Here is a 57,671-nt window from a genome sequence, read left to right as displayed (position 1 = left end):
GCTGCAAGGATTGGGGAGTTAAAGCGTTGACAGCCTATGCGTTCTCAACAGAAAATTGGCAGCGTCCCGTTGAAGAAGTGGATTTTCTGATGCATTTGTTTGAGCGATTACTACATCGCGAGTTGGCTCAGATGCATCGAGAAGGTGTGCGAATCTCGTTTATTGGAGATTTATCGGCTTTACCTAAGTCTCTACAGACAGAAATGGAGTGTTCAATGGCAGAGACGTTGAACAATCAAGCAATCCACTTTACTGTTGCAGTCAATTACGGTAGCCGCAACGAAATTACCAGAGTTTGCCGTCAACTAGCTCAACTGGTGGAACAAGGCGAACTCAGCGCTCAAGAAGTGAATGAAAGTCTTGTAGAACAACACCTCTACACGGCAGATACTCCAGAACCCGATTTACTGATTCGTACTAGTGGTGAAATGCGATTGAGCAATTTTCTTTTATGGCAAATGGCGTATACAGAGATGTATTTCACCGATATTCTTTGGCCAGATTTTAATAGAGAAGCATTTCATCAAGCTTTGTTGAGCTACCAAAATCGCGATCGCCGTTTTGGTCAAGTTAAAGCTTCACTCTCAGCTTAGTCTAGCAAACACCAAATATCGCCTCAAAATTAAACCGGATTTTTGCCATCAGCGATAAAGTAAAAGCACCCACATTACCACGATGGTATATGGGCGCTCACAAATAAAACATTATCGAGGATAATCTATCTGCTATGACAGACCGAAGTAACTATAAGAATAGCAGGCACTGGGTAAATAAACTGCAAGGGTAGTTACAAATGTTTTGTTAAAAATATTACTTACCGTCAACATGATGCTTGATTTAGGCAAAATCCAATTGATTGCGGAATCCTATTCTCCCCAAGAACTCTTCGCTGCCTTGGTTTGGCAGCGTCGGTTCAATGAGTTTGATGGCGAAGAGGTAATTACTGACCTTTCCAACCACAGAAATTTATGGGCCAGCTTTCTGTTCACAAAACCAATCTTTGCACCAGATGAAAACGGTTTAAGCTTTGGTGGTATGGTCGATACCCTACTTGCAATGGCAAACTATCGTCCCATGCCTGAAACCAGCATTATCCATTTCATTCCTTATCCTGCGGATACACTATACATCCTGACAGAGAACCAAGATACAAAAGTCTCACAGCTTTTAGACTTAGGCAAAAAATGGCGAGCTGATTCAGTAGAAGTAACTGATGGCACGAATGAAGATTATGGTTTGCGCCTGAAGCGCCGACTGAGAACTAGATTGGAAGGAGCGCTATTGGGTGAAGATGTTCGCCAGGATCGTGATGCAGTGGTTGTTTCCTATTGGTGGGATTAAAGACATTTCAGACGTTCGCGTAGCATCTCGTAGAGAAGTGCCTTGCGCGGGTTCCCCTCGTTGTGGCAACTGACGCTCCTCCGTCGCTAACGCTAGCGCTAACGGGGATTTAAACCCCGACTGAAATGGGTGCTACATGTAGATTGCAGGTTCTTAAACCCTTTAATTTACGATAAACTAATTATTTCTTTTGCCTGATTTACCAGTTTTATTGGAAAGTTGGTGCTTTTGTATAACCCGCTCAATCTGGCAAGTCACCGCATCTATTCTATGTTTAACCTTATCAAAATCAATATTCACCCAAATATAGGCTTTGTCTGGTCTTTGTTGCTTGTTATTCATATATTGCTTTACTTGTCAAGATATTTTGTTATATCTATACAATATAGCTATCCTAATTTCTAAACTACTTTCTCTAGACGTATAAGTAAATATGCTTAATATTTACTTAAGATTTTATCAGTGATTTGATTCACAGAGGCGCACAATTGCTATTTACTGAAAGAGGCGCGATATTTCGCGCCTCTAAGAACCAAAATCAAAATTTTAAGTGTTAGCTTAAATCTTTGTTTGTAGATATTGCACCAACTGCGCTGCTTGCCTCACTCCCTCTATCCGATCCACAGGCTTACCCTGCTTAAATAATACTAAGGTTGGGAGAGATTCAATTTTATACTGAGTCGCCAATTCCGTGTATTTTTCTGTGTCGATTTTGACAATCCGCAAGCGATCCTTAAGTTGATTATTGACTTGCTCTAAAATTGGCGTCATCATCTGACAGGGGCCACACCATTCAGCGTAAAAATCTACTAATACAGGTACATCAGAAGCGGACAGCATATCATCAAAGCTGTTAAATTCTTTTTGAGTTGCCATTATGACACATACCGATTTTCAAGTGTTTGTCTCAATGGTAATTCTTAGAAAATAAAATCGGTATAGGTTTATGGTTTTTGTTGGGAAAAGATTAGATTAGTTAATATAGATTGATTTGCTAGCCAAAAGCTTAAATAATTATAATAAAAAACGTATCTTGCTTTGGTTTGTGCATCTGCATTAGATATGTATTTAAACCTATTCTGAGCAACCAAATAATTATCAAGATATTCACGATAGTGATGTCTACGATTGCTATAACTGCAACACTTACTAGTCTATTGAGTCAGGCTAATTATATTGCTTAAAATTATTCATCTATTTACAGAGAAACAACTATAGATATTTAATTATAGTAAAATGTTAATTCGTCTTAACGAATTGATTAAGCCTAAACTCTCGTAATAACGAATTGTCCTGATAGGTATTTCAGTTAAATCTGTTACCTGACCAATTAAAAGCAGTTTTTTATCTTGAGTTAACATGGTAGATTTTCCCAACTCTTGTAATTATTATTACATATTTTTATAAACGTTAAGTTGTTTGAGAGTTAAGCAAAATATTATCATCAGTATTGCAACTTTTTATCTAATTAGAAATTTTACTAAGTTTTAAATGTTCAAATATCTAGTCTAAATGTATTTTTGGAATTTAGCTGATATTAAAATGGCATAATTTTGACATTTCTAATCATATTTTTTCAAGATTTTACCTGATAAATTTTATTCATTTATTGGGTAGCTGTTGCTCATGGTACTGAAAGTAACTGTTTTTTTAGAGTTCCTATGTTACTTCTAGATCAACTGCTTCACTTGAAGTGAAACCATAAAAATGAATCTCAACTCGCAGACTTCTAGCTCAATCCGTAAACCTAAAATTTTCAATAATCCAGAGCGTTTTATTGAGGGATGGTATTGGGTAATACCCTCTCAAAATCTGCGGGTGGGTGAAGTAAAACCTGTCACGATTTTGGGTAGAGAATTAGTAATTTATCGGGGTAAAGACAATAGATTAGTTACCTTTGATGCCTATTGTCCACACATGGGCGCTCACCTTGCTGAGGGTAAAGTTGAAGGTAATGCACTACGCTGTTTTTTCCACCACTGGAAGTTTGATGCTGAGGGGATGTGTATTAATATCCCATGTTTAGATACACCACCTTCTCTACAATTACAAACTTGGCCTACTGCTGAGAAGTACGGGATGATTTGGGTTTGGACTGGAGAAATACCACAACAACCCTTACCTTTTGTTCCAGAGTTGGAACAAAAAGAGTGTGATGTCGCCATCCATTCTCACTTTGTGATGAACTGTCATCCCAACGTGGTGATGATTAATGCCATTGATGCTCAACACCTCAATACAGTTCACAAACTGCCAGTAGAAATTATTTTTGAAAGACAGGAACTTAACGAAAATGCTATTATCTTCAGTAATACTACACCCATCAAAGACAATTCCTTTTTCATTAAGCTCATCCGTCTTTTCTACAAAAATGTCATAACTTACAGTATTTGCTATTGGTACGGTAGCATTGGTATTGTGACACTTGGCCCAGATTTCTTCCATGTCCACATGATGGTTGCAGTTCGCCTCCATCAAGGGGGAAAAACTGAAGGTCAAGTTCTGCTGATGACTAAAAAACGTAAAGGAATTTTTGGTTTGTTATACAATCGAGTTGTGCTATGGCTGACTAAGATTGTAGCCAAGTACTTTCTCATGGGTGACATTAAAATTCTCCAAACAATTCAGTTTGATTTGAAAACTCCCATCAAAGCAGATCACTCAATTATGCAGTTTATTAACCATGTTGAAAAACAGCAATCCCTAATGTGGGGGACTTGGAAAGAAGCGCGATCGCACAATATTGAAAGCAAGCCCAAGCGTGAGAGATGGCAAGATACAATGAGTAATGATTAACATCATGTTTAATTGACCAAATTAAACATACACGCTTTCATACCATTGTCAACAATCTTTGCAACAATGAATCGTTTGTAGGGGTGTACAGATGTATGCCCTTACTAATGTATGTTTAGCAGGTATTTTGTAAAATGATATAACAATAAAGTTTAAAGGCTCAATAAAGTTACTTTTGACTTTTAATTAATTTTTTACTGTGCTGCCAAATAAATAAAAAGAAGTGGCAAAGCCACTTCCTAATTCCCAGGTAGAACCTAAGTTATGAGTATAACGACTACAAAAACTTGAAATAGTATAAACCAACACCAATTGACTGAATATCTCTATTTTCCTTGTTTTCTGGGTGGTTAAATCTTAATTTATATGCGCCAAATAACTGTATATTTACATAAGTCTCATGATTGTAATGCAGACTCAAGTTTTTCCAGTTCATCGTTAAGAGATGCCAGTTTTGCCTCTTCATCAAGAAGTTGCTGTTCTAATTGAAACTTAACTGCCGTACCAGCCTCAATAGCTACAGCTTTCTTCATCTGCTTAAACTTCTCGCTGCGGATGTCAAATTCTGCCTGAAGTGCGTCTAGTTTTTGTTGCGATCGCACTGTAAAAATGCCATTATTTACACAGATTTAGGATATTGGTTACAAGGTAATTTTTATGAAAACCAATGAGCAACCAGCAAGAGCAAGACAATATTAATTTTTTAATTAAGTAGGTGGGCGTGGAAAAACAAATATATGTAAAGCAATGTTAAGAAGAAAGATGATTGTTGAATTTGAAGCGTTCTGTACCGTAATTATTTAGTTCTCCTCTAGCTTCTATCCCATTAATAACTGCATAAGCTAGGTCTAATTCATCATCAAACATCTGCCCAGAAATTTCATGTTTTTTGAGTTGTTGCCACTCTAGCTCAATTCTATTCATCTCGGAACAATATGCAGGTAGAAAGAAAATATATAACCCCATGTGTTCCCACTGAGTCCAATATTCTTGTGCATCAAGAGATTTATGTATGGAACCATTATCTTGAACTATGACTCTTATACGTCCAGTAGCCTTGATTTCTTGTTCTGCCTGGATAGCCTCATTTTCCATCATCTTGATATAAGATTCACTCTTTATGCTGCCAATAACTAAGCCATAAATAAAACTTACTAATGGTTGAAACAAGCCAAGAATACTCAATCTTCTGCCACGTCGTTTACTTTGTTCTAAGCGCTTTTGTTCTCCTACTGGGTAATATGTATAACCGGGCGTACACCACATACAAAAGCCTGATTCATCTAAATATTTCAGGTCTATCTCGCCAGCAGCAGCAGCTAGCTCGTTTCTTTTCAAGGTCTGCCTGTTTGAGCTTTCGTATTACAGGATCTTGCTTTTTTCTATGACTAATTCTGGCTCTTTTCCAGTTAATCCCCTTTTTTTGAGTACCCTTCTAATTCTGTCGGGACTCAACTTAATATTTCTTTCGTTCTCCAGCTTTTTTGCTAATTGCCGACTATTACAGCGCTTCCGGCTATTATGCAATACAGTTTTTCTCCTCGTCCTCTCCTATCAAAGCTTTTAGATTTGAGAATGTACCTCATAGCTGCTGTAAGTGCTGTATATGTGCGTGGCTCGGCTTTAAGGCATTCTTCTAAATAAACAATATCCTCTTCTTTCCACTTTGTTATTCCGACTCTACCCGGAGCATCCCATAGTCCTCCTAAACCTTTTTTTTCCCACTTATGAAGCGTTTCCCTTACTGTTTGGTCTGTCCAATTAAAATGGGCTGCTATTTTTTCGATATACCATCCATGAGAATTTAATCTGACTACTAAGGCTCGATATCAGTACTTTCTGCGACACCGTTGTTGCTGCCCTCAACTCAAATAAGGTTCGATCTTCTTCACGGGTCAGAAATACTCTTAGAGGTGCTCCCATATTTTATACCTGCTTTAATATTTTCTCCGTATTTACTTATTGTTACATATTTTGGTTTTTCCGCGCCCACCTACTTACTCACTTGAATTCAATACAACGATAATTTCTGCAAGCCTAATTCCCAAAGGTTTCCAGTGGGGATTGCTGGAGGAAAAAGTACCATCCCCTAATACAGCTTGGTAGTCATTGGGGAACTTTTCAGAAGCATTGGGAGCAGCATCTACTCGTAAAATGAGTTTGCCTTGATAGCGGGATAATTTGCTACTATCCAGCAAGATAGTACCGCCGTAATCCCACTCCAATCCATAGAGTTTAAAGTTACCTAATTTCTTGCGTAACTCACTTAACGGTGTTCCGACTCCAATACCTTCGCGGGTTTTCCAAGCTGAACCCAGGTTACGCACATCAAGAGGTTTGGTACGAGTATTATCACTCCAAACTACCAAGAGCGATCGCCCCTGATTTAGATTTACCTGAGTAGCTGCAAAACTACCTATTCCTTCAGCACCAGAGATAGTTTTATCAACGAGGTGGGATGCCCCAAAAAGCTTGACTAAATCTCGCTTGGTGGTTTTGCGTGTTATCGGCCCCACTCTTTCCCCAGGAACAATCAAGGTGTCTGTTAATGGTTGCGATTTACCAACAGTAACTGGATGATTGATTTTCTGGGGTAGTGCAAAGGCTGGGTTTGCTGAATAGTTTAGCAATAAAGCTAAAGTAGCTGTAGCAATACCTTTAATTGATGAATTCATGGGTTCTATTTTGGTTAGTAGAATATGAGTGAGAAGTACTCATAATTTAATTACTACAAATTACCAATTAAAGATTCCCGATTTCCCAATAACTTTATTTCATCGCTCTAGTTGCGTTTAAAATCGCAAGCATTGCTACTCCGACATCAGCAAAGACAGCTTCCCACATTGTCGCTATACCAAAAATACCCAATCCAATAAATACAGCTTTAATTGCTAAAGCAAAGCCAATATTTTGCCAAACAATTTGCCTTGTTTTTCTGGCGATTTGGATTGCTTCTGCCACTTTTAACGGTGCATCTGTCATGATTACAATATCAGCAGTTTCGATCGCGGCATCTGAGCCTAACCCACCCATTGCCATACCAACATCTGCTCTAGCAATAACTGGTGCATCATTAATACCATCGCCAACAAAGGCAACTTTACCATGCTTGCCAGCGGTGCTGAGTAATTTCTCAATGGCATTAACTTTTTCTTCTGGTAATAACTCTGCTTGATATGTATCTATTCCAAGCTGTTCAGCAATCCGAGAAGCGATCGCTTCATTATCTCCTGTCAACATTACTGTTCTCTCTACACCCATTCGCTTGAGTGCTTGAATAGCAAGTCTTGCATCTTCTTTGAGTTCATCAGCAATGACAATATATCCAGCGTAAATATCATCCACTGCTAGATGGATCACTGTTCCCTCTAACTGGCAATTATCGTGAACAATCTTCTCTCTGTGGAGTAGGCGATCGCTTCCCGCAATCACTACCCTATTTTCAACCTTGGCTCTAATTCCATAACCTGCAATCTCTTCATAATCTCTCACCTCAAATTCATCAATTTTTTCACCATAGGCTTTGCGGATAGATTGAGCGATGGGATGATTTGAGTGCGATTCTACTTTGGCAGCTAATTGCAGTAATTCTTGTTCATTCCAGCCATTTAATGGTACTATTTTGGCTACTTTGAATACCCCTTTAGTTAACGTTCCAGTTTTATCAAAAACAACTGTATTGACTGCATTTAAAGTATCTAAAAAAGTAGAACCTTTAACCAAAATACCACGTCTAGCCGCACCTCCCACACCTCCAAAGTAACCTAATGGAATACTGATAACGAGTCCACACGGACAGGAAATGACTAGTAAAATTAGGGCACGATAAACCCATTCGGAAGAAATTGCACCCGGAATAAATAAAGGAGGTAATATTGCAACTGCTAGAGATGTAAAAACTACTATTGGTGTATAGTATCTAGCAAATTTAGTAATAAACTTTTCTGTTTCTGCTTTTTTACTTTTGGCATTTTGCACCAAGTCTAAAATCTTGGCAATGGAAGATTCATCAAAGAGTTTTGTGACTTTAATACTGAGAACACCTATTTTATTGATCGTCCCAGCCAAAACTGTTTCACCTAAACTAACCGTTCGCGGTACAGATTCTCCAGTTAATGCGGATGTATCAACTTGCGAATTACCATCGATAATTTCGCCATCTAAGGGAATCTTTTCTCCAGGTTTAACAACGATGATATCTCCAATCTTTACTGTTTCTGGCGATACTTTTTTGAGTTCTCCCCCTATTTGGATGTTGGCATAATCTGGGCGGACTTCCAATAATGATTTGATCGAATTACGGGAACGACTGACGGCAATATCTTGGAATAATTCTCCAATTTTATAAAATAACATTACTCCGACAGCTTCGGGTAATTTATGAATTGCGATCGCACCTAATGTTGCTACTGTCATCAAAAAGGTTTCATCAAATACTCTGCCTCTGAGGATATTACGCCCAGCAGTTTTTAACACACTCCATCCACTTAATAAATAGGCAGGGATAAAAAGCAGATATTCACCTATTGAATAAAACGTATTGTGTAATTGAGTTTCAAAAATTATACCAGTCCCATATAAACTTAAAATCACAACTAAAGGCAATACCTCATTTTTCAGATTGAATTCTCCACCGTGGTTGTGATTGTGGTCATGGTTATGATTCTCATCATGATTGTGATTATGAACATGGTTATGATTCTCGTGATGGTCATGTTCACAACTGCAACAATCTGAAGATTCTGAATGTACTTTCTGCTTCATTTTTTCTATGGAGGCTAGCAACTTATTGGATATATTAGCCTTTATTCAAATGTAATTAAAAAAAGAAGTTTTTACAAGTTGATAATTTAAGAACGAGAATCTATATCAATACAATATTTAGGTTGATTGTTAAATCTTTCTACTAAGATTTAGTGGATATTAAAATTTATAGTCTGGCGGCGGTAGTTATTCTTGTCAGTGTTTCCTATAATTATGAGACAATTATGAAAATTTGAGAGCGTAAACAAATGCCCTTGCCAGAAAAACCAGCCAGGAAGCCCAGCCTACCTGAAGTTCATCGCAGCATTAAAATTCCTAACACCAAAAGCTTCTGGCGCAAGATGTTGGCTTATGGAGGGCCAGGATATTTGGTATCTGTAGGGTATATGGACCCTGGTAACTGGGCAACTGACTTAGCAGGCGGGGCTAAATTTGGTTATACGTTGCTAACGGTGATTATGCTTTCCAACTTGATGGCGATTTTAATGCAATCTCTGTGTGTGCGGTTGGGAGTAGCAACGGGGCGAGATTTAGCGCAGGCTTGTCGAGATAATTTCAGCCCCCGTGTTAATTTCGGGTTATGGGTACTTTGTGAAATAGCGATCGCAGCCTGTGACTTAGCGGAAGTTTTGGGAAGTGCGATCGCGCTGCAACTGCTTTTTGGCATTCCCTTGGGTTGGGGTGTGTGTATCACAGCACTAGATGTAATTGTATTATTACTGCTACAAAACAAAGGCTTTCGCTATACAGAAGCTTTGGTAATCTTGTTCGTAGCAACTGTAGGCGTTTGTTTCACAGCAGAAATCATTTTTTCGCGTCCTGATTTGGGCGGAGTTTTATTAGGATTTGTTCCCAAAATAGAAATTGTACAAAATCCAGAAATGCTCTACATTGCTATTGGCATTTTGGGGGCAACAGTGATGCCACACAACTTGTATCTGCACTCATCAATCGTGCAGACGCGAGATTGGGAATCAACATCCGAAAAGAAATGGGAAGCGATTAAGTTTGGTACAATCGATTCTACAGTTGCTTTATGTTTCGCCTTATTTATCAACTCAGCAATTTTGATTATTGCTGCGGCAACTTTTCATTTTTCTGGTTATCAGGATGTTGCAGAAATTCAAGATGCTTATAAATTGCTCTCTCCCTTACTGGGTGTAAATGCCGCCAGCGCAATTTTTGGTTTGGCATTACTTGCTTCTGGACAAAGTTCAACCCTGACTGCCACCTTAGCAGGGCAAATCGTCATGGAAGGATTTTTAAATCTGCGTCTAAAACCTTGGCTACGTAGATTATTAACTAGATTAATTGCCATTATCCCAGCATTAATTTCAATTATTCTTTTGGGAGAAAAAAGTACAGGTGGCTTACTGATTTTCAGTCAAGTGATCTTAAGTTTACAGCTATCGTTTGCGGTAGTGCCTTTGGTGATGTTTACAAGTAATCGTCACTTAATGGGTGAATTTGTCAATCCTTGGTGGCTGAAAATTTTATCGTGGTTAGTAGCGATTGTGATTGGTAGTTTAAATGCTTGGCTATTATTGCAAACTATTTCAATCTGGCTATTTACAAGTACTAGCTAGAATATTTATAGCGGTTCGCAGCGCTAGGATGTACACAAGCTCATTTTCAGTACAACAATTATGGTGAAAACACCCTCCCAGCCTTTGACAATTCCTCGTCAAAGAATATATTGTTTGGCAAGTTTTAGACCAAAAATTGACTTGGTTTTCTCTGGAACAGGGTGAATATTTGGAATTAGTACCTGATAATGAAGGCGTTTTGCAAAGTCGGGTATTTCCAGGGTTGTGGTTAGCGGCGACGGAGTTATTAGCAGGTAATATGCAAAGTGTTTTGAAGGTTTTGCAAGCAGGTTTGCAATCTGCTGAACATGGAGATTTTATCAAGAAATTGGGTAGCGATCGTTGAACAATTTCTAAATGGGGAAAGTATCTTAAGCAATTATGTTTGCACACCAAATTCTTCTGGATCTACGCCCCAATTTACCCAGCGAATTGCCTCACGCGCTGAGTTCATATTCGGCGGAACTCGCAAGGCGTGAATAAAGCCTGTACTAGGACAAGCCATTTTTAATAAATAAATCGGCTCGATATCCACATTGTTATCAATTCCTAATAGTGTATATTCTTGCCATTTGTCTAATTCAATAGCTTGTAGTTCTTGGCAGATTCTAGCGTAACCGATACCCTGAATTAGTACTCGCCGTAGTTCGGCATTTTCTTCTGTTAAAAGCCAAGTAGCTTGCCATTGCTGAGGGTGGATTTTACCGTACTTTTCAGGCAAGGTTACGCCGTGATAGGAGTAGAGGCTATATCCATCGGTAAATTCAATGGCGGGTTCACCTTCAGCATGGAGGCGGTTTTGGTTGTCGAAGCGCAGGTGAAGGGGGCGATCGCATATAAGACAAATATTTTCATAAAATAAAATCCAGCCACAATACTTCGCTAAAGACTGCAAAACTTGCCAACTGATTTGATTGTAAGAACAATTTAAGACCGACACATAAAAATCTATCCAACAACAACTACTGGCTAACCATTGTGATTTTAACCAAGGGCTATGAAGATTTTTTTTGAATTGAGTTTTAATTTTTAATTCGTCTATTGATACATAATCTTGCGTAATAAAATTTACTCGTAAGATAGGCAACTTGTTTAGGAGTTCCGTGTTGAGTTGATATAAAACTTCGTTATTTTTATTGGTCAAACGTGGGAAAATAGAGTTAAGTAAATCTTTGTTTATATCTAATTCCAATTGTTTCTGAATCAAAATTTGTAAGCCAGCATAAGAACTATCACAAAAAATAATCTCAGGCTCTTTCTTGCTAATTGCTGCATAAGCAACCCTCACAGCTTCAGCCGCTTTTCCTTTATCAATTCTTTCAGTTGAAAGCGCGATCGCTCTCCACTTCTCTCGATAAACTGGAATTAAAGCCTCTTGCTCAGGCGTTAACTTTTCAATCAGCGACATAACGCCAACCTTCAGGCTCGTATTCTCGCTGAATTTTCACTATCCAGTCACCTTGGGGAATAGAAATAGCTTTATGCTCCTCATGAGCTAGCAATGCCGAATCTGAAAAAACACGTAAGTAAAGTGTGCTATCTTTTTCCAATAATTCCGCCTCGCCTTCAGTAATCCGATGCTTATGACCTGTAACTTCGCCTTCTGCCAAAGTTAAATGAGGTATTTTTTGTCCTTCAACCTGCTGCACAGGTAGTAAGATAACATCACCCTGACGAATTGGTTGCATAGTTCTGCTTTCCTGACATGGGTACAAATCCCACTTCGCTTTTGCTCTCAAGTTTGATTTAATTTTGGCACAAGCTCTATTAAATGGGAATTGGGCGTTAGTAGTGCTGAGTTAGGAGTTAAGAGTAGAGACGCGAAAAATCTTTGTCTGTACAAGAGTTAGGAGTTTTGTTTATCTCCTTGTCCCCAGTCCCCAGTCCCCAATCCCCAAATTTGAAAACTGTAGTCGCCAATTATGCGTTAGATAAGTTAAAGATTAAAATAGCTGGAAATTCAGACCCAGCGTACCCTCATTTATCCTCTGGGATAGACTGGGCACTAAGTTCAGCGAATTTTCTCCCAAGCAGGCAGTTTATGTGAGGATTAAATCACCGCCCTAAGCGTGACCATTTATCTTGACAATTTGCAAAAGTTACCTCAATTTGACTGTTTGGCTTAGTAGCTCTTCTTTGTTATTGAAATTTCCATGTCAACTCTCGTCATCGTCGAATCTCCAACCAAAGCTCGTACCATTCGCAACTACCTGCCAGCAGGCTATCGGGTGGAGGCGTCTATGGGTCATGTGCGTGACCTACCCCAATCGGCTAGTGAAATTCCCGCTGCCGTCAAGGGGGAATCATGGGCGCAGCTAGGGGTAAATGTGGACGCCGACTTTGAACCGGTATATGTTGTCCCGAAAGACAAAAAGAAAATTGTTACCCAGCTAAAAGATGCCCTCAAGGACGTAGATGAACTGATTCTGGCAACGGACGAAGACCGGGAAGGTGAAAGCATTAGTTGGCATTTATACCAACTGCTGAAGCCGAAGGTTCCCACGAAGCGGATGGTGTTTCACGAAATTACCCAAGAGGCGATCAAAAAAGCTCTGAAAAACTGCCGCAATATTGATGAGCAGTTGGTTCGCGCCCAAGAAACCCGGCGGATTTTAGATCGACTTGTCGGCTATACTCTGTCTCCCTTGTTATGGAAAAAAATCGCCTGGGGATTATCTGCTGGGCGAGTGCAATCTGTAGCTGTAAGACTTTTAGTCACTAGGGAACGCCAACGCCGCGCTTTCCATGAGGGTACATACTGGGATTTGAAAGCCAGTTTATCAAAGGAAAAAACCCCCTTTGCTGCCCAGTTGGTAACACTGGCAGGAACCAAAATCGCTAATGGTAGCGATTTTGACGCAACGACTGGAGAAATTACCGCAGGTCGCAATGTCTTGTTGCTCAACGAAGAACAAGCGGTAGCCCTCAAGGAACGTCTAACTGGGAAAACCTGGAATGTTAACGACATCGAAGAACGCCCAGTGACGCGCAAACCGTCGCCACCGTTCACAACTTCGACGTTGCAACAAGAATCTAACCGGAAACTGCGCCTCTCAGCCCGTGACACGATGCGAGTTGCCCAGAATTTGTACGAGCAAGGGTATATTACCTATATGCGGACAGATTCGGTGCATTTGTCAGATCAAGCGATCGCAGCTGCTCGGAGTAGCGTAGAAAAGCTCTACGGTCAACAATACCTTAGTTCCCAACCCCGGCAATACACCACCAAATCCAAAGGCGCACAAGAGGCACACGAAGCAATTCGTCCAGCCGGTAGTACCTTTCGCACCCCCCAAGAAACTGCTTTGGGTGGTCGAGAACTTGCTATTTACGATTTGATTTGGAAGCGGACTGTTGCCTGTCAAATGGCTGATTCTCGCCAAACTCAAATTACCGTGCAATTGCAAGTTGAGGATGCTGGATTCCGTTCTTCTGGCAAACGGATTGAATTTCCAGGATACTTACGCGCCTACGTCGAAGGTTCAGACGACCCAGAAGCAGCACTGGAAGACCAGGAAGTAATTTTGCCGAATCTGAAAGTGGGGGATCATCCGAATTGTACAGAGCTAGAAGCCGTTGGACACGAAACTCAACCGCCAGCTAGATACACCGAAGCTTCTTTGGTGAAAACATTAGAAAGCGAAGGTATCGGTCGTCCCAGTACTTACGCCAGCATCATTGGCACCATCATCGATAAGGGTTATGCCCATTTGGTGACTAACGCCCTCATTCCCACCTTCACCGCTTTCGCCGTCACCGACTTGCTGGAAAAACATTTTCCAGACATCGTTGATCCTAGTTTTACCTCGAAGATGGAGCAAACCCTTGATGACATTGCCACAGGTGAAGCGAAATGGCTGCCCTACTTGCAGCAATTCTATCTAGGAGAGAAAGGGCTGGAAACCCTAGTTAGAGAAAGGGAAAGTCAAATTGATGCCACCAAAGCTAGGACTGTAGAACTAGAGAATCTAGATGCCAAAGTCCGCATTGGAAAATATGGCCCCTACATCGAAGTCGTAAACGGTGAGGGGGTGATCACCGCCTCAATTCCCAAAGACTTGACACCAGCTGACCTCGACCCCAAACAGGTAGAAGTACTGCTGCGGCAAAAAATCACTGGCCCTGACCAGGTAGGTCGGCATCCCGAAACTGGCGAACCGATTTATGTGAAAATTGGTGCTTACGGGCCCTACGTCCAATTAGGTGATAAAACCGACGAAAACCCCAAACCGAAACAAGCCTCCTTACTTAAAGGTGTCACCCCAGAAACCGTTACCCTGGAAATGGCTGTTGGTCTGTTGGCACTACCCCGAACATTGGGAGTTCATCCTGTAACTGGTGGCAAAATCCAAGCAAGTTTGGGACGCTTTGGCCCTTATGTGGTTCATGACCAAGGTAAAGAAGGGAAAGACTATCGCTCCCTAAAAGCTGCTGATAATGTATTGGCAATTAGCCTAGAACGTGCATTGGAATTGTTATCCGAACCCAAAAAGGGACGCAGTTCCACCAACAGCAAGTCCAAGGCAGCCTTACGCGAATTGGGTACGCATCCAGAGGACGGGGAAACAATCAATATCTATGATGGCCCCTATGGCCCTTACATCAAGCATGGCAAAACTAATGTAAGTATCCCAGAAGGTCAAACGGTAGAAGATATAACTTTGACGGCGGCGTTGAATTTGCTGGCAGCTAAGGCATCGACTGGGAAATCGACTCGCAAAACGAGTAAATCAACGAATTCCAAATCTAAGTCAACTACTAAGTCAACTGCTAAGTCATCAACGACGGCGGCGAAGAAAAAGACCACCGAAGGCTAGTTGTAAGTCAGCTAATTTGGGATTTTAGATTGACGATCGCAGTAGGAGCGTCTTTTAGATTTTAGATTTATTTCGCCTGCAAGGGGCGGGCATAAACCCCAAAATTCTTTTAATCTAAAATCTAAAATTCGTAGTCAAGAGTCTCAAGTCCGATCCTGAACTCTTGACCCTTGATATCCATCCTTGATAGGATACAGTTCGATAGGTTGCAAGTGTGATAATCTAAAAGGTAAGGGAATAACACAACGCCAAATTTTAGAAGTGGCTTATGTCCCAAATGCGGGATTGTGTATCAGCCCGATTGGAAGCCAGAGGTGCGAAAATATGCTATTTTCTGCGTACCTGTTAATCAAAAATTGAGGTAGTATCTCAGGAGCGGTCTGTTCATGGACTATATAGAAAAGGTGCTGGAAAAGCTTAAGGAATTAGCTCGCAGGCTAATTGAGAGCCTGTTAGGGCCAGAGGCGGAACCGGAACCGGAACTGATTCCGATTCCTGTGAACGATCGCTCACGGCGTCGCTACTAACCCGAAAGTGCTGAACTCGACGCAACCCTTAAGCATTCTAGTACTGCATGGGCCAAACTTAAATTTGCTAGGACAACGAGAACCAGGAATTTATGGTTCTTTGACGCTAGCTGAAATTAACCGCCTGTTAGAAGAAGAAGCATTCAAGTTACAGGCGAAAGTTTTTTCTGTGCAGTCAAATCATGAAGGGACTTTAGTAGATACTATTCATGGCGCATTAGGAGAATATCAGGGAATCCTGATTAATGCAGGCGCATATACTCACACAAGTGTCGCCTTGCGAGATGCGATCGCTGCTGTTAACTTACCCACAGTAGAAGTGCATCTGAGTAACATTTACCGCCGGGAAGATTTTCGCCATCATTCGTACATCGCCCCAGTTGCGATCGGACAAATAAGTGGTTTTGGCGTTCAAAGTTACTTGTTGGGCTTACAAGCATTAGTCAATCATTTACAGAAAGGATGAAAGGTGAATCAGTTATAGATTTTAGACTTTAGATGAAGTTCTAAAATCTAAAATCCAAAATCGTATGCGTTATTCTCCTATTAGTCGGTTTAAAGGTACTTTACTCGGAGCGTTTCTAGGGGAAAGTTTAACTTGTGGTGGAATCGAATTTCATAGTTGCCTAGATTTGGGCAAAATGGCGGTTTTGGGTACTCAGAGTTTGATTGCATTAGGTAGATTAGATTTAGATGATTGGATAAGGCGTCAGCAAGAAGAATCGGTTGATTTAGCTGCAACTGATGATATATCGGTAAAAATAATTATTGCCACACTACCAGTAGCACTCTTTTTTCACGAAAATCCAATTAAGCTTAGGCAAAACTTGCTACGTGTGCTAAATATCTGGGAAGATGACCCAGTAGTAAGAGATGGAACACTCGCAGTTGCTTATGCGATCGCTCTTGCCCTAACCGAAAAACTCGACCCCCTAACCCTGATTCCACAAACAATTGCTTTTATCGGAGAAACACCGACATCAATACCAAAAAAATTATTAAGAGTCCAGAATTTATTAGAACAAGGGGTTGGATTGTCAAGGGTGCAAGCTGAGTTTGCCAAGGAAGAAAAACTCAGTAACACTATTGCAATGGCATTTTACTGCTTTTTGAGTACCTTGGAAGACTTTCGCCTTGCAGTTTTGCAGGCAACTTATAATGATAATTCTCAAGTGCAAGACACTACGCCTCTAAGCTCAAAAGCTACAGGTGCAATTACTGGTGCTTTATCAGGCGCATATAACGGTATCGGTGGAATTCCTGTAAATTGGCAAGTTTTACTCTTGCAGAGTAATTCTCCAGTATGGGGATTAACTAGTTTTTCCCAAATGTTAGAATTGACTGATGCCTTTGTGGCGATGTGGTCGGGAGTGTATGATCTTACCTTAAATCCAGAGGAGGGATGTGAGGTGGCTCTGCTTTGTGTTTACGCAGCTCCTCGCGTTATTCGGCTGCGATAATCTCAATTAATCAGATAAGGGGTTAAATCCCTTCTTACAAGTAAGCAAACTGATGCCACAGTGTATTAGTCTCATATACTAGAATTTTTCAGCAAACCTCGGACTGATTCTGTAGCTAGCTATTGTGGCAAATCCGCAGTAAAAAAGCCCCACCACCGTAGTTGCAGTAGCCACAGAGTAAACTTTCCTGATGATTGTCTTTTTTTGAGCCATCAAAGTCGGCAATTGCAGGCAGAGATAATGAAAATGCAGCAATTTTTGCAGTTCTTGAACCAGCAATTGACTCACTGGCGGCGACAGTATACAACACTACGCCGTAAGGGAAAGTTAATGAGAAGTCCCAAAGGTAAAACCCATAGAAGGGAACTTCTCAGGACTATGCTCAAGAATATATTCCTGTTTTTATCAAAAACCAATGATAAAAGCGAGCGTCGGAAACAAGAACGAGCGCTAAAACCAAAGGCAAAATCGGTCAAAACTCAGAGCAGTATTTATGCAGTCGGTTTAGATTGGGCATATCAACAGCGTTACTCGGTAATTTTAGCGATCGCGATCGTATCTCTAACAGGCGTTATTGGAAATAAATTATACAATCAGACGCAACTCCAAGTTGGAAATTCCGCGCCCCAGACAATTACGGCCCCTTACACAGCTAGTATCGAAAATCAGAAAAAAACAGAAGCCAAGCGCAAAGCTGTTAGTAAAAGCTCCTTACAGGTGTTGATGCTTGATGCGCGAATGAATGAAGAAATCAATAAAAATTTGCAACAACTCCTAGATGATGGCAACGAAATTCGCGCCGTTGCTGGAGCTTTTCCTTTTTTTGATTCTGTCGTTTTATCCATTTCTACCCAGCGTTATCTCCGCTCTTGTTCTGAATCGGAATGGCAAGCACTGCTATTGACTGTCGAAAATACTAAAAATCAGCAGAAGAAACCAAAAGGACAAACTACCGCTTCATCCAATCAAGAACGCCGGGCGCGCACAACACCCAAATCTGATTCACAGAGTCAAAAAAAGACAGAGCCATCTGATTTTTCTCAAAATACTGACTTTACTCAAGCTGTAGCAGAACTAGAATCTTACCGCCTCACAACTTCTGAGAAAAACTTATCTTTACTGATTGCCCTAATTTCCCAAGCACGCCAAAGATACACCCAAGCCACTGCTAAACTTTTACAGTTAGAGACTGTTAACCCAGAAGCAGTATACGAAGAATCCCTGCTTTTAGATTTGTTAGATGTGGAGTGGGAAAAAACCCAAACGGGAATTCATCAAATTACAGAGCGGATTCTTGCCCAAGGCATCCCACAAGGACTGCCAAAAAATATCTTACAAGATGCGGTGAGTTTACAATTGCAGACCTTTGTACCAGAAAACGCTGAAACTTTGGCAAAGAACGTGTTGTTAGCTGTACTCAAGCCGAATCTGCAAAATGATGAAGAACAAACAAGAGAAAACGCTCAAAAGGCTGCTGCTGGTGTGCCCCCTGTGATGGAGAAGGTACGCTCTGGTGAGGTGATTGTCAAAAAAGGAGCGCAGATTACTGCATGGGACTTTGAGGTGCTGGAGCATTATCACCTGATTCGTCGGGAGATAAAATGGCAGGAATTGCTGAAATTAGGAAGCGTGATTGCGATCGCCATTAGCATTTTTGTCTGGGTAGAACGGCATATCGATTACGAATTGCGACAACGTGATCGCTTGTTAGTGTTACTGCTAACTCTGAGTGTACCAGGAGCGATCGCCATCGGATTGCCTTACACTACTTGGAGTGCCCTTGGTTTGTTGTTGGGAAGCTTCTACGGCTCTACTTTGGCGCTGACAGTTGTCGGACTGTTGTTGCCAATCTTAGGTATTAGCTTGGAGATGAGCAAGGCTGCCCTTTTAGCTGGTTTTGGGGGAGGATTATTAGGTAGTTATATCGCCCAACGATTGCGATCGCGTGAAGAATTAGCTTTATTAGGTGTGGCGATCGCTTTAACTCAAGGCGGTATTTATCTGGTTGTTAAAATCTTAATTGGTCAAGCATTTGGTTCAACCTGGTATATCGTCCTCCAAGAAGCCGGATTGTTTGCTTTATCCGGCTTAGGCTGGAGTATTGTCGCCTTGGGCTTGAGTCCTTATCTAGAAAAAGTTTTTGATTTAGTTACGCCAATCCGTCTAGCAGAGTTAGCGAACCCTAACCGCCCTTTATTAAAACGACTTGCTACTGAAACTCCGGGAACTTTTCAACATACCCTGCTTGTGGCTACCCTTGCCGAAGCTGCTGCCAAAGAACTAGGATGCAATGTTGAACTAGTTAGGGCTGGGACACTATATCATGATATTGGAAAAATGCACGACCCCCTTGGCTTTATTGAAAATCAAATGGGGGGGCCGAATAAACATGATACTGAGATTAAAGACCCTTGGAAGAGTGCAGAAATTATTAAAAAACACGTAACTGAAGGCTTGGTGATGGCGCGTAAACACCTTTTACCGACAGCGATTCAAGCTTTTATTCCAGAGCATCAGGGAACGATACTGATTGCCTATTTTCATCACCAAGCCCAGCAAATGGCTCAGGAAGATCCGAGTTTAATAGTAGACGACGCAGATTTCCGCTATGATGGGCCGATTCCGCAATCACGGGAAACAGGAATTGTTATGTTAGCAGATTCTTGTGAAGCCGCGCTGCGATCGCTGCAAGTATCGGCTAAATCTCCAGAAAAGAAGCCATCGCTTAAAGATGTCTCCACTGAACAAGCTTTAACAATGTTAAATAACATCCTGCGTGCCAAATGGCAAGACAATCAACTCGTAGATTCGGGACTAACACGGGAAGAAATGTCACAAATTGCTGAAATATTTGTGGAAGTTTGGCAGCAATTTCATCACAAACGCATTGCTTATCCCAAGTTTAAGGCTAGTGGTGCTGCGCTTAATTCGTAATGCCGATATAAGAATCCGATTCAATACGGTTCGGTTAAGATTTTTGACCGAAAATTACCTACTTAAGGGAACTCTAAGAAATAAATTATCCAATATTGTGGGGTGGGCGTCTCGCCCGCCATACGGACTGGGCGGGCGAGACGCCCACCCCACAAGAGTTAATTGAATATTTTTTTATTTGGAAGTCCCTAAGTAAGTCCGCACAATAAAACCAAACTGTGTAAAGGAAAGTAAACAAGGCTCAAACTCTCTTTCCCCCTGCCTTACCCCAACGATAATTATTTACGCCGACCTACTTAGACGAGTCATTTCAAACAATTGCTGGGCATTACTTCCTAAAAAAGCATCGAAAAGTACTTGCTTTCCAGATTCCACTTCTACTAGATAGCGCTGGGCAATTTCATAATACGCGTAAGTCCAAGGAATCTGAATTTCTGCACCACTGTTATCATCTAGTACCGTCACCATTTCTGTGACTGCTTGAGTTGCAGTTTGCCGCAAACCACAAGTAATATTTCCCTCTATCTCTGCTTTCATTGGTACACCCAGGTTAGCCAAAGCACTGGCGGTAGTATCAATGTCTGGATATTCTGGAGTATTCTGACCATTGACGTAGCCTGTGAAATGGTTGACAGCATATCCGTGCAGCAACACCCAAGCGCCATATTGAGTAACCTGATTCACCTCTTCGACAATAGAACGCTGGGGAAGTTGCCAAGGGCGGGTAAAAACTTGCTGGAGTTCTTTGGCGATGGTTTCAATATTCCTGTCTTTTTGTAGAATAATCAGGGGTGAGGTCAGTTCCTTTGGGATTGAAGATACTGTTTTAGAGATGAGTTGGGCAATATTAGCAGGCAATTCATCGACAATCAACTCGCTGATAAACAGCTTGGGTAAGTTAAATTCCTCTTGCTGTGGATGACGATAATGACGGGCGTACAAAAGAGTTTGAGCAAAAGTATACTCTCCAGCCGCCACGTAACCTAAAGCTTCTGCAAGTTGTCCAAGGTAGTCAATTCCCAAGTTAACTTCACCCTGTGGAGTATCTACTAATAAACGCAAAGACCGAAAGGCAATGTGGTCGTTGGCGACAGTCCCACCCGCAGCAGTAATCATTTGTTGGTAGGTACGGGCATGATTTACCCTGGCGCTATATTCTTGCCAAAGTAATTTCCATAAATTCAGGGCTATTTTATTTGTCATTTGTCATTTGTCATTGGTTATTTCCCTCGTCTCCCTCATCCCCTAAAAACTTAAGATATCGCTGATAATCTCAAGGGCTATCTGAATTTGGTCGCTGTCAATAACTAGAGGGGGACAGAAACGAATTGCGGCTTTACCGCAACCTAGCAATAATAAACCGCGTAAAAAAGCTTCTTGGATAATGCGATCGCGTAATTTATGATCGAGATTACCCACTTCATCCAATAAATCCACCGCTACCATCAAACCCTTACCTCGTGGCGGCGATACTCTCGGAAATCTTTGATGCAACTTGGTAAGACTAGCTTGTAATAATTCGCCCATCTGGGTAGCGTTGGTCATCAAACCACTTTCCAGCAATCGCAGTGTGGCAATACCAGCAGCACAAGCAACAGGATTACCACCAAATGTAGTAGCGTGAGAACCAGGAGGCCAAGTCATTAACTCTGGTCTGGTAAGTATCGCTCCCAAGGGCATACCACTGGCGATACCTTTAGCTGTGGTAATGATATCAGGCATCACGCCCCAATGCTCGATCGCAAATAAGCGACCAGTCCGCCCCATCCCCGCTTGTACTTCATCCACTACCATCAGAATACCGTGGCGATCGCATATCTCCCGAATCCGTTTTAAAAAACCATCTTCGGGGACGATATATCCACCTTCTCCTTGAATCGGTTCGACAACAATCGCTGCTACTTCTTGCGGTGGTAAAATAGTTGTAAATAGATGTTGTTCCAGATAATCTAAGCTAGCGTGAGTGCCGTAGGGAATATGAGTTACCCCAGGAACTAAAGGCCCAAAGTTAGCTCGTTGCACTGCTTTGGAACCAGTGAGAGACATTGCCCCATAAGTGCGTCCGTGAAATGCGCCTAAAAATGCCACAATTAGCGATCGCTTGGTGTAATATCGAGCTAGTTTAATTGCTCCTTCGTTGGATTCTGCCCCAGAATTGCTAAAAAATATCTTTGCGGGAAACACAGCATTACTCTGTGGCTGGGGAAAAGGGGCGCGCATAGCTAATTGTTCCGCTAGTTCCACCATCGGCTCATAATAAAAATCTGTCCCTGACATGTGCAACAGCCGCGCCGATTGTTCTTGAATTGCTTTGACAACTTCCGGGTGAGCGTGTCCGGTGGCGGTAACGGCAATACCTGCGGTCATATCCAGAAATACATTGCCATCCACATCTTCTACCATACAGCCCTGACCGCGAGATACAACTAACGGGTAATCGCGGGTATAAGAAGGAGAAGTTACAGCGCGATCGCGTCGTACAATAGCTTGAGCGCGAGGCCCAGGTAAAGCAGTTATTAAATGGGGTATACGAGGTAAATTTAGGTTAATAGGAATACTTAACATATTTTTTTCGGGGTTTTTAAAGATTACTGATGATTAAACGCTAAAGTATTGATTGCTTACAGTAACATTTGATTCCATTACTGTAAGAATTACGCATTTACCGAAAAATCAGAGTATACGTCAACGACTCAGGAAAAATACAGCTAATCTTCCCTGAATCCTCACAAGTATTTAACGAAAAAGCTTGACATTAAGCCCTTTCGTATTGTTTAAGACTCTTGCCCGTTTTTATAACACAACTTTTATAAAATATTCTCTATTTCCCATTCCCTCTATCGGAACCACCAGCCTCTACCATTGCTGTAAAACTGAAACCGTCCAAAGCCAAGAAATTGACCGTGAGATTTTTCACCCACAGGGAATGCTGTAACACCCAATAAATAGACACCAGAAAAGCTCGGATTACTTAAAGGGCGGAGGGCGATGGTAATTGTCTGTCCTGGAGTTACAGGTGGGTCAAAGCTTACAGAAACCGTGCGTGTATCGCGGTCGTTTGTGACTGGACCTAGTTTCAGTTGCGTTTCTTTGCGATCGCGTGTGCCGACAAATGCGCGGGTATCATCAAGATTGTAGCGGATGTTTTCCGATCCTTCTTTTTGTGCGATCGTTACCTTCTGTAGGGATTCTCCGGCATTCTCAGGCACATCGATAGTGAAATAGTAAGTTGCGCCCCAAACATTCACCTCTTTGTAAGTAGTTGTCGCGTTAACAAGTTTCGGTGGTTGGACAAAATAGACTAGACCATCTCTAAGCTGCACAGCTTCAGCCACCGGAAGTGTAACTTCTCCAATGCCTATTGCTAACGAGAGTGTTATTCCAAACAAAGTTGTAACGCGCATGATTTTCAGATATAAAAACGCACTTAGGAACGTAGATTAAATAAGATGCAAAACTTCATCCTGTCTCTAGCTTCCCTCTCCTTGTAAAGAAAAGGGATTGAGGGTGAGGTAAATCATGTATATTATTTAATTCTTATTCCTTACTTTGATTCTAGTTCCTTAGGAATCAGTGATTTAGGAATGATAGAAGCTTGTTTTTGCCCAACCGAAGATTTCGTATACCACCAAGCCCAAGCAATTAAAACAGCTTGAAAGGGAAGTCTAACTACGTGTACCCAAGGTGAATTTGGTATATGTTCTAGCTGAATGTGATTAACCGCCATATTGATATTGGCAGGGAAAACCGCAATAAAAAGAGCAATAAGTCCCCAAGCAGCAGCTTGACTTACAGGCGGAACTAATAACCCAATACCACCCAAAATTTCATAAAAGCCACTGAGATAAACTAATCCTAAAGGGTAAGGAAGTTGTGGTGGCATAATTTTGACATAAGGTTCTGGAATCAGAAAGTGTGTCACTCCAATCACAATAATGGATATAGCAAGGATGACTCGTAATATTTCCTTATATTGCTTCATGTTTTTTGCCTCATTATATACTTGCCCTTATTACTTCAGTTTGACTGACAGATGTTAATCTGCCTTGAGTCAATAGGAGTAAAAACTGAAAATACTCTAGACATCTCCGAAAAAGAATTGTTTTGACGTAGCAGTGCTACATCTCTACAAGGGTTATGGGTAACGCATATTTAATTTCTGGAGATGTCTTCTCATTAAATCAGGATATTGTTTGATTTATCATCTGTCATACTAGCGATCTTTAATTATCTGTTATTAACGCTTTATCCATCAAAAATATGAGTGATGCCTTTAGCCGACTTGCACCCTTCATCCAAGAATATATTTATCATCACCAGTGGACTGAATTACGTCCAGTTCAAATTGCCGCTTGTCAAGTTATATTTGACACTGATGCTCACTTACTAGTTACTGCTGCAACTGCTGCTGGTAAAACAGAAGCAGCTTTTCTACCAGTTTTGACTCTATTACATACCAACCCTTCTGCCACAATTGGCGTATTATATATTAGTCCAATCAAAGCTTTAATTAACGATCAATTTGAGCGTCTCAACGACTTACTCAAAGAAGCAGATATTCCAGTTTGGCACTGGCACGGCGATGTTTCACAAACTAGAAAAAACAAACTTTTGAAGAATCCTCAAGGCATTCTCCAAATTACCCCAGAATCTCTAGAAAGTTTGTTAATTAATAAAAATAACGATCTACTTCGCTTATTTGGTGATTTAAGGTTTGTCATCATTGATGAAATTCATGCCTTTATGGGTTCAGAACGGGGTTGTCAAATCATTTGCCAATTACAACGTTTAGCAAAGTTGACACAAACACAACCGCGTCGTATTGGTTTGTCGGCAACTCTTGGAGATTACTCAATAGCTGAAAATTGGTTGCGTTCGGGAACAGATAAGCCAGTGATTACACCAAAATTTGATGGTATAAAACGGCAAATAAAACTAGCTGTAGAACATTTTTATACTAGAGATGAAGTAGATGAATCAGAGGTAACAGCTGATGAACAATATATTTTCAACCTCAGCAAGTCTCGCAAATGTCTAATATTTGCTAATAATCGCACACGTACCGAATCTGTAATTGCATCTTTGCGAAAAATTGCTACAAAACAAGGACTACCAGATATATATCATGTGCATCACGGGAGTATCTCTGCTAGTTTGCGGCAAGCTGCTGAGAATGCCATGCGTGAACCTAACAATCCCGCTGTTACTGCCGCCACTCTGACTCTAGAATTAGGTATAGATATCGGTCATTTAGAGCGAGTGATTCAGTTAGAATCACCCTTATCTGTAGCTAGCTTTTTACAACGCTTGGGACGCAGTGGGAGAAGAGGTGAAGCTGCTGATATGCGCTTTGTCTGCGCTGAAGATACGCCATTACCAGAAGCTTCTCTACCAGAACAAATCCCCTGGCAACTTTTGCAATGTATTGCAATAATTCAACTTTATTTAGAAGAACAATGGATTGAACCAATTAGACCAATAAAATATCCTTTGAGTCTACTTTATCATCAAACAATGAGTATTTTAACAGCAGCAAGTGAAATTTCAGTTAATGCCATAGCTAAACAAATTTTGAGTCTGCCGCCCTTTGCTGCAATTTCCAAAGAAGATTTACAAATATTACTACGCTATTTAATTGATATTGGTCATATTCAGCATACTGAACAAGGTAAATTAATCCTGGGTTTGGCAGGAGAAAAGGTAGTAAGAAAATTTCAGTTTTATGCTGTCTTTGCTGAACAACAAGAATATATTGTCAAGCAAGGTGTAACAGAAATCGGTAGTATAGTCACGCCGCTTCCTGTTGGCAATCAATTTGCTTTAGCTGGTAGAACTTGGGAAGTCGTAGAAGTTGACTTTAAGAAGAAGGCTATTTTTGTTAAACAAGCTGAGGGTAAAGCTAGTATTTATTGGCGTGGTGGTGGTGGTACTATTCATACCAAAGTTTTACAGCGAATGCAGCAAGTTTTATTTGAGAATGTTGAGTATGGATATTTGCAAAGAAATGCTTTACAACGTTTACATCAAGTTCGCCAATTGGTGCAGCAGGTTGGATTAGATAAGCACAATATTTTGCAACTAGAAAAAGGTAAATGCTGTATTTTTCCTTGGATGGGTACGATTGCTTATCGCACCTTAGAAAGATTACTTAATTCATATTGTCGGGAATCATTGGAAATTACAAGTATAGGCGGAGTAAATCCCTATTATTTGACACTTAAATTAGGCAAGGATAAATTTAAATATCTTTATCGTGAAATTGCTTCCTTGTGTGAACAAAGAATTACTTCAGAAGATTTAGTCAGTACCTCAGAAGCGCCAGAACTTCAAAAATATGATGGTTTTATTCCTCATCCACTTTTATGGAAAGCTTTTGCTAACGATTATTTGGATATGAGCGAACTTAAACAGCAAGTGACACTGTGGAGAGAATAAGTTCCAATACAGTTCGCTTAAGATTCCCGCGCCTTTTTTTAAGTGGGTAAAAGATGGTTATATTACAATATACCAAAACACTTGTAGAGACGGCGATTTATCGCGTCTCGGAAACCCAAAATTGTTGCCAGTAGCCCTTAACCTAATACATTTGAGTTATACCAAGTTTGCTTAAACACTATAAGCAAACCTTTTTAAGGAGGGTTGGGAAAATCTTCAAAAGAATTTATGGCAATTGGTAAGTCACGAAAGAATACTAAAGGTAAAGGTATTTTAGATTGGCTAGCGAAAGCAAAAGCAAGTGATTTTACCTTTTTAGAAAAATTTAACGAAATGAGCGATCGCTATCTTGATAATTCAGATATTTTCAGCTTAGAAGATACAGAAAATATCGCATATCAAGAGCTTTATGATTTACTGATAGCTTAATATCCTAACTGGATCAAATTGGCTAAAATGAAGAATCTATTACAATAAAAATTAATGTTTATTGACAACTACCTACATTTAATTAATACTAATATGCAAATAACTCCTACTTATGAAAACGAGCTATTTTTTAATTAATCTCTGGAGCGATCGCAAATGATAATTTAAGATTTTCCAGTATTCAATTTCTTACCAATTATAATATTACTAGGATTGCCCTTGACTCTTAAATAAGACAATATCATTGAGTTCAATAATTTCATATTTTACTCTTTTCTACCACCTCAAGATAGATCATAGACCGTAAATAAGCCATGTCCAGCTTATTTAAATATAGAGTATTTTTAAATTGGAATTTGAATCCAGAATTCTGTACCTTTTCCTGGTTCTGATAGACAATTCAAAATTCCCCTATGTTTTTCTACTATAATTTGGTAGCTAATTGATAATCCTAAACCTGTTCCTTTACCTACAGGTTTTGTGGTAAAAAATGGATCGAATAACCGCTTTCTAACGTCTTCTGGCATTCCTAATCCGTTGTCGGCAATTCTAATGACAACAAATTTGCTGTCTAAAATTTCAGTACAAATTGTAATTTGCGCCTTATGATTGTTTCTGATGTTGACCATTGACTCTTCTAAAGCATCAATTGCATTAGTTAAAATATTCATAAATACTTGATTAAGTTGCCCAGGATAGCAATCAACTAAGGGCAACTTAGCATATTCTTTAACTATAGATATATCTAACCCAATTCCATTATCTTTCCAGCGGTGATGCAAAACTAATAATGTATTTTCAATTCCTTCATGAATATCAACTTGTTTTTTGTCGGCTTCATCATGGCGAGAAAAATTTCGCAATCCCAAAACAATTTCACGGATACGATTAGTACCCATATTCATGGAGGATAGGAGTTTATAAAGGTCACTAGTAATGAATTCTAAATCAATTTTTTCAGTGAAATATTCAATTTCTATTTCTGGGTGGGGGTAGTATTGCTGATAAAGATGTAAGAGTGTTAACATCTCTTGAAAGTATTCGTTAGCATAGGTTAAATTACCATGAATAAAATTAACTGGATTGTTGATTTCATGGGCAACTCCAGCGACTAATTGTCCTAAGCTAGACATTTTTTCATTCTGGATCAGTTGAGATTGAGTTTCCTGCAATTTATGTAAGGTTTCGGTGAGTTTTTCAGCTTGAGTTTGAGCGACTAAAGTAGCAGCGCGACTTTGGGTATAAAGTTGTGCATGATCGATGGCGATCGCTAGTTGATCGCAAACAGCTTGTAGTAGGCTAACTTCACTGTTATTCCAAATGCGATCGCCACTACAATGACTGCACACAATTGCCCCAATTTCACCAGAATTACTCTTAACTGGTATCAGGATTTGAGATGTAATCCCAAACTCAGTTAAAAGTTCGTGCATATCATAATCGAGATTTAATTTACTATTAATATTGTCGATACAAATTACCTCTTGAGAAAGAAGTATATTTGTTAAATAATTACTTTTTTGTAGCGGAATGTGACCTAACATACTTGCTAAGTTAGGGTTTCGCGCTTCATAGGTAATAGCCAGACTTGGCTGGGATGAGTGTGCTAAATAAGAAAGAAAGTAGCAACGGTCAATTTGTAATAAGCTGCGAATTTCATTAACAGCAGTTTCTAAGATCATATCTAGGTCAAGAGAACTGCGGATTTGACTAGCTAGACGCAGTAATAAAGCTTCCCGACGGCTGAGGAGTTCTTCTCGCGCCCAGATTCGGTCAATAGCTACAGCAATATTATTAGCAATCCAATTTAATAGGTTATGAGTTGGTTCGGTAAATAATTGCTTGCTGAATAGAGCGATTATACCGATTATTTGCTGCTCTACTATCAGAGGATAAGCAGAAAATCGAGAAATTGAAAATGTAGAATTTACAAGTTTTTCTGAATTATTAATTGATAGTTCTTGGTTAAAAATAGCTTGATGATTTTGAATCATTAAGCCAATAATATTATTGACTAAAGCGATATGTTCTGGGAAATCTTGGGTATCGCTCAAAGTACTGCAAGTCATATCTGTGCAATGAACGCCAGCTTGTAATTGTAGCTGGTTTGTCTGTCTTTCAAAAGTCCAGATACAGACAAAGCCGATATCAAGGTATTGGGAAATCGTATTTGTACAGTTTTGCAGAATTTCTGGAAGTGTGCCACTCTGAGATAAGGCTAAACTGACTTCTGCACTCAAAACTGACAAGCGCGATCGCTCCAATAAAGCTAACTCTGAAAGCTTACGCTGTGTAATATCCGTGCGAATTGATACATATTGATAGGGATTTCCATTTTCTCCCAACATTGGGGCGATCAAAGTATCAACCCAATAAAAAGTTCCATCCTTAGCTTTATTTTGAATTTCTCCTGTCCAGATTTTCCCTTTAGCAATAGTTTTCCATAAATTTGCAAAAAATTCCTTTGTGTGGTGTCCAGAATTGATAATCCGATGGTCTTGACCTAAAAGTTCTTCTGAAGAATATTTAGAAACTTGACAAAATAGGTCATTGACATAGGTTATTTTCCCACTTCTATCAGTAATAGCTACTAGTGAATGGGCATTTAAGGCAAATCTAAAAGCTTCTAATTCTTGGATAGATTTTTGTAGCGCTATCTCATTCTGTTTATTAACAGTGATGTCACGAGCTACTGCATAAATCAACTTTTCTTCAATGAAACTAGTTGCATTCCATGACAACCATTTATAAGAGCCATCCCGACAAAGATAGCGGTTTTCAAAGCTAACTGCATCTACAGTTTGTGTAATTTTTTGGGCTACTGCAATAGTTAATTCCTGGTCTTCTGGGTGAATAAATTCTATAAATGGTTTAGCAATAAGTTCCTGAATTGACCAACCCAGTGTTTTTGCCCATACTGGATTTAAATACTTAGAATAACCATTAAAATCAGCAATACACAATAAATCTATAGAAAGTGAGAAAAATCGAGAGTATTTTTCTTCAGATTGTTTGTACTCAGTTTTAACTAGTTCCATCAGCTTTTTTGGTATGAATCTTTTTGGAAAAAAGTTAATACGTTTATCGTTAATATTACTTACGAATAAAAACGTAATTAACTTGATAGTAAAGCCAATAAGTACCTACTAGTTTTTACTGAGTAAGCTAGCTGTTAACTTAGTTCTCTACTAAATAAAGGTTTCCCTAAAAAGCTGTAGAAGAAACATTTAGAGTTTAGGTTTAAGATAAGAAGTGTGACGTAATTTTTTATCTTTCATTGTCCTTAAGTAGCTAAGGTATTAGGAGCATAAGGCGTAATTCGTAGTTAAGAATTCAATTATGAATTACGAATTACGAATTATTTTAAGCAATACTCCCGCGCTTTCTAGCTTCTTTGTAGGAAGTTCCCACATTTTTTAAACCAGCTTTAATCATTTGTTGTTCGAGAAGGGCAAAGAAACGCGCCCGATCGCCACCTTTTACAACTGCTTGGTTATGGGCTTCAGCGATCGCTACAGGGTAGCCGTATCCTTTCTGCACTTGTGCTAACATCAGTCCCAGTGCTTGATCTAACATGGTTGCATTCTCTGCCACCCACGCCGGGACTTCGATACGGGCGATTTCGGTGCCAACGTGGACGTAGCAAAAGTAAATTGTTTGATCGCCGTAAAGTTCGAGAATGGGCGAATTACTGCGCCACAAGGTACTGCGTTGTCCTGGCTTGAGTCGGGTTGCCCAAACAGAAGTATCTCGCAACTGTTCAAAAATTTTACAAGGTACTTTTTCTAGCTGATTTGGGCAATGAGTTCTACAGTCTGGCGCTGGATGGGGACAAGCCAACAAGCGTAAAAAGTTCATTGTTTCGATGCTACGAGAGGCGCTAAGATAGCCCATCAACGGAATCTGAGCATCACGCATTTGCTGCCAAGCTTCGAGAATGGGGGGTAAAATGCGATCGCGTGCATCCATCGGCAACTGTTCTAAAAACCAGTAAATTAGCGAACCATCTACCATTGCTAGCGCTGGCGTTTCCTTTTGTGCTGCATCACACGCCAGTTCTGCCAACACCGTTGCTTCGGAAGCTGTGCGGCGAAAACTCATCCATTCCTCAGTTCTAATTCCCCATTGCCGAGACATATATAAATCTTCTGGACGGTAAAATACCTCTGGCAAACTATCGAGTAGCGGATGGCGATTTTGTCCGTAGTGCAAGACAACTCTGCCGATATTTAGGAGATAACAGTAAGCAATTTCGTGATGGTTGGGGGCAATTTGAGAACCATCGGTAGCAATGACAGTATGAATTTTTGGGGGAACTGGAATATCGATGCAGGTTTCTAGCGGCTCGATTGGGGTAGCATTAGCAAAGAGAATGCGAGCGCGCCATTTTTCCTGGCGCTCGATTAAATCTTGTTGAGACTCGTAAGCATTTTTTAAATGTTGTTGTGCCAGTTCTAAACGCTGACGACTGGCAGCAGCTTCTAAAGTAAGATGCTGACTTAAACCCTGCATTTGTCGCGCTAGTTTTGTTAGGTCAAGCATAAAAGTTAAGTGCTAAGTGAGGAGTGAATAGTTATGAGTTATTATTTCACCTAAATCCCAGGAGGAAAGCGCCTGATTTTTAATCATTTTTAAAATATTTACATTAAAAAACACATAGTTTGATTTAATAGACATCTGGGAAAATTAAATATGCGTTGTCCATAATCCTTGTAGAGACGTAGCAGTGCTACGTCTCCACATTTTTTTCACCAGATGTTTAATAGATTAAAGCCAAGCTGAGAAATCCTTAGCAAACTGAGAAAGTGATAACAACTGAATTCGCGGATCATTTTGGGCAAATTCCCGTTCTGTTTGGGTATTATAGCCCCAGTCTGCAAGGAAAAGTTTCACATCCTCAAGGTCTGCTTGCTGTTGGACTAACTGTAATGCCTTGAGTCTATCTTCTACAAACCAGAGACTAAGTAGCTTGTCACTTGCTGACTGGATTAATTCTCGTAAAATCTCATATTTAGGACGCTTGACTTCTTTGCCAAAAATTGCTTCCGGTGGTAAATTTACCCCCTCTTGTTGCAACAACTGCTGCACAAAACGCCCTTCTTTAGTTGTCACAATGTAAAGCTTAACTCCACTGTCAAGAGTTAACTTTATTTTTTCTACTACACCTGGATAAAATTTATGCAGACTCAGCCAACCACCTAAATCAGTGGTAATCCATTCATCTCGCTGTCGATCTAGTTTCGCAGCAATTTCTCTTGCCTGTAGCTTGTCATCTAATAAAAGTTGTGGGGCGATGCTTGTCCATTGATGAAAAATATTTTCATCAGGAATTCCATCTATCAAGGCTTTGATTAAAACAGGCATTTCCCAACCAGTTTCAATTACAGGGCGTAAACGATAGAATCTCAAGGCTAAATCATCTGGTGGTGCATCGTTAGCAGACGACCAAATTTCAGAATAGGTACGCCATGCTACCTCAAAATATTCAATTAGTCCGTCGCAAATCACTCCATCAAAGTCCAGGGCTAAAATCGTGGGACTACTTGCGGTCATTGTTTTGAGGGTTAAAACTGCTGTTGTCAGCTTACCCGACAAATTAAAATCATGCAGTAATTTTTGTTAGTCTTTTATGATTTATGACTTGCTTAAAAAGTATGGTGGCATTATCCAATCTAATTTGATATTGGCTAGGTTAACGAGGATCTACAGCAGGTTTGCGATCGACTAAACGAATTTGATTTTGCTTGACTACTACAGTGATTAGTGGTAGAGAGCGTTTAGCTGGGCCATGAACAACTCGCCCCTGAGAATCGTATTGAGATCCATGACAAGGACAAATAAAGTGATTCTTCTCAAGATCCCATGAGACTGTACATCCTAAATGGGTACAGATTGGATTGATAGCGTACTCAGCAATCTTTGGCCCATCTTGGATAATCAGATAATCCACGCTGCTATCTGGCAAGCCTTTTACGAGAATCGGAATTCCTGGCTTTGCAGTTGCTAATAGTGTATTAGCGTCAATTTTTTTGCCGTCTTGAGCCAATGCCACCGATCCGGGAAGATAATTTTGACAGCGCGAATTCTTGGGATAAAGTGAGCAAAGGGTTTCTAGGTCTAGCTCACGACTTTGGCTGATTTTGGGAAACAGATATCCCATTGCTACTGATGCAGCTGTAGTACCTAGCATGTAGGTTAAGAAATCCCGGCGCGTTTTTATTCTCGTTGGAATTTTGCCATTAGTAGAAGAATTGTTTCTCATAATTAGATTTACCAGCAAAGGTCTACAACTATACTACGGCGCGATCGCACCAGGATTAATGTACATTTGTGTTTTGCTTTTTTTAGAGTTGTTCCGGCAACTTTAATTTTTATTTATTTCTGAAGTAAGAGGTTGTTTATAAATCTGAGAGCTAGAGTCTAACTTAAGATATGCTCCTCACAAAATATATTCTCAAACTCTCTCCAGAGAAAGAATTATTTATGCCTTTGATTTTTTAAGCTGTTGTTAGTCAATCAACATATTTTAATAGCTGAAAGTGCCATGAGTGATAAAAATCAAGAAAACCAAATTAATCAACCAGTAAGCGAAGATCGGGATTCTCGTGAAAAGCCAGATGTGAACGAAAGAAACTTAACCGCGAATCCAGGAGATAGAATTTCTGATCAGCCTCAATCAATTGAAGAGAAGGCTAAACAGAAAGCTGTCGATGATGTTCCAGACATTACAGGTGACAAAATCACAGTCCCGACTTACTTTGTTGTGGATGAACCCAATGGCGAAAAGAAGGCACTCCATCACATTAAAGATGCTGAAGAAATCTCTGACGTAATTCGGCAGGCACGACTTGATGAAAATGGAAATCGAATTTGGTAATAGTTGTTTATGGAAGACGCAGGGATACAGAGAAGTTATCAAATATTCTCTGCTTCTTTGCGTCTCGCGCTGACAGCAGATTTAAGATATTTTCCTCTGCATTGAAATACACTCTAAATTAAATCAGAATCTTTAGTTGTATTTGTTGTACATACCACAAGCGTTCTGTTTGGTCTTTAACAGTATCCAAAATCCGAACATTATGACCCCACGGAATTAGTGCAAGCACCTCTTGCACTAATTGCTCATCTGGATAAGCTTCGGCAAATGCCCGCATATACTTGAGGTTCCGAAGCGAAAAGCCTTTCATCTCTGGAAAAGCTTTCTGCAAGTCAGCCGCCAGACTATTAATAACTTTTGCGCCCCAACCCTGCTGCTGTTGGCGATTCAGAATATCTCGCCCAATTTTCCAGTAGAGTAATACTAATTCTTTATTGACTGCAACTGCGGCACGTAATTGAGCGCTAGAATCCGTGTTTTTAGTTCAGTTAAAAAATCTTCATAACCGATAATTGTAGATGCGCCCCTTTGTAAAACTTCAGATTTATCATCTTTAGGCATAAAAAAGAATTAACGCTACTTCTATTCTGCCAGCCTTACACCAACTTTTGTTATTAGTTACAGAATAATTCAGCGTTATATCAGTATTTTTGCTGGATAGTTCCAAGAAGGATGTGAGTTAAATTTACTAGGATTTACGCAAGAACGATCGCCACAACTTCAACATATTTTCATGAAAAATATTTTTTAGCGTCCAAATCTTAAAGGTTATAAGAATTCGCCACTTGCACATTTGACATGAGAGTATACAGCTTCAATAATATTCTTATGTAAAAATCCATACTTGTATAAAAATCCTATTTTTCTGCTGAATATACTCAGATCCAAAACCCGATCCGGTTAGCTCTCAGTCTGTTTGGCTTTTACGAATCAAATGAGATTTTTATATAAACTGGTATTAATAGGGTTGCATTATGCTTTTCTCGAATTCAAGAACTAGCTTAAAAACTTGTCCAAAAAATAAGAAGATAGGTGCAGTTTTTTGGACTAATAGTAACGTTATCTTGCTCACTGGATATTTAATAATTCTACCGATTTGCACACTGATAACTTTATCCTTATTATTGCCCTTATTCACTGCTAGCTTATTCGCTGTCACTGGAAACTCCTACCACTCTACATCGATTCCTTGGATAGATGATGCATCTGAATGTGAACATACTGGCAGAAATTGGAGCGATCGCAAATGTTGGGATGATAAACACAGTCCCCTGTTCTAGTCTGCAAACTCTTCTGACAAAATAGGCTACTTCTCTCTATCTAGCTTCTCTTGAATAGCCTCTCTACAAAATTCTGGCGGGTCGTCTTTAGCTTTCACTTCTTCCTTCATCTTTTCAGTAGCGCGAAAGCTGATAGTAGTCGTTAATGGTTCTTCTCTATGAGATTTAATTGGTTCTAGGCTTTCTGGATTACCTTTGGGATTAGGCATTGTTGAGAAATATAAATAATAGCCGAAACATTAGTGTACAAGTGTTTAATGGATAATTGGTGGTGATACGCGGTCTTGCAAACTAGTACACCAATATCCATTTTTCAATGGACACTACTATTTTATGTTCACGCGCACAGAACTAAACCACTAATGCACCTAGTCCCTTAGAACTTTAGAGATATAAGATAGAGGTATGTTCACTTTCTCAATTCTGGTAACGGGGTTGAGAAAGTCACGTCGCTTCTCTACGAGACGCCAAGGGCGATCGCTCCCAATTAAAAATTAAAAATTAAAAATTAATGAACCCCATAAATAAATTTAGGGGCTTGTATCCTTTTCGTTTTCGGTCAAAGCTGAAAGTGCTGGTATTATGTCGGTTTATCGTAATCTGCAAGAAACTCATTTGAATCGTGCCCGCGCCAGTCTCAGACAAGCGCTTTCTTGGTATGGATATCTTCGTAAGTCAGGACAGTTATCATCTAATCCAGAATTGCTAGGGTTGGTGAAACCGGAATTAGAAGCTTTGAACGCCACACTCAACAAGCTAGATTCTAACGTGATTAGAATTGCTGTCTTTGGTTTGGTGAGTCGGGGAAAGTCAGCAGTTTTAAATGCCTTGTTGGGTGACAAGATTTTGCAAACTGGGCCCCTGAATGGTGTCACTCAATGGCCCCGTTCCGTGCGTTGGCAGCCTGGTGGCAAGGTACTAGTAGAGTTAATTGATACCCCCGGATTAGACGAAATTGAGGGTGAGTCACGGGCGAATATGGCACGAGAAGTAGTACATCAGGCGGATTTGATTTTGTTTGTCGTGTCTGGTGATATCACGCGCACTGAGTATCAAGCATTGCTGGAATTGCGGCGATCGCAAAAACCCTTGATTTTAGTGTTTAACAAAATAGATTTATACCCAGATACCGACCAAGGAGCAATTTACCAAAATCTACAACAACTGGGTGCTGGACATCCTGAAGCAAAACCCCTATTACCTGATGAAATTGTGATGGTGGCGGCGGAACCAGCAGCAATGGAAGTCCGGGTTGAATGGCCTGATGGGCGTGTAAGTTATGAGTGGGAGACACCACCACCACAAGTAGACGAACTCAAAGAGACAATTCTGAATATTTTGAATCGGGAAGGGCGATCGCTTCTGGCATTAAATGCACTGATCCAAGCACGAGATGCAGAAGCCGCGATCGCTCAAAAAACTATCGATTTACGCGAAAAAGAAGCCGAAGATATCATCTGGCAATTTACCAAATACAAAGCTTTGGCAGTAATGCTCAATCCCATCGCTTTCTTAGATATTCTGGGCGGAACTGTTGCCGATTTGGCTTTAATTCGCGCCCTAGCTAGATTGTATGGTTTACCAATGACTAGCTATGAAGCTGGGAAAATTTTAAAAACGATTTTATTTAGTTCTGGTGGTTTACTACTGGGAGAATTAGGTAGTAGTTTGCTTTTGGGTTTAGGTAAAAGTACGGCTGCTATCACCAGTGGTGACAATCCCAGCAATATTACTGCTTTTGCTGGCAGTGCGATCGCTCAAGCTGGTATCGCTGGTTATGGCGCATACTCTGTTGGCAAAGCCGCCCAAGTCTATCTCGAAAAAGGCTGCACTTGGGGACAGTTGGGCGCTAGCAGTGTCATTCAAGAAATTCTCTCTCAAGTTGACCAAAATACAATTCTGTATCGTCTGCGACAAGAGTTAGGCATAAAATATTGAGAATAAATAAGAATTGTTTCCCTATTGTTACCGTTTATAAGTGTTTATCAACTTCTATCAAGCTCCTCTGACAATTGACTGACATTCCTAATTTGGGATGCAAGACTGAGAACATGACCATCACTAGCAGTGACTCCACCTAGTGGAATTCCCTTAGCTTTTTGAATCAAAAATGATCAGAGGGTAATTCCCACTTAAATTAGCTAAAAAGATGACGGTGTTTACCACTACCTCTTATGGGAAGCCTATCTAAACTGGAAATGTGAGCTTCATGGGGTCATTGAAAGCTCACAGTTAATATCTATCTCTGTAAATTAAAGGTAAAAGTATCATGACAACAACCCTAAACTCATTTGAAACTGCTGGGGCAGCAAATCTTGAAGAAGCTATTATTGGAGCTATTGCTGAAGCGCGGACAACTTGTGAACTAGATGGCAGTGATTCTGCTGGTTGTGCCGTAGCTTGGGACATTGTAGAAGAATTACAAGCTGAAAAATCCGATCAACAGCAAGCAAAATTAAAGAAAACTTCTTTGGAAAATTACTGCGATCGCCATCCAGCTTCCGTAGAATGTCTAATCTACGACGTTTAATAAGAATTCAGGAGTCAGAATTCAGTATGAATTGGAGTCCGAGTGGAGATGAGTGGGTTTAAGTCCTCCACTAATCGATTCTGAATTCTGAATTCTGCATTCTGCATTCTGAATTCTTCTTTAACTCTTCCGTAAATCAGCTGTTGCTGATTGCGTTATTTGCTTAATTGCCTCTAAATCAAGAGGTGGTGTTTCACTTTCCATTCCCAACCACAAAAGATATTCAATATTCCCAGCAGGGCCAGTGATCGGCGACCAAGTTAAGCCTTTGTATTTCCATCCTAATTCGTAGGCTGTTTGCAATACCTGGAAAATGGCATCAGCTTGGTCGTTTGGATCGCGCACAACACCTTTTTTACCCACACGGGATCTGCCAACTTCAAACTGTGGCTTGACTAACAACACAGCCTCTCGGTTAGCTTGAGTTAGTTGCCACAAAGCAGGTAAAATTTTAGTTAAAGAAATAAACGATACATCAACTACTGCCAAATCAGGAATCGGGTCATCCTCGCTATATAATTCATCTGGTCGTAGTTGCCGTAAATTGGTACGTTCCCGCAAAATCACGCGCGAATCATTTCGCAATCGCCAGTCAACTTGTCCGTAACCGACATCAATGCCGTAAACTTTTGTTGCTCCAGCTTGCAAAAGACAATCAGTAAAACCACCAGTAGAAATTCCACCATCTAAACAAATGCGCTCGACTACGGGAATGGCAAATACTGACAAAGCTTTGGAGAGTTTTTCACCGCCTCTAGAAACAAAAGGCGATCGCTCTTTAATATTTATTTGAGCTGTAATATCAACTTCAGTGCCAGGTTTATCAACTAGCTGCTGATTAACAGTAACTTCCCCCGCCTGAATTAGTCTTTGTGCTAAGGCGCGAGAAGCACATAAATTTAACTCTACTAATAGTGTGTCGAGTCGCTGTTTAGCCAATTAATTAGATTCTCCTGGTAAGATTAAAGCCAAAGTACGATTGATAATTTCTTCGCGGTTAACAACTTTTTTCAATTCTTGGGCTTCATAACGACCTTCTTCTACTTCTAAAGAAGCCTCATCAATGGCATTTAAATAGGCTTCTGCTAAGGTTTCTAACAATTCTTCTGGCGTCAGATAATAATCCTCAGCTTTATGCCGCTGATTTTCTCGTTGAATTTCCCCAATTGAATTGCGAATAGAAACTTCTTAAGAGCGAGTCGTGCGATTTTCAGATTGTTGTTTAATTAGATGTAACAGCTAACGGCCTTCTCTTAATAAGGCGAGATTTTCATTTTGGACATTTAAGCATAATTACAGTTGAATAGTTTGAAGTTTCGATCTACAAAATTGTATAGACACTCACGAGTCAGAGAAAATCACTCAAATTTTCCGTAAACAAACCTCTGAGATGAGTAGTTATTACATATACTAAAAACTTCAACTTTATTATGAAACATCTCTTAATCGCTAGTTTATCAACCCTACTTTTTACCGCCGGAGCTTATGTTTTACCAGCTCCCTCAATGGCACAGTTTGCAAATGTCAAACATCATTTGAATTCTCTGACTACAAGCCGTGTAGCTTTTGCTAGAGGAAAAAGTAGTACCACAATTGAAAATGCCGAAAATAACATCTATATATTAAGAGCTAAAGCTGGACAAACATTGACTTTAAAAGTTAATAGTTTAGGCGCTCGTGCCAGTGTTACTCTCTATGGTGTTAATGGTAAACCTTTGAGTCCAGTTTTCGCTGGTGCTGACGGTGAAAGTAAGAGTTTTCGCCTGCGTCTTCCTAAGACAGGTGATTATTATATCGTAGGCGGTTCTGGGCCGAATAATCATTTATACAATTTCACGATTTCTATTAAATAACAACACTACGGCAAAAGCTTTTGAGCATCAAAGAGTGCAGATCATCAGTGGTTAAAACGATTTGCCTCTTTCATTCTTTGGGAATGCACGACATCAAGAGAATTAAGATACAGCAAAATCAGTGTATTGCCGTAGTTCAACGAGATGGAAACCCAAGACAATATCTTCGCGAATTAATTTTACGATCCTGAGCTAGTTTATTCATCTGATAATCCTTTCTAGTTGCTCGTCAAGCGCGATGTTGCAATGTAGTGACAAGCGCCTTATACTCTCTTTTCAACGCCTGATAGGGTTAATAAAAAAGCGATCGCTCTTTCCCAACACAGACGAAAGTGCGATCGCCATTTATAATTCTTGTGAGGCAGACACCTTGCCCACCTAAAATCTAAATATCTGTCTCGCTCAACTCGCGTGTAATGTGATCGAATGGTTCATCTACAAAAGCAGTATTCAGCACACCGGCTGCTGCTACTTGTTCCTTAATCAGATCCTTGAGAATTTGGATACCGCGAACTGTTGGCCCAATAGGTACTCCTAGAGAATTGTAAGTTTCCCGCAGCCCTTGTAGCACTCGTTCATCCAATACATTTGTGTTCCCAGCAACCAACGCATAGGTAGCGTAGCGCAAGTAGTAGTCTAAATCCCGCAGACAAGCCGCATAACGACGAGTCGTATAAGAATTTCCACCAGGACGAATCAATTCTGGCAGTTCTTCATATAACTTCAAACCAGCTTGCTTAACAAGTGCAGCAGCATTAGAATTGATTGCTGCTGCCGCTTGTACTCTTGCAGTACCACTGTCAAAGTAAGACTTCAAGCTATCGATCGCATTCCGGTCAAAATACCGACCAGCTAAGTCATAATTCTTAATTAAACTTGTTACCGCATCGCGCATTCCTTCTTCTCCCAATCCTTGCTATTTATGGTTTGATATTTATTTGGCTGCACTTATGCACCAGTAAACTTTTGTGCTATTTAAAATAGATTTGGCACAAAAACAATTTATCCGCTATCTAAGGATTTTATGCCAAAGTTGACCCCTGATGTGATGAACTTTCCCGTTTTGTACAGATGATCGCGGAAAGGTTAATATAACCTGTAATCCAGATATCTGTAGCACAGACTACAAAATCCACTAATGTCTAGTATTTAAGATATTTCAGGTGTGTCACGGCTGGATTGAGATCAGCAGGGTTAGGATGCTTTGGAAGATTCTGGTATTACTTTAGGAAATTGGTAGAGAAGGAGTAACAATGACAACACCGCAAGAACTCTTGAAGAGAATTCAAGATGAAAAAATTCAGCTGATTGATCTCAAATTCATCGATACAGTGGGGACTTGGCAGCATCTCACGCTGTACCAAAACCAAATTGATGAGACTGCATTCACTGATGGCGTACCTTTTGACGGTTCTAGTATCCGGGGTTGGAAAGCGATCAACGAATCGGACATGACGATGGTACTCGACCCCAACACTGCTTGGATCGACCCATTCATGGAAGTACCAACACTAAGTATAATTTGTAGTATTAAGGAACCCCGTACAGGCGAATGGTACAACCGTTGCCCACGCGTTATTGCTCAAAAAGCAGTAGATTACCTGATTTCCACTGGTATTGGTGATACAGTCTTCTTTGGCCCTGAAGCTGAGTTCTTTATCTTTGACAGTGCTAGGTTTGCCCAAACCGCTAACGAAGGCTACTACTTCTTAGACTCCGAAGAAGGTGCTTGGAATTCTGGTAAAGCGGGTACATCTGACAAACCCAACTTAGGTTACAAACCACGCTTCAAAGAAGGTTACTTCCCAGTAGCACCGACGGATTCTTTCCAAGATATCCGTACAGAGATGCTGTTGACGATGGCAGAATTAGGTGTGCCCATTGAAAAGCATCACCACGAAGTTGCGACTGGTGGTCAGTGCGAATTGGGTTTCAAGTTTGGCAAGTTGATCGAAGCGGCTGACTGGTTGATGATTTACAAATACGTCATCAAGAACGTTGCCAAGAAACACGGCAAAACTGTCACCTTCATGCCAAAACCAATTTTTGGCGATAACGGTTCGGGAATGCACTGTCACCAGTCTATCTGGAAAGATGGTCAACCTCTGTTTGCAGGTGATAAGTATGCTGGTTTGAGTGAAACAGCACTGTATTACATTGGCGGTCTGCTCAAACACGCACCAGCCTTATTGGCCATTACCAACCCCAGTACCAACTCATACAAGCGCCTAGTGCCTGGTTATGAAGCACCCGTTAACTTGGCTTACTCCCAAGGAAACCGTTCTGCTTCTATCCGTATTCCTCTATCTGGTACTAACCCCAAAGCCAAGCGCTTAGAATTCCGTTGTCCAGATGCTACTTCTAACCCCTACTTGGCATTTGCTGCAATGCTTTCTGCTGGTATTGATGGCATCAAGAACAAAATCCATCCTGGTGAACCCTTAGATAAGAACATCTATGAACTCTCTCCAGAAGAACTAGCGAAGGTTCCTTCAACACCAGGTTCCTTAGAATTGGCGTTGCAAGCACTGGAAAAAGATCACGCCTTCTTGACAGAATCAGGTGTCTTCACAGAAGACTTTATCGGAAATTGGATTGATTACAAGCTGGGCAACGAAGTCAAGCAGTTGCAGCTACGTCCTCATCCCTACGAGTTTTACCTCTACTACGATGCTTAATTAAGTACCGTATCTCACTAAGTTGATAAGTTTTGCCACCCTAGATGTAGAGGGTGGCTTTTTTTTTCCAGAGTTGTCAGTTGAGACATTCACTCAAAAAATCAACCTTAAAACTTAGCTCATGGAGGCATGACTAGGCCCATAAATCATCCGAGCGTTAGCATCTACCTTCCCTTGAATTGGGTTCCAGTTGTGGGATACTTCTTCAGGAAGACCAAGTTCTTGAGCAGCCCGCATCAATATTGATTGTTGGCGATTCTTGACTTGTTGATGCTCACGCGCCATTAATGCACGAGATTTATCTGCGATAGACATAACCATAGCCCTCTCTATTTGGTGAATATATAATTTTTGTTTTCTCACAAGACTAATATAACAAAAATTCTGTAACATAAGCTACTTTTTACAAAAATTCATATTTGCTTTTGCTCTTTTTTTTTCGTGAAGCGGCACAAAAACAGCAGTTGCAAAAACTAAGTTACCATCAAATAAAGATTTACAAAGATTTACAAAATTTTACAGAATCTATGACAGTTGCTTATCCACATAAATTTCAGAATGTTTTGAGTGCTAGAGATGTATTAAAACGGGTGGTATGCGATCGCGAAATCCATCTAATTACCCTCAACCGCTACCGTTACAGCGAACAACGCAGTTGCAAAGACCTCACAGAGCTAATTGAACAACTAAATGGACAGCCGCGAGAACTAGTCCGGGATTTGTCTCATCACATCTCAGATGAAGCTCGTCATGCCATGTGGCTAACTGATTTGTTGGTGGAATTGGGAGCAGACATTAGTAAGCCGCCCGGTTCCTCATATATCAATGAATTTGAACGCTTACTCGATAGCGAACAACAAAATCCAGTCGAAAACCTTGATGATTTTGTGATTTCTTCCCTTGCCGCAATTAATGTCACCGAAAAACGGGGCTGTGAGTATTTTTCTGCTCACATTTATGCACTCAAGCAAGGAGCGCAAACCGCAGAAAACATCAAAATCCGGGAAACCATTGAAAAAATTCTCCCAGAGGAAGTGGGACACGTCCAGTGGGGTAATCGTTGGTTAGGAGAACTTGCGCGTAAGAGTCCAGAACATCAGCAAAAGGTAGAACAAGCCAAGCGAAAATATACCGCAATTGAACAAGCGGCGTTTGAATCGGGAATGGATATCACCTTGGGTGCAGAACTACGGCGAGTTGTCAACTTGGTGGAAGTGGCAAATACCATGCCCCTTTGGCAACGTCCCCAATACCTGATGGAACGCTTACCCCTGACTTTGCTAGCACCTGAATTACAATTTACTAGGATTCAGGCTGCACAAAAGGCTTGGCAGCGAGATCCACAGACGTTTATCGAGAAGTTTGTGCCAATGTTCCTCAACGGCATCCAGGGAAGAGAAAATAACCGTAAGAAAACAACAGTGTAAAAGGGTATTGGGTAATTGGGCATTGGGCATTAGAAAAAAACTTGTTCAATAATTCTCTCTTCTACTCCCAGTCCCCAGTCCCCACTCCTTTTTCTTTAAATAAACTTTACCTAAAAAGGGCAGATGCAAAATTTTGCATCTGCCCTTGGGTGTAGACTTAAAAGAAGTAAGACGATCTAGCACGATCCTTCTTAATATTTATTTCGTCGGCAGCCATCTGCGAGAAGATGGAACCAGGTGCAAGAGTACGGTCAAAAATAGTAAGATTCGCTGTCAAGGGCAATAAACCTATACTACTTGTGCGAATCTATGCTCTAGATTAGCTCAGATGCAACGAAAAAGATTTTATGCTTCGGCAAAGGACGCCAAACAAACGCCAAAGCGAAGATCAATTATTTCCTGACGTAGATAACCAGCTACTCAATGTATGAGAAGAAAATCTATTGGGGAATAAAGTGAAGTTGCCTTAAGACTGTTTCCTCAACAAGCAAAATGCCTGAATTGGATGTGCTTTAGATTAACTGATAGCCTAGTAGCATCTATATCTACCGTTGAGGATTAAGACGCAAAGCTTCCCAGAAATATGAGCAACAGTTGTGTAGCTTTTGAGGAGTTGGTAATGCTGTTGATCAAGGCACTGAATTTGATTTGCGTTTTGATCGGCAGGATTGATGCCAACTATATATATAAAGCTTGCAGTTGAAATACTAAGCGATCGCTGAAGATTTCTGTGTGTCAACTGTATATATTTTTGCCAGAAAAGCTGTGTGAAAGATGTTAGCATAACGTCCTGTTTTCTGGTAATTCTGTTCCTTTGGGAAAAGAGGCATTACCTACATTAGTCAAACCACAGCATAGATATTTCTGAGTTTTTGTGTCACTTCCCTACGCCCACTACCGCGATGCCGTGGCACATCATCTGTACTTTGTTCAGATGCTAGCAGCCAGTGTTCCGAAGCAGGCGTGGAAGACAGCCCTGTTGATAAGTGATTGACCATTGCTTGGCGGTTAAAAGCTAAGGGGCCGAACACCAGACTCGATATTAAAAGTGAAATGGCAGCACGCATAGCAAATGTCTATTTTGGAACTCTCCACTTCACTGATACTTAGCTTTTTGATTAATATCCGGACAATTCATCAAAAAGTATTCTGTTTTACTGAAAATAAACTCCTCTTACCCTTCGTTTAAATGTTCGACTAATAACCAATTACCAGAGGGATTGTAACGACCCCACAATGTAACTAATTGTTCGTCGGGATAAGCGCGTAATTGCTCGTCAATGTGCGATCGCAAAGTCACAAGCTGCCAGCTTTGCCCTTGATATGTGGCTGGTGCTGTGACAGTGAATCTGTATTCCTGCTGTGACAAGCGGTAAAAAATGCCTGTGAAACAGTTACTTTCCTGAATTAATGCTTTGTCAAAAGCAGAGTCAGGGCAATCGCCACTAACTGGATAGGCTTGTGGGTTATCTAAGTAATACAGTTGCCAGTGCCGCCAATCCGAATGATTGGGGGGAAGATTAAACAAAGGAATAATTAGCGCTTTTGAGCGATTATCTTCTAATAAAGCCGTTTGCAGCTTTCTAATAGGTAAATCCCTCGGCTGGCAGTTTAATTCAACACATATCGCCGCCGCCATCCCTGCTGCTTGGCCAATTCCCATAACCACAGGTTGTAATCTGGTAGCGCCATTGGCAATGTGGGAGACAGAAATATTCTTCTCACAGACCAAGAAACCATCGGTTGTAGCTGGAATTAAACAACTGTAGGGAATTGTAAAAGGAGTTCCAGTCCAACGTCCTCCCCAGCGGATCGATTTAGGTTGCAGTGGGAATTGAACACCAGGATAATGATGGTCATTGGCGTAGTTACCAACTGCGATTGCTTCGCAAACGCCAAGGGCGATCGCATCATTAAATATAGATGCAACTCTACCTTTTGCGATCGGCAAAATATCCTGTTCGCGGACAGTACTTAGCCCCACTAAGCGGCGGCTTTCCCGATAATAAGGATGCAGTGCAAAAGCTGTAGGAGTGTGAGTAAATACTTTTTCTGCTAAACCATAGCGACGACCAAGCTGTTTTTGGATAAAATGAGCAAAATTTTGGCTGTGCCAGCGAGATTCTTGGATGAATTCACCTCTGGATACATCTGACTCTATCAACCTCCCTACCCCTTCGCCGTAGTCATTGCCACAGATTGGCCAATTCATCATAAATAGGCCACCAGGCAAACGTCCATAATTTAAAAATGTCTCTGCTCCATAGCTATCCCAAGCACCTGTAAACTGGGATGGATTATAGTTAGGTGCGATCGGAATCTCTGGGGCAACGGCTTCACCAAAGTCCTGCATAATGACTACATAAGTGGGCACTTGCACAGGATATCTTTGGGTTAAAGAGTTAAAAGTCACTGGGGCGCTGGGTTCTCCCCACTCCGATTGCAATTCCCAACCCCAGCGGTAAGGTATTTCAGCTAAAGCCAATAAATCTCCTAATTCTGTGCCATCGAGAATAACCTTGGCTGTGACAGCAAAATCAGCAAAGCGCACACCAGTAATCGAATCACCTTGTCGGAAGACTTCTAAAGGTACTTGTCCCGAAATCCAGTGCAAATTGGGCAATTCCTGCACCCAATCGGCAAAAATCTCTGCCCCAATTCGGGGATCGTAACTAAAAAAGCTTACCCAGCTGTTATCTAATCCTCCCGACTGTCGTTGTCGCAATTCTTGCAAAAACGCACCCCATAACCCCGTTTGAAAGGCTTCTAATTCATTGCCATCGGGTGCAGATACACCAGCCGAAGTAAGCATTCCCCCTAACCAAGGAAATTCGCTCACCAAAATGGTTTTGGCTCCCCGTCGCGCCGCTTGGATAGCAGCCGCAGTCCCTCCAGTTCCTCCACCAACAATTAAGACATCAGCTGTATATGTCTGATGAACCATGACCAAATCCTCTACCAGGGTTAGCTATCTAGCTGATTTCGGTTGATCCTTGGCTCTACTTTTATCAGCTGAGTTTATAATTCACCTCTAGAAATCAGCTTTTGTCAAGTTTAAGAAGACTTTTCTAAGCACTAAAGTGCTGACTACAAACTCTGAAAATGTACTACCGCAATTACGTATGAAATATTACACATTTGCCTTGTTGAGGTACAAGGGTCTTGCATTTTACACATCTGTATGCAAAGATAATTTTACATAAAATACTGTAAATCTATCGAGTTACCGGGATAATTGAGGCTTAATGCTTTTAAATCTAGCTGATTGCAAATGAAGGCATTCAGCAGGTATTCATTTGGCAATGAATAACTAAAATCTAAATAATTTACTTGAATGTAAATCACACTAACAAACTGAAGAAGAAAGAATAATTTAGACTAAAAAACAATGTGGATTGTTAAACTTGCTCTTCGTCGCCCCTATACATTTGTAATTACTTCCATACTTATTTTTGTTTTAGGAGTAGTTACTATTACGCGCATGGCAACGGACATTTTTCCAGAAATTAATATTCCCGTTGTCAGTGTAATTTGGTCTTATAGTGGTGTCTCACCAGAAGAAATGGAACAGCGGATCGTTACAGCGAGCGAACGCTCTTTTACAACCACTGTTAATGATATTGAACACATCGAATCGCAATCACTCAATGGTGTTAGCGTCATTAAAGTTTTTTTCCAACCAGGAGCAAAAATTGAAGCAGCAGTAGCTCAACTTACCTCTAATACCCAAACAATTCTTCGAGGTTTACCTCCAGGAATTACACCTCCTTTAATTGTTCGCTACAATGCCTCTAATGTGCCAATTCTTCAGCTAAGTGTTAGCAGCACATCACTATCAGAGCAAGAACTTTACGATAACGGTAATAATTTTCTGCGGACTCAGCTAGCGACTGTTCAAGGTGCATCTGTACCGTTGCCTTATGGAGGTAAACCTCGGCAAATCATGGTAGATATTGACCCGCAGGCTCTATTTGCCAAAGGTCTTTCAGCTACAGATGTCACAACCGCAATCACCGCCCAAAATCTGATTTTACCTGGGGGAAATGCCAAATTAGGCGATCGCGAGTACAGTGTTCGACTCAATAGTAGTCCCCAAGTCTTAGATGCGTTAAACAATTTACCCATTAAACAGATTAATAGCACTGTAATTTATATACGTGATGTTGCCCAAGTCCATGATGGCTTTGCAGTGCAGAATAATATTGTTCGTCGAGATGGACGACGGTCTAGTTTATTAACTATTCTCAAAAGTGGTAGTGCTTCAACTTTAGATGTTGTTGCTAGAGTCAAAGAAAGACTACCAAAAATTCAAGCCACATTACCCAAAGAATTAGATTTAGAAATCTTATTTGACCAATCTATATTTGTTAAAGCTTCCATCCACGGAGTATTGACCGAAGGATTGATTGCAGCTTGTTTAACTGCCGCCATGATTTTACTATTCTTAGGTAGTTGGCGCAGCACTTTAATTGTGGCAATTTCCATTCCTTTATCAATTCTTTGTTCTATTATTGTTCTGCGATTGATCGGACAAACTCTGAATATTATGACCTTGGGAGGTCTATCTCTAGCAGTTGGAATTTTAGTTGATGATGCCACAGTAGAAATTGAAAATATTCATCGTAACTTGGGACAAGGAAAACCTCTGCAACAAGCTATTTTAGATGGCGCACAACAAATAGCTGTTCCGGCTTTCGTTTCAACCTTGGCAATCTGTATTGTTTTTATCCCAATCGTCTTTTTAACAGGAGTAGCTCAATCGCTATTTATGCCTTTGGGGATGGCGGTTGTTTTTGCGATGCTTGCCTCCTATCTACTGTCGCGGACAGTAGTACCAATGTTGGCAAAGTTTCTGCTTGGAAAGGAACTACATCTTTATACTGAACATGAAAATTTAGGTAATAACGGTAATGGTCATGTGTCTGAACCGGTTTCTAAAAAAGATATTTTCTGGCGGATTCATGAGCAGTTTAACCGCCAATTTGAGAAATTTCGCCAAACCTATCGAAATACTTTAGCCAAAGCTCTAAATCATCGGGGTGTAGTTTTTGCGATGTTTGGTGCTTTTTGGGTAAGCGCCTTAGTTTTACTACCTTTTGTTGGTCAAGACTTTTTCCCTCAAGTAGATGCAGGTCAGTTTCGGCTGCACGTCCGCGCTCCCGCGGGAACACGACTTGAAAAGACAGAACAGATTTTTAGTCAAGTTGAAAATGAGATTCGTCGGGTTATTCCTGAGCAAGAATTAGAAATTATTCTTGACAATATTGGTTTACCTGTAGGTGGAGTCAACCTGGCTTTTAGTGACACAGCAACCATCGGCGCTGGTGATGGAGAAATTCTTGTCGGTCTTAAAGAAGGTAAACATCATTCTACTTGGCAATATGTTAGACAACTACGCCAAACATTAACCGCCCAATTTCCTGAATTAACCTTCTTTTTCCAACCTGCGGATATAGTAACTCAAATTCTCAATTTCGGTTTACCAGCCCCTATTGATATTCAGGTCATAGGCCCAGCTAAAAATCGTCGAGATAACTACAAAATTGCCCAAAAAATCAAAACTCAAATATCTCAAATTCCGGGAGCAGTTGATGTTCATTTACATCAAGTTGTTGATGCCCCAGACCTACGTATTAATGTAGATCGTTCTCAAGCACAACGTAACGGTTTAACTCAACGAGATGTGGCCAATAACCTACTCACATCATTAAGTTCTAGTGGTCAAACATCACCCAATTTTTGGCTCGATCCTATCAAAGGAGTCAGTTATCCAATAGCAGTACAAGTTCCCCAATACAAACTTAACTCACTAGAAAAAATTCAGAATACTCCTATTGCTAACGGTTCTAGCTCGTCACAACTTTTAAGCAATATTGCTATTGCTAAACGTGGCAAAGCTCCTGCTGTTGTTAATCATTACAACGTACAGCCTGTATTTAACATTTACGCCAATGTTCAAGGTCGTGATTTAGGTGGTGTAGCCAGCGATATTTATAAAATAGTTGGACAATTTCAGCAGAAGTTACCGCGTGGAACCTCAATTATAGTGAAAGGTCAAGTAGAAACGATGAATTCATCTTTTCTAGGATTAGAAGTAGGATTAATATTTGCTATTGGATTAGTTTATTGCTTAATAGTAGTCAATTTTCAATCTTGGATTGATCCATTCATTATTATGATGGCACTACCAAATGCTTTAGCAGGAATTGTCTGGATACTATTTGTGACTAACACGACTTTTAGCGTACCTTCTTTGATGGGTGCAATTATGAGTATTGGGGTTGCTACTGCTAATAGTATTTTGCTTGTCACCTTTGCTAATGAGCAACGCCTAATAGGAGAAAAAGCTGTTTCTGCTGCTTTATCTGCTGGTTATACCCGTTTGCGTCCAGTATTAATGACTGCTGCGGCCATGATTATGGGGATGTTACCAATGTCTCTTGGTTTAGGAGAAGGTGGTGAACAAAATGCTCCTTTAGGACGTGCTGTAATTGGTGGATTATTAGCAGCAACAGTGGCAACTTTAATTTTTGTACCTGTAATTTATAGTATTTTGCGCCGAAAACAACCCCAAAATTTAGAGTTGGAGGAAGAACTATCCTCTACTATCAAATTAACTGTAGCTAATCGGTAAATTATTAGTGAATAATTAGATCCCCGACTTCTTAGAGAAGTCGGGGATCTGAAAGAAACTTAGATTTTCATAAATCAACAAATCAAATAGAAATTTTGTAGTATGGATACTCAAGAAAACACCCAAGTTGATAATTCTGATCTTACATCAATCGCAGCAACGACAAAAAAAAGTCGTTTCGCTTCTATCACCATTATTGCTACGACTACTTTAGTTGTTACTGGACTTTTAGCACTTGGTATTATACCTCGTTTACAAAAGCAATCAGAATTAAATGCTTTCGCTAAATCTACAACAAAAAAAGTCTCTTCAGTCAATGTAGTTAAACCAAAAGTTGCTGCTAATTTCACCGAATTAGTTCTACCTAGTAGTATTCAAGCCAGCCAAGAAACCACAATTTATGCTCGTACCAGTGGCTATTTACAAAAGAAATTTGTAGATATTGGCGAACGTGTAAATAAGGGACAGCTACTCGCTATAATTGATGCCCCGGAAACTGACCAAGATATACAGCAAGCTCGTGCAGAATTGGCAAAATCTGAGGCAAATCTGGCTCAGGTTCAGGCAGATTTAGCACAAAAACAAAGTAATCTTTCTCAAACAAAAGCTAACTTAAAAGCTAGACAAGCAGAATTAGCCGAAGCACGTACTAATCTAGAACTAGCACGTCAAACTTGGCAACGTTGGGAATTACTTCAAAAGCAGGGAGCCGTGACGACACAAGCTGCTGATGAACGTAAAACTGCTTTTAATGCCAGTCAAGCTAATGTAGATACTTTAATCGCGCGCGTCAATTCAGATCAAGAAAGTGTAAATACTGCTCTTGCAGCTATTAATTCCCAAAAAGCTAACATTAATGCGTTTATCGCAAGCAAGAGTGTTAGTAAATCAGATTTACAACGGATAACTTCTTTACAAACATTCAAACAAATTGTTGCTCCTTTTGCAGGTGTAATTACTGCTCGCAATATAGATACGGGAGCTTTAATTTCTGCGGGTAGCAATAGTAACAGTGGAAATTCTTGGTTATTTAAAATTGCTCAGACGAATAATTTACGCATCCAAATTAATGTTCCCCAGGCTTTTGTGCAATCAATTCACCCTGGACAAACTGCGCTTGTTCGTGTTCGTGAGCTACCGAAAAAATCTTTTGCTGGTAAAGTTATTCGGACTGCTGATGTCTTAGATGCTACTTCTAATACTCTTTTAACTGAAATTGAAGTACAGAATTCAGACAATGTGTTGCGTCCTGGGATGTATGCTGAAGTGACTTTTAAGGCTGAACGTGCCAACCCACCTTTATTAGTACCAGCTAATACCTTAGTGATTAATGCAGATGGTATACAAGTAGCCACTGTGACGAAGGAAAAGAAAGTTAAGTACCAAAAAGTAGAGCTTGGACGAGATTATGGTACTGAAGTTGAAGTTGTTTCTGGTTTAAGCCCTAATGTGAGGTTAATTACTAATCCTACGGATGCTCTCCAAGATGGGAAATCGGTTCAGGTACTTGCATCCAAGCATAAAACTAAGAATTGAATTTTGAACTTGGAGCGTTCTGTAGAGATGCGCTTTGCGAATGGGAAAGCAAGGTGACTACGTAAGAGCTAATGGAATAACGTAGATGCTTTGGCTTGCCGCAGGCTACCACAGAGGCATGGAGGACACGGAGAAATCAGAGCTTGAGGGATATTTTGCGTAAGCCCTATAGCTTAACGTTGACCACTAATGTTACATCTAGTATCGTTGAGCGGGGAAAAACCAACGTGAAAGCACAGGTATTTAGAGGCGTTAATCAACTTTCTTACGAAGATATCCCAGTTCCAACTGTGGAACCAGATGAGGTGCTGGTACAGGTGCGGGTTGTGGGGTTGTGTCAGTCAGATATTAAAAAAATTCGTTATCCGCTGTATGAACCGCCGCGCATTTTTGGGCATGAAACTGCCGGCACGATCGCAGCATTAGGCAATAATGTCAAAGGTTGGCAAGTTGGACAACGGGTAGCGGTGATGCACCACATCCCCTGTATGCGTTGCGCCTACTGCCTAAATGATAATTTCTCAATGTGTGATGTTTACAAAAACATCTCCACAACCGCAGGCTTTAACGCCAGTGGCGGCGGTTTTGCTGATTATGTCAAGGTTCCTGGACATATTGTGGAAAATGGTGGGTTGATTCCCATCCCGGATAACATCAGTTTTGAAGAAGCGAGTTTTGTAGAACCAACTAACTGCTGTTTGAAGGCGGTGAGAAAAGCTCAAATTGCTCCAGGACAAACTGTGTTAGTTACTGGTGCTGGGCCAATTGGGTTAATGTTTATCATGTTGGTGAAGTATTTCGGAGCAAAAGCGATCGCTACTGATTTACTACCCTCTAGAATTGATAAAGCCTTGAGTGTCGGTGCAGAAGCGGCTTTTGATGCGCGCGATCCCGATTTAACAGCAAAAATCCATGCGCTAACTGGTGGAATGGGTGTTGATGTTACTTTGCTGGCTGTTCCTAGTGATAAAGCTTTCTTCCAAGCACTTGATAATACCCGCAAAGGCGGTAAAATCTTGTTTTTTGCAGAATTCCCTGATGAGGTGGAAATTCCCATTAATCCGAATGTCCTCTATCGTCGGGAAATTGACTTGATCGGTAGTTACAGTTCCTCTTATCGGCTTCAGAATCTATCAGCCGATATTGTGTTTAATCAGCGAATTGATGTGAAAGCGTTGATTAGCGATCGCTATCCATTAAAAGATTTATCAGCAGCGGTGGAGCAAGCGATCACACCTACACCGGATACTTATAAAATCTTAATTTACCCGTAAAAGGAAATTTCTCATCTCCCGATACGGTTCGGTTAAGCCAAGAGACGCGATAAATCGCCGTCTCTACAATCTAGAGCTTGTCAAAAAAAACCTTATCCGAACCGTATTGTCTTATCTCCCTCATCTCCCCAAAATGCTTATTACCCTACTTTTCGTCGCTCTACTAGCTTTCTACGTTGCTTGGAATCTCGGAGCAAACGATGTCGCTAACGCGATGGGAACCTCTGTAGGTTCCAAGGCTGTCACCCTCAAACAGGCACTAATAATTGCTGGTATATTAGAGTTTACGGGTGCTGTGTTGTTTGGACATGAGGTAACGGAAACTCTAGCAACGAAAATTGCTAATCCCGCCTTATTCGCAGCTACACCCCAAATATTCGTTGTTGGAATGGTAACGGTACTAATATCCTGTGGTGTGTGGTTGCAAATTGCCACATCACGCGGTTTACCTGTATCCTCTTCTCATGCGGTTGTTGGTGCGATCGCCGGATTTAGTTGGGTAGCTTTGGGAGTAAATGCAATTGATTGGGCATCAATTGGCTTAATTAGCATTGGCTGGGTTTTAACGCCATTAATTAGCGGTGCGATCGCTGCTTTATTTTACAGTCAAACCAAGCACTGGATTTTGGATCAACCCAATCAAGTAGTCCAGTTACAAGAATGGATTCCCTGGCTGAGTACTCTGCTGCTAGGTGTATTCGGTGTGATTGTATTACCATCGCTAACTGAACCGCTAACCAATTTTGTAATTGAGCAAGTTGGTTTTACAATCCCTTCTCATGACATCCCCCTATTAACCGGTGCAGTAGCAGTAGTAGGACTCACAATCATTAGTTGGCGACAGTTAGGGGAGACGGGGGGAAGCGGATTGGAAGAAAAATTTTTACCCCCGACTCAGGAATTACCATCAATCCAAAATCCAAAATCTAAAATCCAAAATCCCGTTGAGGGCATATTCGCCCGATTCCAATTACTAAGTGCTTGCTTTGTCGCTTTTGCTCATGGTTCTAATGATGTGGGAAATGCTATCGCTCCTTTAGCTGCGATCGTTTACATCAATCGCACTGGTAGCGTACCTACCGATGGTATAACTATCCCCCTTTGGATTTTAATTCTTGGTGGTGCTGGTATTGTTGGTGGTTTAGCTGTCTGGGGAAAAAAAGTCATTGCTACCATTGGTGAAAACATTATTGCCTTGCAACCCAGTAGTGGATTTTGTGCCGAACTGGCAACTGCTATTACCATCCTCATTGCTTCTCGGCTAGGTTTACCAGTCTCCACCTCCCACGCTCTCGTCGGTGGTGTCGTTGGTATTGGATTAGTGCAAAATCTCAACTCGATTAAGTTTCAAACTCTAAAAGGTATTGCCGCCGCTTGGCTAATTACAATCCCCGTAAGTGCTGCCCTTAGCGCTGCCATCTTTAGCATTGCCCGAATTTTATTTTTCTAAGAATTATTAATATTTTTCTAACTTTTTCCTTTACTGAAATTTACTCAAAGCAAAACCTAGACTGCAAAAACGCCAAAAAACCTGTTTTTGCAGAATTGCTGCTCATTCATTAGAATGTTGTGCAGGGGATAGCGTAACTTTGAATTTCCACAGAAAGATACTTTAATCTCCATTTAGAGATATAAACTGTCACACAAGTTACATTCCAGACAAATTTACAGCTAGTTTCGCAAGTCAGACAATTTTGCGCCTACGCACAGGCATTTGGAAATCTTGACGAGTATTATTGGCAGCAAAATAATAAATATTTATTTGGAGTGAGATTTCTTTAAAAGTAAAAATCTCACTGGTAAATAATTGATGACAATAAAACTGAGCAAAAACAAACAAAGTCTCTGTTCAAGCGACTCCCAGCCGTAGCGATCAATCCCAAATCGAATGGTTAAATACTTGTTAATGGCGAAGAGAACACGCTGTAGTAAGCTGTGAAGCAAACTTGATGCTTTGCTAACTTGTGTCTAGTATGACAGAATTGCGTTGAAATGCGGAAGTGCTGTTAAAATTTTTAATTTATCTGACAAAATACAGGAAATTAGGATGACCGCCAATAAAGTGTACCGAAAGCAGCTTTATCGTCAAGGTGTTAGAGGTTAGAAGCTAATGGGGCGATTCGAGAAGCAACCAGAAAACCCAAGAATCAGAGGTGAGCTATCCAGAGCAGCAGAAAATGCGCTTTGGGCTGTAGTTGAAGACTTAGAAAATCTTCAACAGAATGTCCTCAGAGGCTTGCAGGAAGACGTAAAGCGGCTTCAGTCAGAAAAAAATCGGTTATCTGATGAAATTCAAAGCTTAGTAGAGGAAAAAGAGCATTTACAACAAGTGCGCCAAATCACTGAGCAGCAAGTATTAATTCGGCAACTGGCAGAAGTTCTGGCAAAGCATATATCTTCACAACTGCAATCCTCTCTGACAACTTTAGCTAGCCAAAACATAGAGGGCAAATCTTACGAACAAGCTGCGCTGAAGTCTGCTGAAGTGAGCAACAATGTAGTAGGTGAAATCAATGCAAAAGTCGAACACATGTTTGACAGTTTGGATGACACCGTTACTGTTACCTTTAATTCGCTACAACAGGAATTGAAGAACTATCAAAGTAATCTTTCCCAGCAGTTGTCACGGATGTATAGCCAGCAGCAGCAAGGAGAAACGATTTTAACGGAATTTGTTAATCGCCTGCATGGAGAACTAGAAAAAACTATAGAAGAAACTTCACGTAAACCAGCAACAGGAGGTATACCTACTGTTTTGCAGTTTACGGAGCCAGAAAAAAACAGTTCTGTTGAAACATCACTGCCAGAGTTTGAGCAAGTAGTAAGAAATTCCCTTGAGCCAATTTCCCCGATCCCCAATCAATTTTCACCAAGGGAAACGACATCAGAGCCGCTGTCTATTACAGAAAAAGTTGCAAATCCAATTTCTGTACCTAGTAAGGATTTGTCAGAAAGGGAAACAACAACAGAGCCACTATCTATTACAGAAAAAGTTGCAAATCCAATTTCTGTACCTAGTAAGGATTTGTCAGAAAGGGAAACGACATCAGAATCTACTGCTGCTGTAGTTCCACCACCACAAGACAATGCTACCGAACCAATTTCTGTCCTCAATCAGGAATCGCCAGAAGACGAAACGCTACCAGTGCCCCCGCTGCCATCTGTGCTACAGCCGAGAATAATTCGGCCTTCGCAAAAGCTAAATATTACTGAACCAATTTCTGTCCTTCGCAAAAACGAATCGCAGAGCAAAGCTAAATCCTCATCAACGACTGCGCTAGAACCACCGCCAGAAGAAAAACCCCCACAATCGCGATCGCTTAATTCCTCTGGCTTATCGACACTGCAAATCGGTTTCTTCTTAATTGTCTCATCGGTAGTGATATCGTCGCTTTACAACGTAGCCATCAAGGTAATTTTCCACGAAGGTTCCCAGATTTTTGGGGTATTAGAGGTAGAACAGTTGCTACCGCCGACTTTGGGCAATACTCTGTTAATTTTGACGCTCCGATTTATGGTAGTTGTACCACTGATGGTACTTTTGTCTCCGATATTGCACCCAAGATTGTGGCAAGACTTGGAAAACTTGGCCGCTTCAGTCCGAGGAAATTCCACGCCTGCTAATGCAGCTACCAAGCAGATTTTGATATTGTCCATTGTGAGTGGATGCTTTTTGTTTTTGTCTCAGGTGCTAATCTACATTGCGATCGCTCAAGTACCCACCGGAATGGCGATCGCCCTGTTCTTTATCTATCCGATGGTTAGCGGTCTATTGTCGTGGTTTCTGTTTCGCGATCGCCCCACTCTATTCCGCATCGCGGCGATCGCGGCAATTTGCTGCGGCGAATTGTTGGTTTTAGCGGGTTCTCCCAGCATCGGTATCGGTAATAGTTCAATGGGAAGCAGTACCGCCATTATTTCGGGTGTGGCTTTTGCTGCCTACATAATTTTGACGCGAGTCTGTGCCAGCAAACTCCATCCCGTGACTTTTACTTTAATTAACTTCACTACCATGTTGTTATTGAGCTTTATCTGCTTGATGCTACCCTTGCCAAGCAATTGGAATTTGGTAGTAGTTGACCCCTCTAAAATGCTGGAACTAGTTTTAAGCGCGTTTATTTTGGGTGTGCTAACTCTTGCCGGCTATTTGCTCAACAATATTGGTATTGGTAAACTAGGAGCCTCGCGATCGGCGCTCATCGGTGGTAGCATCCCAGTTTTAACCGTGATTTTAGCTGGGTTAATCATTCAAGAAAATTTGGATATTGTGCAAATTCTGGGAGTGTTATTTGTAACCTTTGGCGCAGCTGCTTTCAGCTTTGAAACAATGCGAAATCAGGTTAAACCCTCTAATCCCACGAATTAAATGGCGAGTTTAATCAGCTTAAGTGTGATGGGAGCTACTTCACCTCCCATTCACTCAGGATCGGTTTTGAAGCTAATGCACCCACTTGTAACTTTTATAAATCAAATATCCCCGACTTGTCGGAGAA

Annotated in this window: 48 protein-coding genes and 3 pseudogenes (1 of these 51 only partly in view); 24 read left to right on the top strand and 27 right to left on the bottom strand. The window is 40.7% G+C overall.

The features are described from left to right. Together V7L31_RS17825 and V7L31_RS17820 are read left to right on the top strand one after the other, a co-directional pair. Positions 1-593, top strand: partial view of an isoprenyl transferase gene (locus tag V7L31_RS17825; RefSeq protein ID WP_334697465.1) — the 3' portion only. The gene continues 166 nt to the left of window position 1, outside the view; the window shows 593 of its 759 coding nt (coding positions 167-759); the start codon falls outside the window, past its left edge; it ends in the stop codon at positions 591-593. Between the two features lie 232 nt (positions 594-825). Further along, entirely contained in the window at positions 826-1,341 is a 516-nt protein-coding gene (locus tag V7L31_RS17820; RefSeq protein ID WP_334697464.1) for a hypothetical protein, read from the top strand. Between the two features lie 177 nt (positions 1,342-1,518). On the opposite strand, the gene V7L31_RS17815 is transcribed toward V7L31_RS17820, so the two are convergent. The 3 genes and pseudogenes from V7L31_RS17815 to V7L31_RS17805 form a co-directional block, all read right to left on the bottom strand. Then, complete coding sequence (locus V7L31_RS17815; RefSeq protein WP_292844713.1) at positions 1,519-1,683, bottom strand: hypothetical protein; 165 nt, start codon at positions 1,681-1,683, stop codon at positions 1,519-1,521. Positions 1,684-1,899: 216 nt separating this feature from the next. Next, on the bottom strand, positions 1,900-2,217 hold the full coding sequence (trxA, locus tag V7L31_RS17810) for a thioredoxin (protein ID WP_334697463.1): 318 nt from the start codon (positions 2,215-2,217) through the stop codon (positions 1,900-1,902). Between the two features lie 368 nt (positions 2,218-2,585). Then, positions 2,586-2,702 (bottom strand): annotated as a pseudogene (locus V7L31_RS17805) (MerR family transcriptional regulator); the annotation flags it as partial. Between the two features lie 346 nt (positions 2,703-3,048). On the opposite strand from V7L31_RS17805, the gene V7L31_RS17800 reads away from it, so the two are divergent. Continuing rightward, positions 3,049-4,137: an aromatic ring-hydroxylating dioxygenase subunit alpha gene (locus V7L31_RS17800; protein ID WP_334697462.1), complete on the top strand. Its 1,089-nt coding sequence runs from the start codon at positions 3,049-3,051 to the stop codon at positions 4,135-4,137. A gap of 398 nt (positions 4,138-4,535) precedes the next feature. On the opposite strand, the gene V7L31_RS17795 is transcribed toward V7L31_RS17800, so the two are convergent. From V7L31_RS17795 to V7L31_RS17780, 4 genes and pseudogenes are all read right to left on the bottom strand, one after another. Continuing rightward, positions 4,536-4,739, bottom strand: coding sequence for a hypothetical protein (locus V7L31_RS17795; RefSeq protein ID WP_334697461.1), 204 nt, complete (start codon positions 4,737-4,739; stop codon positions 4,536-4,538). 148 nt (positions 4,740-4,887) lie between these two features. Further along, positions 4,888-6,060 (bottom strand): annotated as a pseudogene (locus V7L31_RS17790) (IS630 family transposase). A gap of 74 nt (positions 6,061-6,134) precedes the next feature. Next, complete coding sequence (locus V7L31_RS17785) at positions 6,135-6,812, bottom strand: hypothetical protein (protein ID WP_334697460.1); 678 nt, start codon at positions 6,810-6,812, stop codon at positions 6,135-6,137. Between the two features lie 94 nt (positions 6,813-6,906). After that, on the bottom strand, positions 6,907-8,901 hold the full coding sequence (locus tag V7L31_RS17780; protein WP_334697459.1) for a heavy metal translocating P-type ATPase: 1,995 nt from the start codon (positions 8,899-8,901) through the stop codon (positions 6,907-6,909). A 248-nt stretch (positions 8,902-9,149) separates the two neighbouring features. Between V7L31_RS17780 and V7L31_RS17775 the strand changes: the two genes are divergently transcribed. Then, entirely contained in the window at positions 9,150-10,487 is a 1,338-nt protein-coding gene (locus tag V7L31_RS17775) for an Nramp family divalent metal transporter (RefSeq protein WP_334697458.1), read from the top strand. A 136-nt stretch (positions 10,488-10,623) separates the two neighbouring features. Continuing rightward, positions 10,624-10,833 carry a hypothetical protein gene (locus V7L31_RS17770; RefSeq protein ID WP_334697457.1) on the top strand — a complete coding sequence of 70 codons (210 nt, stop codon included), beginning with the start codon at positions 10,624-10,626 and terminating at the stop codon, positions 10,831-10,833. Between the two features lie 33 nt (positions 10,834-10,866). On the opposite strand, the gene V7L31_RS17765 is transcribed toward V7L31_RS17770, so the two are convergent. After that, complete coding sequence (locus tag V7L31_RS17765) at positions 10,867-11,895, bottom strand: DUF6745 domain-containing protein (protein ID WP_334697456.1); 1,029 nt, start codon at positions 11,893-11,895, stop codon at positions 10,867-10,869. Next, positions 11,882-12,175 carry a hypothetical protein gene (locus tag V7L31_RS17760; RefSeq protein WP_334697455.1) on the bottom strand — a complete coding sequence of 98 codons (294 nt, stop codon included), beginning with the start codon at positions 12,173-12,175 and terminating at the stop codon, positions 11,882-11,884. Before V7L31_RS17760 ends, V7L31_RS17765 begins: the two co-directional genes overlap by 14 nt. 465 nt (positions 12,176-12,640) lie before the next feature. Here V7L31_RS17760 and topA point away from each other — a divergent pair, with 465 nt between their 5' ends. The 4 genes from topA (at position 12,641) to V7L31_RS17740 (ending at position 17,291) form a co-directional block, all read left to right on the top strand. Continuing rightward, a complete protein-coding gene (gene topA, locus V7L31_RS17755; protein ID WP_334697454.1) occupies positions 12,641-15,304 on the top strand; it encodes a type I DNA topoisomerase in 2,664 nt (887 codons plus the stop codon). 386 nt (positions 15,305-15,690) lie between these two features. Next, on the top strand, positions 15,691-15,831 hold the full coding sequence (locus V7L31_RS17750) for a hypothetical protein (protein ID WP_179064338.1): 141 nt from the start codon (positions 15,691-15,693) through the stop codon (positions 15,829-15,831). Between the two features lie 7 nt (positions 15,832-15,838). After that, positions 15,839-16,297 (top strand): type II 3-dehydroquinate dehydratase, encoded by a 459-nt coding sequence (gene aroQ / locus V7L31_RS17745; protein ID WP_334697453.1) that lies wholly within the window; start codon positions 15,839-15,841, stop codon positions 16,295-16,297. Between the two features lie 64 nt (positions 16,298-16,361). Continuing rightward, the gene (locus V7L31_RS17740; RefSeq protein ID WP_334697452.1) at positions 16,362-17,291 is read left to right on the top strand and encodes an ADP-ribosylglycohydrolase family protein; all 930 of its coding nucleotides are present in this window, start codon (positions 16,362-16,364) and stop codon (positions 17,289-17,291) included. A gap of 115 nt (positions 17,292-17,406) precedes the next feature. Here V7L31_RS17740 and V7L31_RS17735 read toward each other — a convergent pair whose 3' ends face one another. Next, entirely contained in the window at positions 17,407-17,601 is a 195-nt protein-coding gene (locus tag V7L31_RS17735) for a hypothetical protein (protein ID WP_334697527.1), read from the bottom strand. On the opposite strand from V7L31_RS17735, the gene V7L31_RS17730 reads away from it, so the two are divergent. Beyond that, entirely contained in the window at positions 17,532-20,225 is a 2,694-nt protein-coding gene (locus tag V7L31_RS17730; protein ID WP_334697451.1) for an HD family phosphohydrolase, read from the top strand. The genes V7L31_RS17735 and V7L31_RS17730 overlap by 70 nt on opposite strands. A 282-nt stretch (positions 20,226-20,507) precedes the next feature. Here the strand turns inward: V7L31_RS17730 and V7L31_RS17725 are convergent, their stop codons facing one another. The 4 genes from V7L31_RS17725 to V7L31_RS17710 all read right to left on the bottom strand — a co-directional run bounded on the left by V7L31_RS17725 (position 20,508) and on the right by V7L31_RS17710 (position 24,207). Next, positions 20,508-21,428 (bottom strand): DUF1338 domain-containing protein, encoded by a 921-nt coding sequence (locus V7L31_RS17725; protein WP_334697450.1) that lies wholly within the window; start codon positions 21,426-21,428, stop codon positions 20,508-20,510. Between the two features lie 42 nt (positions 21,429-21,470). Beyond that, positions 21,471-22,790 (bottom strand): acetyl ornithine aminotransferase family protein, encoded by a 1,320-nt coding sequence (locus V7L31_RS17720; RefSeq protein WP_334697449.1) that lies wholly within the window; start codon positions 22,788-22,790, stop codon positions 21,471-21,473. Positions 22,791-23,062: 272 nt separating this feature from the next. After that, positions 23,063-23,629 (bottom strand): DUF2808 domain-containing protein, encoded by a 567-nt coding sequence (locus V7L31_RS17715; protein WP_334697448.1) that lies wholly within the window; start codon positions 23,627-23,629, stop codon positions 23,063-23,065. A gap of 140 nt (positions 23,630-23,769) precedes the next feature. Continuing rightward, positions 23,770-24,207: a DoxX family protein gene (locus tag V7L31_RS17710; protein WP_334697447.1), complete on the bottom strand. Its 438-nt coding sequence runs from the start codon at positions 24,205-24,207 to the stop codon at positions 23,770-23,772. A 278-nt stretch (positions 24,208-24,485) separates the two neighbouring features. Here V7L31_RS17710 and V7L31_RS17705 point away from each other — a divergent pair, with 278 nt between their 5' ends. After that, positions 24,486-26,660, top strand: coding sequence for a DEAD/DEAH box helicase (locus V7L31_RS17705; RefSeq protein ID WP_334697446.1), 2,175 nt, complete (start codon positions 24,486-24,488; stop codon positions 26,658-26,660). Positions 26,661-26,888: 228 nt separating this feature from the next. Beyond that, on the top strand, positions 26,889-27,089 hold the full coding sequence (locus V7L31_RS17700) for a VWA domain-containing protein (RefSeq protein WP_334697445.1): 201 nt from the start codon (positions 26,889-26,891) through the stop codon (positions 27,087-27,089). 344 nt (positions 27,090-27,433) lie between these two features. On the opposite strand, the gene V7L31_RS17695 is transcribed toward V7L31_RS17700, so the two are convergent. The 4 genes from V7L31_RS17695 to V7L31_RS17680 form a co-directional block, all read right to left on the bottom strand. Next, positions 27,434-30,127, bottom strand: a complete 2,694-nt coding sequence (locus tag V7L31_RS17695; protein ID WP_334697444.1) for a PAS domain S-box protein — start codon at positions 30,125-30,127, stop codon at positions 27,434-27,436. Between the two features lie 325 nt (positions 30,128-30,452). Beyond that, positions 30,453-31,631, bottom strand: a complete 1,179-nt coding sequence (locus tag V7L31_RS17690; protein ID WP_334697443.1) for a DNA double-strand break repair nuclease NurA — start codon at positions 31,629-31,631, stop codon at positions 30,453-30,455. Between the two features lie 225 nt (positions 31,632-31,856). After that, positions 31,857-32,642 (bottom strand): HAD family hydrolase, encoded by a 786-nt coding sequence (locus tag V7L31_RS17685; protein ID WP_334697442.1) that lies wholly within the window; start codon positions 32,640-32,642, stop codon positions 31,857-31,859. A 139-nt stretch (positions 32,643-32,781) separates the two neighbouring features. Then, positions 32,782-33,351: a Rieske 2Fe-2S domain-containing protein gene (locus V7L31_RS17680; protein ID WP_334697441.1), complete on the bottom strand. Its 570-nt coding sequence runs from the start codon at positions 33,349-33,351 to the stop codon at positions 32,782-32,784. 282 nt (positions 33,352-33,633) lie between these two features. Between V7L31_RS17680 and V7L31_RS17675 the strand changes: the two genes are divergently transcribed. Continuing rightward, entirely contained in the window at positions 33,634-33,966 is a 333-nt protein-coding gene (locus tag V7L31_RS17675) for a hypothetical protein (protein ID WP_334697440.1), read from the top strand. Positions 33,967-34,084: 118 nt separating this feature from the next. Here the strand turns inward: V7L31_RS17675 and V7L31_RS17670 are convergent. Both V7L31_RS17670 and V7L31_RS17665 read right to left on the bottom strand, forming a co-directional pair. Further along, positions 34,085-34,375: pseudogene (locus V7L31_RS17670) on the bottom strand (DUF1016 N-terminal domain-containing protein); the annotation flags it as partial. Positions 34,376-35,272: 897 nt separating this feature from the next. Continuing rightward, positions 35,273-35,455 carry a hypothetical protein gene (locus tag V7L31_RS17665; RefSeq protein WP_292849677.1) on the bottom strand — a complete coding sequence of 61 codons (183 nt, stop codon included), beginning with the start codon at positions 35,453-35,455 and terminating at the stop codon, positions 35,273-35,275. A gap of 373 nt (positions 35,456-35,828) precedes the next feature. Here V7L31_RS17665 and V7L31_RS17660 point away from each other — a divergent pair, with 373 nt between their 5' ends. Next, positions 35,829-37,184 (top strand): GTP-binding protein, encoded by a 1,356-nt coding sequence (locus V7L31_RS17660; RefSeq protein WP_334697439.1) that lies wholly within the window; start codon positions 35,829-35,831, stop codon positions 37,182-37,184. Positions 37,185-37,515: 331 nt separating this feature from the next. After that, on the top strand, positions 37,516-37,776 hold the full coding sequence (locus tag V7L31_RS17655; protein ID WP_334697438.1) for a Calvin cycle protein CP12: 261 nt from the start codon (positions 37,516-37,518) through the stop codon (positions 37,774-37,776). Positions 37,777-37,896: 120 nt separating this feature from the next. Here V7L31_RS17655 and V7L31_RS17650 read toward each other — a convergent pair whose 3' ends face one another. Both V7L31_RS17650 and V7L31_RS17645 read right to left on the bottom strand, forming a co-directional pair. After that, positions 37,897-38,715 (bottom strand): TlyA family RNA methyltransferase, encoded by an 819-nt coding sequence (locus V7L31_RS17650; RefSeq protein ID WP_334697437.1) that lies wholly within the window; start codon positions 38,713-38,715, stop codon positions 37,897-37,899. Further along, complete coding sequence (locus V7L31_RS17645; protein ID WP_334697436.1) at positions 38,716-38,877, bottom strand: hypothetical protein; 162 nt, start codon at positions 38,875-38,877, stop codon at positions 38,716-38,718. A gap of 329 nt (positions 38,878-39,206) precedes the next feature. On the opposite strand from V7L31_RS17645, the gene V7L31_RS17640 reads away from it, so the two are divergent. Together V7L31_RS17640 and V7L31_RS17635 are read left to right on the top strand one after the other, a co-directional pair. Continuing rightward, positions 39,207-39,629: a hypothetical protein gene (locus V7L31_RS17640; protein WP_334697435.1), complete on the top strand. Its 423-nt coding sequence runs from the start codon at positions 39,207-39,209 to the stop codon at positions 39,627-39,629. A gap of 238 nt (positions 39,630-39,867) precedes the next feature. Next, on the top strand, positions 39,868-40,011 hold the full coding sequence (locus V7L31_RS17635) for a hypothetical protein (RefSeq protein ID WP_334697434.1): 144 nt from the start codon (positions 39,868-39,870) through the stop codon (positions 40,009-40,011). A gap of 3 nt (positions 40,012-40,014) precedes the next feature. On the opposite strand, the gene apcB is transcribed toward V7L31_RS17635, so the two are convergent. Further along, positions 40,015-40,524, bottom strand: a complete 510-nt coding sequence (gene apcB, locus V7L31_RS17630) for an allophycocyanin subunit beta (RefSeq protein ID WP_334697433.1) — start codon at positions 40,522-40,524, stop codon at positions 40,015-40,017. Positions 40,525-40,882: 358 nt separating this feature from the next. Between apcB and glnA the strand changes: the two genes are divergently transcribed. Continuing rightward, complete coding sequence (gene glnA, locus V7L31_RS17625; protein WP_334697432.1) at positions 40,883-42,307, top strand: type I glutamate--ammonia ligase; 1,425 nt, start codon at positions 40,883-40,885, stop codon at positions 42,305-42,307. Positions 42,308-42,421: 114 nt separating this feature from the next. Here the strand turns inward: glnA and V7L31_RS17620 are convergent, their stop codons facing one another. Beyond that, positions 42,422-42,622 (bottom strand): hypothetical protein, encoded by a 201-nt coding sequence (locus V7L31_RS17620; RefSeq protein ID WP_334697523.1) that lies wholly within the window; start codon positions 42,620-42,622, stop codon positions 42,422-42,424. A 212-nt stretch (positions 42,623-42,834) separates the two neighbouring features. Here V7L31_RS17620 and V7L31_RS17615 point away from each other — a divergent pair, with 212 nt between their 5' ends. Then, positions 42,835-43,734, top strand: coding sequence for a ferritin-like domain-containing protein (locus V7L31_RS17615; protein WP_334697431.1), 900 nt, complete (start codon positions 42,835-42,837; stop codon positions 43,732-43,734). A 529-nt stretch (positions 43,735-44,263) separates the two neighbouring features. Here the strand turns inward: V7L31_RS17615 and V7L31_RS17610 are convergent. From V7L31_RS17610 to V7L31_RS17600, 3 genes are all read right to left on the bottom strand, one after another. After that, positions 44,264-44,518 carry a hypothetical protein gene (locus tag V7L31_RS17610; RefSeq protein ID WP_334697430.1) on the bottom strand — a complete coding sequence of 85 codons (255 nt, stop codon included), beginning with the start codon at positions 44,516-44,518 and terminating at the stop codon, positions 44,264-44,266. Between the two features lie 58 nt (positions 44,519-44,576). Next, on the bottom strand, positions 44,577-44,801 hold the full coding sequence (gene patX, locus V7L31_RS17605; protein ID WP_334697429.1) for a heterocyst-inhibiting protein PatX: 225 nt from the start codon (positions 44,799-44,801) through the stop codon (positions 44,577-44,579). Positions 44,802-44,908: 107 nt separating this feature from the next. After that, positions 44,909-46,678 carry an FAD-dependent oxidoreductase gene (locus tag V7L31_RS17600; RefSeq protein ID WP_334697428.1) on the bottom strand — a complete coding sequence of 590 codons (1,770 nt, stop codon included), beginning with the start codon at positions 46,676-46,678 and terminating at the stop codon, positions 44,909-44,911. A 444-nt stretch (positions 46,679-47,122) separates the two neighbouring features. Here V7L31_RS17600 and V7L31_RS17595 point away from each other — a divergent pair, with 444 nt between their 5' ends. The 5 genes from V7L31_RS17595 (at position 47,123) to V7L31_RS17575 (ending at position 57,544) form a co-directional block, all read left to right on the top strand. Then, complete coding sequence (locus V7L31_RS17595) at positions 47,123-50,368, top strand: efflux RND transporter permease subunit (protein WP_334697427.1); 3,246 nt, start codon at positions 47,123-47,125, stop codon at positions 50,366-50,368. Between the two features lie 102 nt (positions 50,369-50,470). Further along, positions 50,471-51,904, top strand: coding sequence for an efflux RND transporter periplasmic adaptor subunit (locus tag V7L31_RS17590; protein ID WP_334697426.1), 1,434 nt, complete (start codon positions 50,471-50,473; stop codon positions 51,902-51,904). Positions 51,905-52,131: 227 nt separating this feature from the next. Further along, entirely contained in the window at positions 52,132-53,178 is a 1,047-nt protein-coding gene (locus tag V7L31_RS17585; RefSeq protein WP_334697522.1) for a zinc-dependent dehydrogenase, read from the top strand. A gap of 133 nt (positions 53,179-53,311) precedes the next feature. Next, positions 53,312-54,628: an inorganic phosphate transporter gene (locus V7L31_RS17580; protein WP_334697425.1), complete on the top strand. Its 1,317-nt coding sequence runs from the start codon at positions 53,312-53,314 to the stop codon at positions 54,626-54,628. 660 nt (positions 54,629-55,288) lie between these two features. Next, positions 55,289-57,544: an EamA family transporter gene (locus V7L31_RS17575; protein WP_334697424.1), complete on the top strand. Its 2,256-nt coding sequence runs from the start codon at positions 55,289-55,291 to the stop codon at positions 57,542-57,544. Positions 57,545-57,671 lie beyond the last annotated feature (127 nt).

The organism is Nostoc sp. (assembly GCF_036916655.1).
Taxonomy (GTDB): Bacteria; Cyanobacteriota; Cyanobacteriia; order Cyanobacteriales; family Nostocaceae; genus Nostoc.
Note: the sequence above shows the minus strand (reverse complement) of the source record. Positions and strands in the feature narration are given on the sequence as shown.

Bases quoted from the DNA above. Each gene is read 5' to 3' on its own strand.
- V7L31_RS17680 (WP_334697441.1), bottom strand. From the start codon at position 33,351: ATGAGAAACAATTCTTCTACTAATGGCAAAATTCCAACGAGAATAAAA.
- V7L31_RS17685 (WP_334697442.1), bottom strand. From the start codon at position 32,642: ATGACCGCAAGTAGTCCCACGATTTTAGCCCTGGACTTTGATGGAGTG.
- V7L31_RS17705 (WP_334697446.1), top strand. From the start codon at position 24,486: ATGAGTGATGCCTTTAGCCGACTTGCACCCTTCATCCAAGAATATATT.
- V7L31_RS17785 (WP_334697460.1), bottom strand. From the start codon at position 6,812: ATGAATTCATCAATTAAAGGTATTGCTACAGCTACTTTAGCTTTATTG.
- V7L31_RS17580 (WP_334697425.1), top strand. From the start codon at position 53,312: ATGCTTATTACCCTACTTTTCGTCGCTCTACTAGCTTTCTACGTTGCT.
- V7L31_RS17660 (WP_334697439.1), top strand. From the start codon at position 35,829: ATGTCGGTTTATCGTAATCTGCAAGAAACTCATTTGAATCGTGCCCGC.
- V7L31_RS17675 (WP_334697440.1), top strand. From the start codon at position 33,634: ATGAGTGATAAAAATCAAGAAAACCAAATTAATCAACCAGTAAGCGAA.
- apcB (WP_334697433.1), bottom strand. From the start codon at position 40,524: ATGCGCGATGCGGTAACAAGTTTAATTAAGAATTATGACTTAGCTGGT.
- V7L31_RS17800 (WP_334697462.1), top strand. From the start codon at position 3,049: ATGAATCTCAACTCGCAGACTTCTAGCTCAATCCGTAAACCTAAAATT.
- V7L31_RS17640 (WP_334697435.1), top strand. From the start codon at position 39,207: ATGAAACATCTCTTAATCGCTAGTTTATCAACCCTACTTTTTACCGCC.
- V7L31_RS17725 (WP_334697450.1), bottom strand. From the start codon at position 21,428: ATGACAAATAAAATAGCCCTGAATTTATGGAAATTACTTTGGCAAGAA.
- patX (WP_334697429.1), bottom strand. From the start codon at position 44,801: ATGCGTGCTGCCATTTCACTTTTAATATCGAGTCTGGTGTTCGGCCCC.
- V7L31_RS17610 (WP_334697430.1), bottom strand. From the start codon at position 44,518: ATGCTAACATCTTTCACACAGCTTTTCTGGCAAAAATATATACAGTTG.
- V7L31_RS17690 (WP_334697443.1), bottom strand. From the start codon at position 31,631: ATGCTTGACCTAACAAAACTAGCGCGACAAATGCAGGGTTTAAGTCAG.
- V7L31_RS17710 (WP_334697447.1), bottom strand. From the start codon at position 24,207: ATGAAGCAATATAAGGAAATATTACGAGTCATCCTTGCTATATCCATT.
- trxA (WP_334697463.1), bottom strand. From the start codon at position 2,217: ATGGCAACTCAAAAAGAATTTAACAGCTTTGATGATATGCTGTCCGCT.
- V7L31_RS17765 (WP_334697456.1), bottom strand. From the start codon at position 11,895: ATGTCGCTGATTGAAAAGTTAACGCCTGAGCAAGAGGCTTTAATTCCA.
- glnA (WP_334697432.1), top strand. From the start codon at position 40,883: ATGACAACACCGCAAGAACTCTTGAAGAGAATTCAAGATGAAAAAATT.
- V7L31_RS17590 (WP_334697426.1), top strand. From the start codon at position 50,471: ATGGATACTCAAGAAAACACCCAAGTTGATAATTCTGATCTTACATCA.
- V7L31_RS17600 (WP_334697428.1), bottom strand. From the start codon at position 46,678: ATGGTTCATCAGACATATACAGCTGATGTCTTAATTGTTGGTGGAGGA.
- V7L31_RS17775 (WP_334697458.1), top strand. From the start codon at position 9,150: ATGCCCTTGCCAGAAAAACCAGCCAGGAAGCCCAGCCTACCTGAAGTT.
- V7L31_RS17750 (WP_179064338.1), top strand. From the start codon at position 15,691: ATGGACTATATAGAAAAGGTGCTGGAAAAGCTTAAGGAATTAGCTCGC.
- V7L31_RS17595 (WP_334697427.1), top strand. From the start codon at position 47,123: ATGTGGATTGTTAAACTTGCTCTTCGTCGCCCCTATACATTTGTAATT.
- V7L31_RS17730 (WP_334697451.1), top strand. From the start codon at position 17,532: ATGAAAATGCAGCAATTTTTGCAGTTCTTGAACCAGCAATTGACTCAC.
- V7L31_RS17655 (WP_334697438.1), top strand. From the start codon at position 37,516: ATGACAACAACCCTAAACTCATTTGAAACTGCTGGGGCAGCAAATCTT.
- V7L31_RS17665 (WP_292849677.1), bottom strand. From the start codon at position 35,455: ATGCCTAATCCCAAAGGTAATCCAGAAAGCCTAGAACCAATTAAATCT.
- V7L31_RS17715 (WP_334697448.1), bottom strand. From the start codon at position 23,629: ATGCGCGTTACAACTTTGTTTGGAATAACACTCTCGTTAGCAATAGGC.
- V7L31_RS17780 (WP_334697459.1), bottom strand. From the start codon at position 8,901: ATGAAGCAGAAAGTACATTCAGAATCTTCAGATTGTTGCAGTTGTGAA.
- V7L31_RS17720 (WP_334697449.1), bottom strand. From the start codon at position 22,790: ATGTTAAGTATTCCTATTAACCTAAATTTACCTCGTATACCCCATTTA.
- V7L31_RS17620 (WP_334697523.1), bottom strand. From the start codon at position 42,622: ATGTCTATCGCAGATAAATCTCGTGCATTAATGGCGCGTGAGCATCAA.
- V7L31_RS17700 (WP_334697445.1), top strand. From the start codon at position 26,889: ATGGCAATTGGTAAGTCACGAAAGAATACTAAAGGTAAAGGTATTTTA.
- V7L31_RS17615 (WP_334697431.1), top strand. From the start codon at position 42,835: ATGACAGTTGCTTATCCACATAAATTTCAGAATGTTTTGAGTGCTAGA.
- V7L31_RS17820 (WP_334697464.1), top strand. From the start codon at position 826: ATGATGCTTGATTTAGGCAAAATCCAATTGATTGCGGAATCCTATTCT.
- V7L31_RS17740 (WP_334697452.1), top strand. From the start codon at position 16,362: ATGCGTTATTCTCCTATTAGTCGGTTTAAAGGTACTTTACTCGGAGCG.
- V7L31_RS17760 (WP_334697455.1), bottom strand. From the start codon at position 12,175: ATGCAACCAATTCGTCAGGGTGATGTTATCTTACTACCTGTGCAGCAG.
- V7L31_RS17695 (WP_334697444.1), bottom strand. From the start codon at position 30,127: ATGGAACTAGTTAAAACTGAGTACAAACAATCTGAAGAAAAATACTCT.
- V7L31_RS17575 (WP_334697424.1), top strand. From the start codon at position 55,289: ATGGGGCGATTCGAGAAGCAACCAGAAAACCCAAGAATCAGAGGTGAG.
- topA (WP_334697454.1), top strand. From the start codon at position 12,641: ATGTCAACTCTCGTCATCGTCGAATCTCCAACCAAAGCTCGTACCATT.
- V7L31_RS17815 (WP_292844713.1), bottom strand. From the start codon at position 1,683: ATGAATAACAAGCAACAAAGACCAGACAAAGCCTATATTTGGGTGAAT.
- V7L31_RS17635 (WP_334697434.1), top strand. From the start codon at position 39,868: ATGTTGCAATGTAGTGACAAGCGCCTTATACTCTCTTTTCAACGCCTG.